Origin of the sequence: Agreia bicolorata (assembly GCF_000938265.1) — a bacterium.
Classification (GTDB): domain Bacteria; phylum Actinomycetota; class Actinomycetes; order Actinomycetales; family Microbacteriaceae; genus Agreia; species Agreia bicolorata.
This window is the reverse complement of record NZ_JYFC01000005.1, coordinates 113,708-170,621: the sequence shown is the minus strand read 5'-3', so window position 1 is coordinate 170,621 and position 56,914 is coordinate 113,708. Positions and strand designations below refer to the sequence as shown.

At 64.5% G+C, this 56,914-nt stretch carries 55 protein-coding genes and 1 pseudogene (2 of these 56 cut by a window edge); 41 read left to right on the top strand and 15 right to left on the bottom strand.

What is annotated here, in order from left to right; all coding sequences use genetic code 11:
• The 4 genes from TZ00_RS12580 to TZ00_RS19715 form a co-directional block, all read left to right on the top strand.
• A protein-coding gene (locus tag TZ00_RS12580; protein WP_044442185.1) for an ATP-dependent DNA helicase RecG crosses the window boundary here: on the top strand, positions 1 to 1,788 show its 3' portion. It extends 423 nt beyond the left edge of the window; only the last 1,788 of its 2,211 coding nucleotides appear in the window; the start codon falls outside the window, past its left edge; its stop codon occupies positions 1,786 to 1,788.
• 381 nt (positions 1,789 to 2,169) lie between these two features.
• Entirely contained in the window at positions 2,170 to 2,523 is a 354-nt protein-coding gene (locus tag TZ00_RS19345) for a ribonuclease E inhibitor RraB (RefSeq protein ID WP_084606084.1), read from the top strand.
• A gap of 1,219 nt (positions 2,524 to 3,742) precedes the next feature.
• Positions 3,743 to 4,642 (top strand): septum formation family protein, encoded by a 900-nt coding sequence (locus TZ00_RS18955; protein ID WP_052521546.1) that lies wholly within the window; start codon positions 3,743 to 3,745, stop codon positions 4,640 to 4,642.
• A gap of 65 nt (positions 4,643 to 4,707) precedes the next feature.
• Entirely contained in the window at positions 4,708 to 4,914 is a 207-nt protein-coding gene (locus TZ00_RS19715; protein WP_152631189.1) for a hypothetical protein, read from the top strand.
• Between the two features lie 191 nt (positions 4,915 to 5,105).
• Here the strand turns inward: TZ00_RS19715 and TZ00_RS19710 are convergent, their stop codons facing one another.
• Entirely contained in the window at positions 5,106 to 5,354 is a 249-nt protein-coding gene (locus tag TZ00_RS19710; protein WP_152631188.1) for a hypothetical protein, read from the bottom strand.
• A gap of 120 nt (positions 5,355 to 5,474) precedes the next feature.
• Here TZ00_RS19710 and TZ00_RS12570 point away from each other — a divergent pair, with 120 nt between their 5' ends.
• From TZ00_RS12570 to TZ00_RS12485, 18 genes and pseudogenes are all read left to right on the top strand, one after another.
• The gene (locus TZ00_RS12570; RefSeq protein WP_044442184.1) at positions 5,475 to 5,894 is read left to right on the top strand and encodes a hypothetical protein; all 420 of its coding nucleotides are present in this window, start codon (positions 5,475 to 5,477) and stop codon (positions 5,892 to 5,894) included.
• A gap of 53 nt (positions 5,895 to 5,947) precedes the next feature.
• Positions 5,948 to 6,523, top strand: a pseudogene (locus tag TZ00_RS12565) (helicase-related protein); the annotation flags it as partial.
• 204 nt (positions 6,524 to 6,727) lie between these two features.
• Complete coding sequence (locus tag TZ00_RS12555) at positions 6,728 to 7,612, top strand: hypothetical protein (protein WP_152631187.1); 885 nt, start codon at positions 6,728 to 6,730, stop codon at positions 7,610 to 7,612.
• Between the two features lie 354 nt (positions 7,613 to 7,966).
• Positions 7,967 to 8,566, top strand: a complete 600-nt coding sequence (locus tag TZ00_RS19340; RefSeq protein WP_084606082.1) for a 2'-5' RNA ligase family protein — start codon at positions 7,967 to 7,969, stop codon at positions 8,564 to 8,566.
• Positions 8,567 to 8,578: 12 nt separating this feature from the next.
• Complete coding sequence (locus TZ00_RS12550; RefSeq protein WP_044442180.1) at positions 8,579 to 10,234, top strand: ABC-F family ATP-binding cassette domain-containing protein; 1,656 nt, start codon at positions 8,579 to 8,581, stop codon at positions 10,232 to 10,234.
• A 9-nt stretch (positions 10,235 to 10,243) separates the two neighbouring features.
• Complete coding sequence (coaD, locus tag TZ00_RS12545) at positions 10,244 to 10,726, top strand: pantetheine-phosphate adenylyltransferase (protein WP_044442179.1); 483 nt, start codon at positions 10,244 to 10,246, stop codon at positions 10,724 to 10,726.
• Positions 10,727 to 10,793: 67 nt separating this feature from the next.
• On the top strand, positions 10,794 to 11,795 hold the full coding sequence (locus TZ00_RS12540) for a TIGR03557 family F420-dependent LLM class oxidoreductase (RefSeq protein ID WP_044442178.1): 1,002 nt from the start codon (positions 10,794 to 10,796) through the stop codon (positions 11,793 to 11,795).
• Positions 11,795 to 12,661 carry a coenzyme F420-0:L-glutamate ligase gene (locus tag TZ00_RS12535; protein WP_238579682.1) on the top strand — a complete coding sequence of 289 codons (867 nt, stop codon included), beginning with the start codon at positions 11,795 to 11,797 and terminating at the stop codon, positions 12,659 to 12,661. Before TZ00_RS12540 ends, TZ00_RS12535 begins: the two co-directional genes overlap by 1 nt.
• Entirely contained in the window at positions 12,658 to 13,296 is a 639-nt protein-coding gene (cofC, locus tag TZ00_RS12530; protein WP_044442177.1) for a 2-phospho-L-lactate guanylyltransferase, read from the top strand. The genes TZ00_RS12535 and cofC overlap by 4 nt, the downstream gene beginning before the upstream one ends.
• Positions 13,297 to 13,322: 26 nt before the next feature.
• Entirely contained in the window at positions 13,323 to 13,820 is a 498-nt protein-coding gene (locus tag TZ00_RS12525; protein WP_044442176.1) for a hypothetical protein, read from the top strand.
• A 78-nt stretch (positions 13,821 to 13,898) separates the two neighbouring features.
• Positions 13,899 to 14,516 (top strand): TetR/AcrR family transcriptional regulator, encoded by a 618-nt coding sequence (locus TZ00_RS12520; RefSeq protein ID WP_044442173.1) that lies wholly within the window; start codon positions 13,899 to 13,901, stop codon positions 14,514 to 14,516.
• 137 nt (positions 14,517 to 14,653) lie between these two features.
• Positions 14,654 to 16,183 (top strand): ABC transporter substrate-binding protein, encoded by a 1,530-nt coding sequence (locus TZ00_RS12515; protein ID WP_044442172.1) that lies wholly within the window; start codon positions 14,654 to 14,656, stop codon positions 16,181 to 16,183.
• 67 nt (positions 16,184 to 16,250) lie between these two features.
• Positions 16,251 to 17,192: an ABC transporter permease gene (locus TZ00_RS12510; RefSeq protein WP_044442171.1), complete on the top strand. Its 942-nt coding sequence runs from the start codon at positions 16,251 to 16,253 to the stop codon at positions 17,190 to 17,192.
• Positions 17,189 to 19,045 carry a dipeptide/oligopeptide/nickel ABC transporter permease/ATP-binding protein gene (locus TZ00_RS12505; protein WP_044442169.1) on the top strand — a complete coding sequence of 619 codons (1,857 nt, stop codon included), beginning with the start codon at positions 17,189 to 17,191 and terminating at the stop codon, positions 19,043 to 19,045. Before TZ00_RS12510 ends, TZ00_RS12505 begins: the two co-directional genes overlap by 4 nt.
• A complete protein-coding gene (locus TZ00_RS12500) occupies positions 19,042 to 19,926 on the top strand; it encodes an ATP-binding cassette domain-containing protein (RefSeq protein ID WP_044442167.1) in 885 nt (294 codons plus the stop codon). Before TZ00_RS12505 ends, TZ00_RS12500 begins: the two co-directional genes overlap by 4 nt.
• Positions 19,923 to 21,479 carry a carboxylesterase/lipase family protein gene (locus TZ00_RS12495; RefSeq protein ID WP_044442166.1) on the top strand — a complete coding sequence of 519 codons (1,557 nt, stop codon included), beginning with the start codon at positions 19,923 to 19,925 and terminating at the stop codon, positions 21,477 to 21,479. Before TZ00_RS12500 ends, TZ00_RS12495 begins: the two co-directional genes overlap by 4 nt.
• Positions 21,476 to 22,699: a CaiB/BaiF CoA transferase family protein gene (locus TZ00_RS12490; protein WP_044442164.1), complete on the top strand. Its 1,224-nt coding sequence runs from the start codon at positions 21,476 to 21,478 to the stop codon at positions 22,697 to 22,699. The genes TZ00_RS12495 and TZ00_RS12490 overlap by 4 nt, the downstream gene beginning before the upstream one ends.
• Positions 22,696 to 24,204, top strand: coding sequence for a carboxyl transferase domain-containing protein (locus TZ00_RS12485; protein WP_044442356.1), 1,509 nt, complete (start codon positions 22,696 to 22,698; stop codon positions 24,202 to 24,204). Before TZ00_RS12490 ends, TZ00_RS12485 begins: the two co-directional genes overlap by 4 nt.
• Here TZ00_RS12485 and cofD read toward each other — a convergent pair.
• From cofD to TZ00_RS12435, 10 genes are read right to left on the bottom strand one after another with little or no spacing between them, the layout of a single operon-like run.
• Positions 24,201 to 25,202, bottom strand: coding sequence for a 2-phospho-L-lactate transferase (gene cofD, locus TZ00_RS12480; RefSeq protein ID WP_044442162.1), 1,002 nt, complete (start codon positions 25,200 to 25,202; stop codon positions 24,201 to 24,203). The two genes, TZ00_RS12485 and cofD, sit on opposite strands and share 4 nt — an antisense overlap.
• On the bottom strand, positions 25,199 to 26,194 hold the full coding sequence (locus tag TZ00_RS12475) for an endonuclease/exonuclease/phosphatase family protein (RefSeq protein WP_044442160.1): 996 nt from the start codon (positions 26,192 to 26,194) through the stop codon (positions 25,199 to 25,201). Before TZ00_RS12475 ends, cofD begins: the two co-directional genes overlap by 4 nt.
• Positions 26,194 to 26,562, bottom strand: coding sequence for a response regulator (locus TZ00_RS12470; protein WP_044442159.1), 369 nt, complete (start codon positions 26,560 to 26,562; stop codon positions 26,194 to 26,196). Before TZ00_RS12470 ends, TZ00_RS12475 begins: the two co-directional genes overlap by 1 nt.
• Positions 26,559 to 26,888, bottom strand: a complete 330-nt coding sequence (locus TZ00_RS12465; RefSeq protein ID WP_161793767.1) for an STAS domain-containing protein — start codon at positions 26,886 to 26,888, stop codon at positions 26,559 to 26,561. The genes TZ00_RS12470 and TZ00_RS12465 overlap by 4 nt, the downstream gene beginning before the upstream one ends.
• 40 nt (positions 26,889 to 26,928) lie before the next feature.
• Complete coding sequence (locus TZ00_RS12460; RefSeq protein ID WP_052521543.1) at positions 26,929 to 27,360, bottom strand: ATP-binding protein; 432 nt, start codon at positions 27,358 to 27,360, stop codon at positions 26,929 to 26,931.
• Entirely contained in the window at positions 27,357 to 28,745 is a 1,389-nt protein-coding gene (locus TZ00_RS12455; RefSeq protein ID WP_044442158.1) for a PP2C family protein-serine/threonine phosphatase, read from the bottom strand. Before TZ00_RS12455 ends, TZ00_RS12460 begins: the two co-directional genes overlap by 4 nt.
• Positions 28,742 to 29,065 carry an STAS domain-containing protein gene (locus TZ00_RS18950; RefSeq protein WP_052521542.1) on the bottom strand — a complete coding sequence of 108 codons (324 nt, stop codon included), beginning with the start codon at positions 29,063 to 29,065 and terminating at the stop codon, positions 28,742 to 28,744. The genes TZ00_RS12455 and TZ00_RS18950 overlap by 4 nt, the downstream gene beginning before the upstream one ends.
• Positions 29,062 to 29,910 (bottom strand): dolichyl-phosphate beta-glucosyltransferase, encoded by an 849-nt coding sequence (locus TZ00_RS12445; protein ID WP_052521541.1) that lies wholly within the window; start codon positions 29,908 to 29,910, stop codon positions 29,062 to 29,064. Before TZ00_RS12445 ends, TZ00_RS18950 begins: the two co-directional genes overlap by 4 nt.
• Complete coding sequence (locus tag TZ00_RS19705) at positions 29,907 to 31,193, bottom strand: oligosaccharide flippase family protein (RefSeq protein WP_044442157.1); 1,287 nt, start codon at positions 31,191 to 31,193, stop codon at positions 29,907 to 29,909. The genes TZ00_RS12445 and TZ00_RS19705 overlap by 4 nt, the downstream gene beginning before the upstream one ends.
• Entirely contained in the window at positions 31,190 to 32,422 is a 1,233-nt protein-coding gene (locus tag TZ00_RS12435; RefSeq protein ID WP_044442156.1) for a glycosyltransferase, read from the bottom strand. The genes TZ00_RS19705 and TZ00_RS12435 overlap by 4 nt, the downstream gene beginning before the upstream one ends.
• 175 nt (positions 32,423 to 32,597) lie before the next feature.
• Here TZ00_RS12435 and TZ00_RS18945 point away from each other — a divergent pair, with 175 nt between their 5' ends.
• From TZ00_RS18945 to TZ00_RS12420, 3 genes are read left to right on the top strand one after another with little or no spacing between them, the layout of a single operon-like run.
• Positions 32,598 to 35,165, top strand: coding sequence for a hybrid sensor histidine kinase/response regulator (locus tag TZ00_RS18945; RefSeq protein WP_052521540.1), 2,568 nt, complete (start codon positions 32,598 to 32,600; stop codon positions 35,163 to 35,165).
• Entirely contained in the window at positions 35,143 to 38,385 is a 3,243-nt protein-coding gene (locus TZ00_RS12425) for a hypothetical protein (RefSeq protein ID WP_044442155.1), read from the top strand. Before TZ00_RS18945 ends, TZ00_RS12425 begins: the two co-directional genes overlap by 23 nt.
• A complete protein-coding gene (locus TZ00_RS12420; protein ID WP_044442154.1) occupies positions 38,385 to 39,566 on the top strand; it encodes a polysaccharide pyruvyl transferase family protein in 1,182 nt (393 codons plus the stop codon). Before TZ00_RS12425 ends, TZ00_RS12420 begins: the two co-directional genes overlap by 1 nt.
• A 67-nt stretch (positions 39,567 to 39,633) precedes the next feature.
• Here the strand turns inward: TZ00_RS12420 and TZ00_RS12415 are convergent, their stop codons facing one another.
• Positions 39,634 to 40,971 carry an aminotransferase class I/II-fold pyridoxal phosphate-dependent enzyme gene (locus TZ00_RS12415; RefSeq protein WP_044442153.1) on the bottom strand — a complete coding sequence of 446 codons (1,338 nt, stop codon included), beginning with the start codon at positions 40,969 to 40,971 and terminating at the stop codon, positions 39,634 to 39,636.
• A 145-nt stretch (positions 40,972 to 41,116) separates the two neighbouring features.
• On the opposite strand from TZ00_RS12415, the gene TZ00_RS12410 reads away from it, so the two are divergent.
• The 9 genes from TZ00_RS12410 to TZ00_RS12370 all read left to right on the top strand — a co-directional run bounded on the left by TZ00_RS12410 (position 41,117) and on the right by TZ00_RS12370 (position 50,751).
• A complete protein-coding gene (locus tag TZ00_RS12410) occupies positions 41,117 to 41,965 on the top strand; it encodes a nitrilase-related carbon-nitrogen hydrolase (protein ID WP_044442346.1) in 849 nt (282 codons plus the stop codon).
• A gap of 13 nt (positions 41,966 to 41,978) precedes the next feature.
• Positions 41,979 to 43,400: a dihydropyrimidinase gene (gene hydA, locus TZ00_RS12405; protein ID WP_044442152.1), complete on the top strand. Its 1,422-nt coding sequence runs from the start codon at positions 41,979 to 41,981 to the stop codon at positions 43,398 to 43,400.
• A gap of 9 nt (positions 43,401 to 43,409) precedes the next feature.
• Positions 43,410 to 44,426, top strand: a complete 1,017-nt coding sequence (locus tag TZ00_RS12400) for a TIGR03842 family LLM class F420-dependent oxidoreductase (RefSeq protein WP_044442150.1) — start codon at positions 43,410 to 43,412, stop codon at positions 44,424 to 44,426.
• Positions 44,423 to 45,307 (top strand): ABC transporter permease, encoded by an 885-nt coding sequence (locus tag TZ00_RS12395; RefSeq protein ID WP_044442148.1) that lies wholly within the window; start codon positions 44,423 to 44,425, stop codon positions 45,305 to 45,307. Before TZ00_RS12400 ends, TZ00_RS12395 begins: the two co-directional genes overlap by 4 nt.
• Positions 45,304 to 46,161: an ABC transporter ATP-binding protein gene (locus TZ00_RS12390; protein WP_044442146.1), complete on the top strand. Its 858-nt coding sequence runs from the start codon at positions 45,304 to 45,306 to the stop codon at positions 46,159 to 46,161. Before TZ00_RS12395 ends, TZ00_RS12390 begins: the two co-directional genes overlap by 4 nt.
• Complete coding sequence (locus tag TZ00_RS12385; RefSeq protein WP_044442145.1) at positions 46,158 to 46,937, top strand: ABC transporter permease; 780 nt, start codon at positions 46,158 to 46,160, stop codon at positions 46,935 to 46,937. The genes TZ00_RS12390 and TZ00_RS12385 overlap by 4 nt, the downstream gene beginning before the upstream one ends.
• 57 nt (positions 46,938 to 46,994) lie before the next feature.
• The gene (locus tag TZ00_RS12380; protein ID WP_044442144.1) at positions 46,995 to 48,146 is read left to right on the top strand and encodes an ABC transporter substrate-binding protein; all 1,152 of its coding nucleotides are present in this window, start codon (positions 46,995 to 46,997) and stop codon (positions 48,144 to 48,146) included.
• Between the two features lie 112 nt (positions 48,147 to 48,258).
• Complete coding sequence (locus TZ00_RS12375) at positions 48,259 to 49,584, top strand: aspartate aminotransferase family protein (protein ID WP_420796235.1); 1,326 nt, start codon at positions 48,259 to 48,261, stop codon at positions 49,582 to 49,584.
• A 231-nt stretch (positions 49,585 to 49,815) separates the two neighbouring features.
• Positions 49,816 to 50,751 carry a LysR family transcriptional regulator gene (locus tag TZ00_RS12370; RefSeq protein WP_044442142.1) on the top strand — a complete coding sequence of 312 codons (936 nt, stop codon included), beginning with the start codon at positions 49,816 to 49,818 and terminating at the stop codon, positions 50,749 to 50,751.
• A 9-nt stretch (positions 50,752 to 50,760) separates the two neighbouring features.
• On the opposite strand, the gene TZ00_RS12365 is transcribed toward TZ00_RS12370, so the two are convergent.
• From TZ00_RS12365 to TZ00_RS12355, 3 genes are read right to left on the bottom strand one after another with little or no spacing between them, the layout of a single operon-like run.
• Complete coding sequence (locus TZ00_RS12365) at positions 50,761 to 51,552, bottom strand: hypothetical protein (protein WP_052521539.1); 792 nt, start codon at positions 51,550 to 51,552, stop codon at positions 50,761 to 50,763.
• Positions 51,549 to 52,445: an ABC transporter ATP-binding protein gene (locus tag TZ00_RS12360; RefSeq protein WP_044442141.1), complete on the bottom strand. Its 897-nt coding sequence runs from the start codon at positions 52,443 to 52,445 to the stop codon at positions 51,549 to 51,551. The genes TZ00_RS12365 and TZ00_RS12360 overlap by 4 nt, the downstream gene beginning before the upstream one ends.
• Complete coding sequence (locus TZ00_RS12355) at positions 52,442 to 52,822, bottom strand: GntR family transcriptional regulator (protein WP_174436072.1); 381 nt, start codon at positions 52,820 to 52,822, stop codon at positions 52,442 to 52,444. The genes TZ00_RS12360 and TZ00_RS12355 overlap by 4 nt, the downstream gene beginning before the upstream one ends.
• Before the next feature lie 168 nt (positions 52,823 to 52,990).
• Here TZ00_RS12355 and TZ00_RS12350 point away from each other — a divergent pair, with 168 nt between their 5' ends.
• From TZ00_RS12350 to TZ00_RS12320, 7 genes are all read left to right on the top strand, one after another.
• Positions 52,991 to 53,488: a YceD family protein gene (locus TZ00_RS12350; protein ID WP_044442342.1), complete on the top strand. Its 498-nt coding sequence runs from the start codon at positions 52,991 to 52,993 to the stop codon at positions 53,486 to 53,488.
• 27 nt (positions 53,489 to 53,515) lie between these two features.
• The gene (gene rpmF / locus TZ00_RS12345) at positions 53,516 to 53,719 is read left to right on the top strand and encodes a 50S ribosomal protein L32 (protein ID WP_044442139.1); all 204 of its coding nucleotides are present in this window, start codon (positions 53,516 to 53,518) and stop codon (positions 53,717 to 53,719) included.
• A gap of 50 nt (positions 53,720 to 53,769) precedes the next feature.
• Positions 53,770 to 54,501, top strand: coding sequence for a ribonuclease III (gene rnc / locus TZ00_RS12340; protein WP_044442138.1), 732 nt, complete (start codon positions 53,770 to 53,772; stop codon positions 54,499 to 54,501).
• 1 nt (position 54,502) lies between these two features.
• Positions 54,503 to 55,408, top strand: a complete 906-nt coding sequence (gene mutM / locus TZ00_RS12335) for a bifunctional DNA-formamidopyrimidine glycosylase/DNA-(apurinic or apyrimidinic site) lyase (RefSeq protein ID WP_044442137.1) — start codon at positions 54,503 to 54,505, stop codon at positions 55,406 to 55,408.
• A 63-nt stretch (positions 55,409 to 55,471) separates the two neighbouring features.
• Positions 55,472 to 55,705 (top strand): type II toxin-antitoxin system ParD family antitoxin, encoded by a 234-nt coding sequence (locus tag TZ00_RS12330; protein ID WP_044442136.1) that lies wholly within the window; start codon positions 55,472 to 55,474, stop codon positions 55,703 to 55,705.
• On the top strand, positions 55,702 to 55,992 hold the full coding sequence (locus TZ00_RS12325) for a type II toxin-antitoxin system RelE/ParE family toxin (RefSeq protein WP_044442134.1): 291 nt from the start codon (positions 55,702 to 55,704) through the stop codon (positions 55,990 to 55,992). The genes TZ00_RS12330 and TZ00_RS12325 overlap by 4 nt, the downstream gene beginning before the upstream one ends.
• 121 nt (positions 55,993 to 56,113) lie before the next feature.
• Positions 56,114 to 56,914 carry the 5' portion of a DUF4407 domain-containing protein gene (locus tag TZ00_RS12320; RefSeq protein ID WP_044442132.1) on the top strand. The gene runs 810 nt beyond the window's last position, so only the first 801 of its 1,611 coding nucleotides appear in the window; the start codon lies at positions 56,114 to 56,116; its stop codon lies off the right edge, out of view.

Genomic DNA, 56,914 nt, shown 5'->3' with positions numbered 1-56,914 from the left:
GACTACGAGATGTTCGACGACATCCAGCTCAAAGACGGCGCGGCCGCCACATCGAAATGGCTCGAGCAACCGCTTCCCATCTACCCCGCGAGTTCGAGCATCTCCAGCTGGCAGATCGCGAAGACGGTCGAGCTCATCCTCGACGGCCTCGGCGACGTCCCCGACCCGGTGCCGGTCGAGGTGGCCAGTGAGCGAGGCCTGCTCTCTTACAGGCAGGCGCTCGAGCTCATCCATCGGCCCACCAAGACCTCCGACTGGCAGCGTGCGCGCGACGCCCTGCGCTTTCACGAGGCTTTCGTGCTGCAGGCAGCGCTGCTCGAGCAGCGCCGCCTCGCGCACCAGCACGAGGCCGTTCCCCGCGTGCCGAAGCCGGGCGGCTTCCTCGAGCGCTTCGACAAGCAGCTGGCCTTCACGCTCACCGGCGACCAGCAGCTGGTGGGCCGCGAGATCGCTGACGACATGGCACGCAATGAGCCCATGAACAGGCTCGTGCAGGGCGAGGTCGGCTCGGGCAAGACCATCGTGGCGCTCAGGGCCATGCTGGCCACGGCCGATTCGGGAGGCCAGTCCGCCCTGCTCGCGCCGACCGAGGTTCTGGCGTCGCAGCACCTGCGCTCGATCGTGCGTGCCCTCGGCCCCGATCTCGCCGCAGAACTCGTGCCCACCCTGCACACCGGTCAGATGCCCACAGCCGACCGGCGCAAGGCGTTGCTGCGCATGGTCTCGGGTCAGGCGCGCATCGTCGTGGGCACGCACGCTCTTCTCGGCGACAAGGTCACGTTCTACGATCTCGGCCTGGTCGTCGTCGACGAGCAGCACCGCTTCGGCGTCGACCAGCGCGACGACCTGCGCCGCAAGGGAGCCACCCCGCCCCACGTGCTGGTGCTCACGGCCACGCCGATTCCTCGCACCGTCGCGATGACGGTCTTCGGCGACCTCGACGTGTCGACCATTGCGGAGCTTCCGGACGGGCGCCAGGGCATCGAGACGTTCGTCGTTCCGCTGGCTGAGAAGCCCGGATGGAGTTCCCGCATCTGGACCCGCATGGCCGAAGAGCTCGCCCTCGGTCGTCAAGCGTTCGTGGTGTGCCCGGCCATCGACGCGGTCGCCCGCGAAGATCCGGCGGGCGGCGAGCCGGTCGACGAGCCAGCCGAGTCTGCAGGACCTGCCCGACCCGTGGCATCCGTCGAGGCCATCACGGCGCTCGTCAGAGCCAACCCGGCGCTCGCGGGGGCTCGGGTGGCCCCGCTGCACGGACGCATGCCGAGCGACGAGAAAGAGGCGGTGATGCGAGCTTTTGCCGACGGCGCGCTCGACATCATCGTCGCCACCACGGTCATCGAGGTCGGCGTCGACGTGCCGAATGCGTCGACCATGGTCGTGATGGATGCCGAAAGGTTCGGCGTCTCACAACTGCATCAGCTGCGGGGTCGCGTCGGGCGCGGGGGAGTGCCGGGGCTGTGCCTGCTCGTCACGAACGCCGAACTCGAAACTGTCGCCCGACAGCGGGTCGACGCCGTCGCATCCACGCTCGACGGCTTCGAGCTCGCGCAGGTCGACCTCGAGCTGCGCCGCGAGGGCAACGTGCTGGGCCGCAACCAGTCGGGCGGCAAGTCCAGCCTGCGCCTTTTGCGGGTGACGACCGACGGCGATCTCATCCTCGATGCCCGCATGGCCGCGTCGCTCATCATCGACGACGACCCGGGTTTCGTGCAGCACCCGGCGATTCGCGAGGCGCTCGATCGTCGTCTGCGCGAGGTCGAGGCGGAGTTCCTCGTCAAGAGCTGAGTGTGTGCCGGAGGCGATCTCCAGGGTGTCTCATAGCTGACGGCTAACACGGAAATAGAGGTAAGAGGTTGCGCGACGGAGTTAGGAGAATCGCCTCGTCGGGTTGGCGTGGAGGACCTGCCTGAACGGCTTCTCAATCAGCGGCCTCGCCGTGACGAGTCGGATTCGACGCCGCAATTCCCCAGGGATACGGGATGCTAAATCGTGTTGCAGATAGGGCACCATCGCGGGCATCTATAGCGGGCGGGGTAAACGGGCATCCCAACAACGACGCGGGCGCGGCATCGCGATTGGAACTGAAATGCCCGTTAGTGGACCGTCTTGCGGGCAGCGAGTGTGGCGCGCGATCGGGTGGCGCAGGTCCCTTACTAGGCTCGCGCCATGGGCTTATTTAGACGCGGTAAGAAGGCAGTCATCCCCGGCGATCCTCTAGACGATGAAACGCTTCGCGCAATCGGAGAGCGAAGTGATTTGACTTTGCCGCGTAATTGGATTCACTACATCTACTGCGCAGACGAAGCAGGAGCGCAGGTCATAGCGGGTGCGGCGTCAGAGGATGGGTGGGATCTGCAACGCGTGGATCATGCCGCTTCCGGAACAGGTTGGGTTGTCATCGCGGAACAAAAGGGTGTCGTTGTCACTCCGGAAAGAGTTCTATCGGCGCGCGCATTCTTCGAGCGGCTTGCACTGACCGTTCCTGGAGGCGACTACGACGGCTGGGAGGCGAGTATCTGAGCACCCGCTGAGGGATCCCTCAGCGGGCACTTAGCACATCACCTCTCGCGGCCACGGCTTCGAATGCTCGCCCAGATGACGCAGGCAATGCCGGAGGCAAAAACCACTGCTCCAACGATCCTCAGCGCTAGGGGTTCGGTAAACACCACCAAAGAGATCCCCAAAATCCAAAGAGAACCGCCCAGGAGAGCAAATTGGATTGTCTTTCGCCTTGTGTGTTCTGGCATGAAGCCACTATCACAGACGCTCCCGAATCGGGACTGGTCAGCGATCTTTGCCCGTAGGCCGGTGGTCATAAGGGCATCTACCGACCGCTCGTAGACGGAATGCCCGCTGGGGGATCGGCTTACGGGCGTTGGATGCCTGAAACGCGGCTCCAGTAGAGTCTGCCTGCACACAGCCGGGAGACCGGAGTTACATTCGTGGATCGTCTGAGTGGGGGGCAAACTTTGCGGAGGAAGTTTCGAATCATCTTTTCGGCGTCGCAAGGTGCGGCTCATCTATGGACTTACGGTGAAGACGGTCTCGTCGAGAGGGCGACAGAGATAGCTGACGACGAGATGCCCAGCCTGTGGATCAGTGCTGGTTGGTACTTCACGGACGGCAAAATTGAGTTGCCTCTCAGTAGTTCGCTTTGGGCAGACAAGGCTGTTACGTTCGCGCTCATTCGTCACTTTGAAGGAGCTCTCCGTCCGCTCGCCCAGGAACGACGACGGCCAAAGAGCAAGATGCCCCCGATACTCGCAAACGCTCAACCAATCCCTCAAACGGATGAGTGGTTCGCTCGACAGCATCAGCGCTTTTAGTTAGCTGTCCCCGCGTCGACGCCATCGAAAGCTCTAAGGGCATTCTCGTCGGCCGCCTACTGCTCAACCAAGACGTCTCCGAGGTGCGCGCTGAGGGACCGGCATACGGCCGCACTAGCGAAGCGAACGGCGGCAGCGAGCCAGCCGGCGTCAGTCGAGAAGGACTGTATTCGGATTGTCGGCCTCACCGGCGTGGGCTGTTCTTCCCGGTGCGGTACAGTGCCGCGCGATCCATAAACTCAGTAGGGAGACGGCATGAACCAGGTACTGCTGCGACCCGCGGTCGAGGAATGACCGGCCCTCGGGACTGGAGCCCGTCTGACAGCATGCCCTCGAGGGGGGTCCGACGGCCGGTCAATCGCCGCCCGAGGCTTAGACGCGGCAGTCTTGCTCGAGGGATCGTCCTCAGCTCGTTGATCGTCCTTATTGCCGCGCCGGTGTGGGCTGTGCTCAGCGGTGCCGGATGGACGTCGGCGAGCCTGCCCTGGTGTATCGCGATCTGTGTGGCTGTGCTCTTCCGGACAGGCGCGGGCGGTGTGATCTCCCGTCGAGGTGCGGTCGCGATCGCCGTCGTGACGTTCGTGATCGTCGCGGTGTGTTTCACAGCTGGCTTGGTCTTCCAGGCCGCCCTCGGTCATTCCCCCTCCGGTCTCGACGCGCTCGGCCGAGGGGAGTTCTGGCAGACGGTACCGCACGGTCTGGCCGGCGGGGCGACCTGGTCCGGGTGGCTGCCAGCTGGTCTCCTGGCTCTGGCGGTGACTCTGATCGGTGTGGTTCCTGTTCTGTGGACAACTTTCCGAGGACGCGTATTGCGCCTGGGGTGGCCGGCAGTACTCTCGACTGTCGGTCTTGTCGGACTGCTCCTAGCCATATCTGTCGCTACTAGCGGGCTGCCGTCGACCGGGGAGTCGATCATCGGAACGGGTCCAGACTCTGACTCGCGCGATGGCACGGTCCTGGTGGTGGGCGATTGCCTCGCCGTGGACCCCGTGACGATAGGTCAGGCGGACGGTCCGCTGCCGATGTTGGTCGGATGCGACCAGCCGCACGTGACGGAGGTGTTCCAGGAGATCAGCCTGGGGGCTGATCCGTTCGAACCCTATCCGGGCGATGAACAGGTCTACTACCGGGCGATGGAGCGGTGCTCAACGCCTTTCGAGACGTTCATCGGCATTCCGGCTTCTCAGAGTTCCGTCAGCCTGCAGGTGCACCGGCCGATGGAAGACTCGTGGCTAGCGGGCGAGCGCACCGCCCGCTGCCTTGCAGTGGTAACCGACCCCGTCTCCGGAACACTGCTGGGAGCAGCGAGGTAGCACTCCCGCAGTTGACGCTCACAAACGGTGTCGGGCTGTCAGGCCGCGCGAATATTGTGTGACTGATGAGAGCAAGAAGCTGGCTATACGTACTGGTGGCTGCAGCCGCCACAGCGACCGCCGCTCTAGTAATTGCGCACGTCTACAACTACTTTGGCTCCAAACTCGCCTTGCTGGTGACCAACGGCATATGGATCCTCGGCTCAGCTGGCATGCTCGTGTCGCTCGTCGCCATCGTGTTTCTTCGGTTCAGACGTCAGCACCGGCCTTAGATGTCGAGCCGTTGCCGACCCCGAGCCGTCGGTCAGGACACCGCTAGGGCACATACTCCTGTGACCAGTAATCGGCTCGTAACAGGAGAAGCTGGCCTTGGGACTCCGACGTCAGTGAGATTGTCCGCGGATCCGAAAACGAACCGGGCAGGCGCGATTGAGGGGTTGTTCCCAACTCGGTGGACAGGTCTTCAGGGGGTGGTCCCGTCAGGCGGGCGCACCGAGATCAGCGTCCAGCATCCGCCGGAAGCGCAGTTGGTGCTTACCTGAGTGACTTCACTACCTGCCGGAAGAGGGATCGACGAGAGAGGGGGCACATCTCCTTCGGTCGCGCCCAACAAGAGAAATCCGACACGCGCCGCGTAAAGCGTCGCCAGCACGGCGACGATGACCAGAGCACCGAGCAAGTAAAACCGCTTGCGGCTTCGCGGGACGCTCATGACTGCGACTCTACTCAGGAGCGGCCGGGGCTAGGTGCCAGTGAGGGATCCCACACGGGCTCTGGGGCTACTTCTCTGACGTCCGGGTGCATTGGAGGGGATGCGGCATAGGTTTGTCAGATGGACGACAAGGTGCGGGAACAGAAACAGACCGGTCGGATTTCGCCGCTGTCGACGAGCGACCTGCCGCCATCTATCACCTGCACGACCCAATACAGGCCCGACGTCACGTCGACAGAGGGATGGGTGAGAGACCGGGTCGAGGTGGAGCGGATTGACGGCCTGGGCTGGCCGAAGCATCCGACGCTGAGCTACGCGGCGATGAACCTGTCTGTCTCATTTATCGGCGATGCGCCGGACGGGCATGTAGTACATGTCAACGTCGCCGGGGCGGACGGAGCAATTCTCTTCAGTGCGCTGTATCAATATGGCGATGGGGGCGGGTTGCGACACAATTTCGTCGGCGGGCACGGTTTCACCGGGTTGCACTACCTTTATCACGGCGGGGCAATGCTTCAGTTTTGGTGCGAGACAGCCTGAATCTGTGATCTCTGTGGGGCCAACGAGTAAGGGCTCGGAGGCGGCCAATCAAAGCCAACCCGGCGCTCGCGGGGGCGCGGGTGGCCCCGCTGCACGGACGTATGCCGAGCGACGAGAAAGAGGCGGTGATGCGCGCGTTCGCCGATGGTGCGCTCGACATCATCGTCGCGACTACAGTCATCGAGGTCGGTGTCGACGTACCGAATGCCTCGACCATGGTCGTGATGGATGCCGAACGCTTCGGCGTCTCGCAACTGCATCAGCTGCGGGGTCGCGTCGGGCGCGGGGGAGTGCCCGGGCTGTGCCTCCTCGTCACGAATGCTGAGGTCGAGAGCGTCGCCCGACAACGGGTCGATGCGGTCGCGTCCACGCTCGACGGATTCGAGCTCGCCCAGGTCGACCTCGAACTGCGCCGCGAGGGCAACGTGCTGGGCCGCAACCAGTCGGGCGGCAAGTCCAGCCTGCGCCTGCTCCGGGTCACCACCGACGGCGACCTCATCGTCGACGCTCGCATGGCCGCGTCGCTCATCATCGACGATGACCCCGGGTTCGTGCAGCACCCGGCGATCCGCGAGGCGCTCGACAGGCGGCTGCGCGAGGTTGAGGTGGAGTTCCTCGTTAAGAGCTGAGTGCGTGCCACCTTCGCAGTTCTCTGTTTCCAAGCGGATTGATGAACGGCATTGTCTTCACCATCAGTGGATATGACGAGAACGTTAGTGGAATAGAACGTGACCGACCTGCTACCTTCGTGCGACTGAACGACGATAAGGTGCGTTGCCGCCCCTCACGAAGAACTAGGCGCCTACGTTGCCACGCATCAGTAATGTTCACCTATGGACCCAATTACGACGGCTGCTATCGGAGCAGCATCAAAGACCGTGGACCCTGCCGCTGCGGAAGGGGCAAAAGTTGGCGCTCAGCTCTTCTTGCGCCTCTTTGGCCCCACCGCCGACGTACTCGGAGCACATTGGGCCGATCGATTGCGTGAGAAAAATATGGCGCGACTGCTTGCGAAGACGGAACAGCGCGCCATTCACAGTGGTGAGGCGGGGTTTGCCTCGCCCCGTGTCGCATCGAAGGTCTTTCACGACGCGGAGTTCGCCGACGATGAGATGATCGCCGAGTACCTCAGTGGCGTTCTTGCCTCATCAAGATCTGAAGATGGAACCTACGACGGCGGTGTCGAATGGTCCTCCCTTATCGCGAGGCTCTCGTCCGATCAGCTTCGTCTGCACTATCTGATCTACGCGAGTGCCCGACAGGTTCTTGCTGACACTGCCGTGGGACAAAGGGCTAACTGGCTCCACATGAAGCGTGTCATTTTTCCCCAGGAAGAACTAATGGATCGAATTGGGAAGGACTTTTCAGACGTCAGGTTCTCCAACGCTGTGAACGGGCTCATGAGAGAAGGTCTGATTACGGACACTTACGCGTATGGCCCGAATGTGGGCGTCGCGGAGAGCGACTTCCCGAAGGGATCTGACCTCGACGTTCCATACGACCGAAGCCTGAAGATCGGCGTCAGTATCCAAGGAATGCGCTTGTTCATGTGGGGCCTAGGGATGGGTCACCTGCCAATGGATGTCTACATTCATCCATCATTCGCGATCACCACAGTCGACGAACAGCCCGACCTTGCGTTATTGAGCGGAGTCGTGATGTTCGAAGACGTGCTCCTCGATCCCGCGGGAAACAAATTCTCCAAAGAGTCTTTTTAGGGATCCAACGTTTTGCATTGAAGGCACCCGCGGGCCGTCCACGGTTAGACGTCGATGCGCATCAGCACACTGCGAGTAGTGCTGGGCTAGTACCTAGCTACTGCGCGGAACAGGCTAGCTTGTCGTTACGTAGTCATGGCAATGGCGGCCATTGCCCGACCTTCGGCGCGCGCATAGACAATCTGCGCCTGAGCCGCTGGATCTGATGAAGAAAGGGGAATCGAGCCGAACGCCCTTCCCTCTGGCGACGGCCAAGCTCTCGCGTGTTTAGTAGTCCGACCATTTGGCGTTTCCAGAGCGACACCGAGGCCATGATGTTTCTCTACGGGCCCGCCGGTTGGTGTTGTCGTATCGATGCCGAGGTTGATGGTAACGACGCTCCAGGTTCATGCGCTTCCTGAGGTGAGGATCCGTCTCACTTCGCGCCAACAGAGATGGTCGATGCTGTCTTGGTCGCACCTCGCTCGAACGGTTCGTGGTGTGCGCCAGTTCAATTTCTCGTTGACGCACACCGAATGGTTCGGCGAGGAGGTGCTTTGGCTCGCGCCAAAATCTCCGGCCCGGTTCGTCGAGCTCACCGCGGCTGTCACTCGCGTATTCCCGGGATATCCGCCATACGGCGGCCTGCACGATGGATCGGTGCCCCACTCCACGGTGGGCGACTCCGCCGGCTACGAGGAATTGCAACAGGCTCAGCGAATCATCGGTGCGGAACTGCCGCTGAGCGGAACAACATCGGCGGTCACCGTTCTTGTGGAAAGCTCGCGCGGCCGTTGGTGCGAAGAGACGCGTGTCCCGTTCTCGTCGGGCCAGGGCGAAACGCTCATATCGCAATCAGCTGACTGTTTCATAGCCCGCACGTCCCATAATTGGCGGGATGTACGACGGCTGCGGGTAAGGGCACATCCCGGCCATGCCATCGTCGGCCAACTCCCCCGCGGCCCGCGCTCCTGACACCATGGAGTCATGACCGCAACACTCGTGGCCAAGGGCCTCGCAGGGGGCCACGGCCACCGCACACTCTTCTCTTCTCTCGATCTCACGGTCGCGCCCGGCGACATCGTGGGTGTCGTGGGCGCCAATGGCGCCGGCAAATCCACTCTGCTGCGTATTCTCGCGGGGCTGGACGCGCCCCTCGAGGGCACGGTCACGCTCGCGCCCGGCGACGCCTTCGTCGGATGGCTGCCGCAGGAGCACGAGCGAGTCGCCGGCGAGACGGTCGCCGAGTACGTCGGGCGACGCACCGGCACGACGGTGGCGACGAGCGAGATGGATGCCGCGGCCGCGGCTCTCGGAGATACCGCGGGCGTCGCACCGGGCGAACCCGATCCGGCCGACGTGTACTCGGCTGCGCTGGAACGCTGGCTCGCCAGCGGAGCCGCCGACCTCGACGACCGTCTTCCCATCGTTCTGGCCGAACTCGGGCTGGCGCTGTCGTCTGACGCGCTGATGACCTCTTTGTCGGGCGGCCAGGCGGCGCGGGTCGGGCTCGCCGCACTGCTGCTCTCGCGCTTCGATATCGTGCTGCTCGACGAACCCACCAACGACCTCGACCTCGACGGGCTCGAGCGACTCGAGGGCTTCATCCGGGGGTTGCGCGGGGGAGTCGTTCTGGTGAGCCACGACAGGGCGTTTCTGGCATCGAGCGTCACCCGGGTGGTCGAACTCGACCTGGCGCAGGGCACGAATCGTGTCTATGGGGGCGGATACGATTCGTTCCTCGAAGAGCGCGAGACGGCCAAGCGGCACGCTCGTGAGGAGTACGACGAGTTCGCCGAGAAGAAGGCCGACCTCGTGGGCAGAGCCCGCACACAGCGCGAGTGGTCGAGTCAGGGCGTGCGCAACGCCATGAAGAAGTCGCCCGACAACGACAAGATCCGGCGCAAGGCCTCGGTCGAGTCGAGCGAGAAGCAGGCGCAGAAGGTGCGTCAGATGGAGAGCCGGATCGCTCGCCTCGACGAGGTCGAGGAGCCGCGCAAGGAGTGGCAGCTGCAGTTCACCATCGGCTCGGCTCCCCGGTCGAGCTCTGTCGTGTCGACGCTCTCGTCGGCCGTCGTGCGTCAGGGAGACTTCACTCTCGGGCCCGTCTCCCTGCAGGTCGACGCGGGCGATCGCATCGGCATCACCGGGCCCAACGGAGCCGGAAAGTCGACGCTGCTGCGACTGCTGCTCGGGCGTACGGCCCCCGATGAAGGATCGGCCAGCCTCGGCGCCAGCGTGGCCATCGGCGAGATCGACCAGGCGCGTGCGGTGCTCGCGGGCGTCGACACCCTGGCCGCGAGCTTTGAGGCTCAGGTGCCGGACTGGCCCGTCGCCGAGGTCCGCACCCTGCTGGCCAAGTTCGGGCTGAAGGCCGACCACGTGTCGCGCCCCGTCGACGAGCTCTCACCGGGGGAGCGAACACGGGCCGGCCTGGCTCTGCTGCAGGCGACCGGAGTCAACCTGCTGGTGCTCGACGAGCCCACAAACCACCTCGACCTCGTGGCGATCGAGCAGCTCGAGCAGGCCATCGAGTCGTATGACGGCACCCTGCTGCTCGTCACGCACGACCGACGCATGCTCGAGACCGTTCGGCTCAATCGTCAGTGGCAGGTCACCGACGGCACAGTGATCGAACGATAAGGTCGAACAATGAGCAACGTCGCCGTCGTCCCCGGGTCTTTCGACCCTGTCACCCTCGGGCATCTCGATGTCATCTCGCGAGCAGCGGGCCTCTTCGATGAGGTTCACGTTCTGGTGGTGCACAATCCTGCCAAGACCGCGCTTCTGCCCATCTCGCAGCGGGTGCGACTGATCGAGCAGGCCATCCTCGACGAGGGCCTGCCGTCGAACATCGTCGTCAACTCGTGGAGCGTCGGGCTGCTGGTCGACTACTGCACCGATGTCGGAGCGCGCGCCCTCGTCAAGGGAATCCGTTCGCAGGTCGACGTGGCCTATGAGACCCCGATGGCCATCGTGAACCGCAACCTGGCCGGCGTCGAGACTGTTTTCCTGCTTCCTGACCCTGCGCACGCGCACGTGTCGAGTTCGCTCGTGCGGCAGGTGTCGTCTTTGGGGGGCGACGTGGCACCCTATGTGCCGGCCGCCGTTGCCACCTTCCTCAACAGTCAATAGAGCTTGAACACGCAATAAGGCTCGTCTTCGAAACCTGATCTTCACACGTGAGTGGGAGGATGGAAGCATGTCTGATCTCTCCATCGGCTATGCCGCCATGCTCGAGCAGTTCCACCCCACCGAGGCAGTCGCTCTGTCGGCGCTCGCCGAACAGCACGGCTTCACGGGCGTGATGGCGGCGGACCACTTCCAACCGTGGGTTCCGCAGCAAGGTCAGAGCGCGTTCGTCTGGGAGGTTCTCGCAGCCTTAGGCGAGCGCACCACGGGTGACTTCGGCCCCGGAGTCACGGCCCCGACGTTCCGCTGGCATCCCGCGATGGTGGCCCAGGCATCCGCAACCCTCGGCGCCATGTACCCGGGCCGGCACTGGCTCGGACTGGGTTCGGGCGAGGCGCTCAACGAGCACATCGTGGGCGGTTACTGGCCCGAGGCCCCTGAGCGCATCAACCGCATGTTCGAGGCCATCGAGATCATCAACAAGCTCTTCACGGCGTCGATCGCCGGAAAAGACGTGAAGCACTCGGGGCAGTTCTACAAGCTCGAGTCGACGCGTCTCTGGACAATGCCGCCCGTCGCGCCTGAGATTCTCGTGGCCACGGCCGGCCCGGTCACCGCAAAGCGGGCAGGCCGGCACGTCGACGGGCTCATTACGGTCGGTGCCCCCCTCGCCAAGATCGAGGGCCTCTTCGCGAAGTTCGAAGAGGGCGCACGCGAGGCGGGCAAAGACCCGTCGACCATGCCGCGTGTGCTGCAGTTGCACATGTCGTGGGCAGAGACCGACGAGATCGCCCTGGTCAACGCCATGACCGAGTGGCCGAACGGTGGCATGAAGTTCCCGAAGGGCGACATCCGTTCACCCTTCGAGCTGGAGCAGATGGCCAAGCTCGTTCGCCCCGAAGACTTCGAGGGTCGTCTCGTGATCTCGAGCGACCCCGATGTGCACCGCGCCTATATTCAGAGCTTCATCGACCTGGGCTTCGACCGCGTCTACCTGCATAACGTCGGCCGCAACCAGAAGGAGTGGATCGAGGTCTTCGGTCGCGACGTGCTGCCGAAGCTGCACCGCTAGTGAGTACCGGCGTCGCAGCCGAGCTGAGCATCTACGGTGTTCCTGGCATCCCCGAGATCACGCCGGGCGACGACCTCGCGGGATTGATCGGCGCGGCACTGGATGCCCGAGGCCTAGTTCTCGAAGACGGCGACATTCTCGTCGTCACGTCGAAGATCGTCTCCAAGGCTGAGGGTCGCGTGATCGCCGCGACCGATCGCGAAGATGCGATCACTCGAGAGACCGTTCGTCTCGTGGCGTCGCGCCCGCACCCCGGCGGGGTCACACGCATCGTCGAGAATCGTCAGGGCCTTGTGCAGGCGGCGGCTGGCGTCGATGCCAGCAATACGCCGGACGGCACCGTCCTCCTGCTTCCCGAAGATCCGGATGCCTCGGCCCGGGCCCTATGCGCGGCCCTGCGTCGGGCATCCGGTGCTCGTGTCGGCATCGTCATCTCCGACACCCTTGGCAGGGCGTGGCGCGAAGGTCAGATCGACGCGGCGATCGGCGCGGCCGGAGTGATCGTCATCGATGATCTCCGAGGCAGCACCGACACCTTCGGCCAGACCCTCTCGGTGACCCAGGCTGCCACAGGCGACGAGCTGGCGTCGGCCACCGATTTGGTGAAGGGCAAAGCCACCGGCATGCCTGTCGCTCTCGTGCGCGGACTGCCTCGACTCGTTGTTGAGTCGCTCGACACTCCCGCTCGCGCGTTGGTGCGACGGCCCGAGGGCGACATGTTCCGGCTCGGCACAGACGAGGCGCATGCGCAGGGCTTCGCCGAGGGATACGGCCGAGGGCTACGGGATGCGCGACGCGGCCATCGCGCGGCGGCCCGTCCGTCGCGGGTTCGCCTGCGCGTTCGTTCGCTTCGGAGCGCACGATGAGTGCCACGGGTGAGTGGGTCGTCGTGATGCCCGTCAAGGGCACCGCAGGAGCGAAGAGCCGGCTGCTCGGCGGTCTCGCCGACTCCGAGATCCCCGAGGGGCGTCGCGCGGAGTTCGCCCTGGCTCTCGCCCTCGACGCGGTGGATGCTGTGCGCACGGCGCTGCCCGTAGTGCGGGTCATCGTGGTGACGAGCGCCGAGGTCTCCGAGCGCTTCGAAGCGCTGGGCGCGCTCGTTCGCCGCGACCCGGGAACCGGCCTCAACGCGGCGTTCACCCGAGGCATCCGGGCAGCCATGGAACTCAACCCGGGCCGCCCCGTCGCGGCTCTGATGAGCGATCTCGCCTCGATCAGGCCCCGAGACGTGACCGCCGCGCTCGAACTCGCATCGGCACATCCACTCGGCATGCTCACCGACAAAGACGGCACGGGAACGACACTGCTGACCGCCCTGTCGCCACGCGAACTCCTGCCCCGGTTCGGGCTGGGTTCTGCCCGGCGGCACCGCGAGGCGGGCCATATCGAGCTCGATATCGCGCGGGGCGACCGGATGCGCCTCGACATCGACACGGCCGACGATCTGGCGACCGCGCGCGCCCTCGGCCTCGGCCCGCGGGCGAGAGCGGTGCTCGGGTAATAGGCAGTTCGTGCGAGAGTTGATGAATGAGTCGATTCGACGATCAATTCCACGGCGTACCCGAGTCGGAGCCGGAGGAGCCGCGCACAGGCTCGATCAATCCGTTCGAGATCGCGCTCTGGGCTGTGGCCGTGGTGCTCGTCGTCGGCGGAGTCGTGTCGCTGCAATGGGCCACGGGTCGCTACGGCGGGGGTAGCGTTGCGACCAACAGCGAGAGTTTCATGGCGACACAGATGGTCTATGCGCTCGCGCCCGCGGTCGTAGCCGTCGGCCTGCTCGCCATCGTTGTCTCGCTGGCTCTTCGCGCCGCGCTGCTGGTCGTGGCCAGACGTGCGGCTTCGGCAGCCAGCGAGGCGCGTCGCGCCGACCACCCCGCGACGACTCCGACGGTCGAATCTCCGCCGGCAGCGTCTCTTGCGGAGGGCGCGCCGCAGCGCGAGGCGCTGCAATTCGGTCCCCCGAGATTCAGGCAGCGCCAGCGGAGGGTCGACCACTCGGCTTTCAAAAGGCCGGGAACGGAATAGCCGCCTGTCAAGTACCTGACCTTGTGGTCGGTCTGGATATAGGCTTGGCGCGTCGAAGGATCAGAGCGGAGTCGACTCATGGGCGCAAAATTGGGCCAGAACAACGTCAAGGGTGAGCAGACGAAAACCGCCATCCTGGCCGCGGCGGAGCAGCTCTTTGCCGAGTCCGGTTATCGAGGGGCCTCGCTGGCGAACATCGCCGAGCGTGCCGGGGTGACTCAGTCGGGCCTGCTGCATCACTTCAACTCGAAAGACGAACTCCTCGTCGCGGTGCTCGAACAACACAACCGAGATGATGACGCTCTACTGATCGGCCCGCTGAGCCTGGGCGGGGCCGACGTGATCACCGGGCTGCGCGAGCTGATCGTGCAGAACTCGGAGAACCGAGTATCCGTGCGGCTTTTCGCCGTTCTCGTCGCCGAAAGCACCTCCGTCGATCATCCGGGCCACGACTACATGAAGGCGCGCTACGATCGTCTCCGCAACAGGCTGGTGGGTGCATTGTCGATCGGCATCCAGCGCGCCGAGATCCGCGCCGACGCCGATCTCGAGGTGCTGGCATCCGCGCTGATCGCCCTGATGGACGGCATTCAGCTGCAGTGGATCTACAACGCGCAGGTCGATATGGGAGCTGCCTTCGATCTCGTTGCTCGTGCGCTCGTCGAGTCGATGGCGACGACACCGACCGCGGTCTGACTTCAGCCCAAAAGAGCCATCCTTCGGGGTGGCTCTTTTTTTCGATTGATTTACCGACCGAGTACACGGTATGTTAATCACCGGACGCGGCGATCAGTCTTCGCCTCACGCCATTCACTCAACGAAGAGAGACAGACATGAAGAGATCGATTCTCGGGCTCGGGGCGCTTGTCGTCGCGGCGAGTCTTATGCTCGCCGGATGCTCCGCGGGCTCCCCGGCCTCCACCGATTCCGCCACCTCGACCGGGGGAACGCTCACGCTCGGTTCTGCGTTCGATGCCACCTCGTGGGACACGGCAGATGCCGAGTTCGGAAACCGCCTGCAGTACATGCAGCCCGTCTACGACTCGCTCCTGCACATCGATTCGAAGCTGGAGATCACGCCGTGGCTCGCGTCGGCCTTCAGCTACAACGACGACAACACGCGCCTCACGCTGACTCTCCGAGACGACGTCACGTTCACCGATGGCACGGCCTTAGATGCCGATGCGGTGAAGGCGAACCTCGAACACTTCGCCAAGGGAACCGGGCAGAACTCGATCACTCTCGCCTTGCTCTCGTCGGTCGAGGTCACGAGTCCCACCGAGGTCGTGCTCGTACTCAGTGCTCCTGATCCCGCGCTGCTGCGCAACCTTGCTCTTGTATCGGGCATGATGGCCTCGCCTGCCCAGCTCGACACCGGTTCGTTGAAGACGACCCCCGTCGGCAGCGGTCCCTACGTTCTCGACGCCGCCGCGACGGTGACGGGCAGCCAGTACACCTATAAGCGCAACGCCGACTACTGGAACGCCGAGGCGTTCCCCTACGACAGCATTGTGATCAAGCCGCTGTCAGACCTCACGGCTCGGCTCAATGCGCTGAAGGCGGGCGAGATCGATGCCGCGAGCGCCGATGCCAAGAGCATGGCCGAGGCTCAGGCCAGCGGTCTCACTGTGGGCAAGATGCTGGGCGACTGGCAAGGCCTCTTCATCGTCGATCGGGCGGGCGCGAAAGTTCCCGCGCTTGCCGATGAGCGAGTACGTCAGGCTCTGAACTACGCGATCGACGGCGACGCGATCCTCAAGTCGATCCGCCTCGGCGAGGGCGAGTCGACCACGCAGATCTTCAACCCCAGCAGCCAGGCGTATGACGCATCGCTCGACGGCGCCTACCCATACGACCCCAAGAAGGCGAAAGAGCTGCTTGCCGAGGCAGGTTATGCAGATGGCTTTGACCTTGTGATCCCCGATGTAGCTGGCTTCTCCGATCTCACCACGATCACTGTGCAGTCACTGAAGGACATCGGCATCCGAGTCACGACGGAGCCTGTGTCGGCAGACCAGTCGATCTCGAAGCTGATCAGCGGCGAGTACCCGGTATTCATCTTTTCGTGGGGCTCTTCCAACGCCTGGCAGGACACCATCAAGCTGCTCACACCGACCGCTCCCTGGAACATGCTGAAAGACCAGGATCCAGAACTCGACACGCTGATCTCGGCTGCACAGACCGCGACCGGAGATGACGCGGATGCGGCGTTCCAGAAGCTGAGTGCTTATGTCGTCGATCAGGCCTGGTTCGCGCCCTGGTATGTGCAGAACAACATCTACCTGAGCTCCGCAAAGACCGCGGCCACCATGCAGCCGCAGAACGTCGTTCCCTACATCTGGAACTACGCGCCCGCGAGCTGAATATCCCGGGCGGCGTCGGATCGTTCGACGCCGCCCGTCCCACCACCTTCAAGGAAGAAGAGAGACCATGGCGCTTTTCCTGCTTCGCCGGCTCGGTGCGGCCGTTGTGCTCGTGTTCGTGATCGCGACCATGACATTTCTGCTCATGAGCATGACGGGCGGTGACCCGGCCCGAAATATTCTGGGCGACGGGGCGACGGTAGAGCAGGTCGCGGCCAAGTCAGCCGAGCTTGGACTCGATCAGCCTCTGGCCGTGCGCTATGTCGACTGGCTCGGCGCCGCTGTCACCGGTGATTTCGGTCGATCGTGGTTCACGAACGAACCGGTGATGACCTCTCTGGCCAACAAGTTCCCCGTGTCCCTCTCCGTTGTGGTCACGGCCATCCTGGTCACCGCGATCCTCAGCGCGATCCTCGGCGTCACGGCGGCCGTGAGGAGGGGCTGGGTCGACCGCTTCGTTCAGATGTTCGCCGTTCTCGGCTTCGCGTTGCCCAACTTCTGGGTGGCGCTGGTTCTGGTGACTGTCTTCGCGGTCAACCTGAAGCTGCTTCCAGCGACGGGTTTCGTGCCGTTCGCGACGGATCCCTGGCGTTGGGGGCTCGGGCTCATCTTGCCGGTCACGGCCCTCGTCGTCGGAACGATAGCCTCCACGGCGCAGCAGGTGAGAGGCGCCACCATCGACGTACTCAGACAGGACTACGTGCGCACCTTGCGCAGCCGGGGGATCAGCCATCGCTCTCTGCTCTTCAGGCATGTGCTGCGCAACGCCGCCCCTCCTGCGCTCACCGTTCTCTCCCTGCAGTTCGTCGGCCTCCTGGGCGGCGCCATCATTATCGAGAAGATCTTCGCTCTTCCAGGGATCGGCAGCCTCGCGGTCAACGCCACCCTTCAGGGAGACCTGCCTCAGATTCTCGGGCTCGTCGTCGTTATGGTCGTTCTCGTCGTCATCGTCAACCTGGTCATCGACCTGCTCACCGGGTGGCTCAATCCGAAGGCGCGTGTGTCATGAGTGAAGCACTTATCCCGGCGGGCGCGGTCGTTCTTCCCGCCACCGCAGGGCGACAGAAGCTGTATCGCCGAGTCCTCAAGAATCCCATGGCAGTGGGCTCCCTCGGCGTGCTGGCCCTTGTCATCCTCAGTGCTGTCTTCGCCGGCCTGATCACCGGCTGGGATCCGAACAGGGCCGAGCTCTCAGACGCACTGGCGGCACCGTTCGGCGAGCATCTGCTCGGTGCCGATGCGTCGGGCAGAGACATTTTCGCCCGACTCATCTTCGGGGCTCGAGTCAGTCTCGTCGGCGCACTTATCGCGCTCGCGACCGCCCTCGCGATCGGAATTCCCACCGGCCTGATCGCCGGATACTTCCAGGGCTGGTTCGACTCGCTCTCGAGCTGGTTCGCGAGCCTGCTGATGGCTATGCCTGGACTCATCGTGGTTCTCGCGCTGATCTCGGTGATCGGCCCGGGAATCGTCGGGGTCATGGTGACCTTCGGCGCCCTTCTCTCGCCTGGCGTCTTCCGATTGACTCGTTCCGGCGTCGTTTCGGTGCGCCGAGAGCTCTACATCGATGCCGCCAAGGTCTCTGGTCTCAGCAACTACCGCATCATCTCGCGCCATGTGCTCGGCGTGATCCGGGCACCGCTGGTGATTCAGGCATCCATGATCGCGGGAATCGCCATTGTGCTTCAGGCGGGCCTCGAGTTCTTGGGCGTCGGCGATTCGTCGACCGCCAGCTGGGGTCAGATGCTGAGCGAAGCCTTCTCGAACATCTACGTGGCGCCAACCATGATTCTTTGGCCGGGTCTGATCATCGGCATCACCGTAGGGTCGCTCGCCATCTTCGGCGCGGCGCTGCGCGACACCGTGCAGGGAGCGGAACCGGTGCGGAGACCTCGGCGCCGTAAGCCGACGAGTGAAGAGAGTGCGTCGATGCGCCGCCTCGACCTGAGCACGGCCGCCACGGCCGCGGTCGTCTCCCCGCGGGACGGGGGCCACGAGGATCTCGAGCCGAGCGACGCTCTGCTTGTGGTGCGCGATCTTCAGGTCGGATATCCGCAGCCGGATGGCAGTACGACGATCGTCGTCGACGGGGTGTCGCTGCACGTCGACCGCGGCGAGGTGCTCGGACTGGTCGGCGAGTCCGGTTCCGGCAAGTCGCAGACGGCCTTCTCGATCCTTGGGCTGCTGCCGGATACGGGAGCCGTTCTCGGCGGATCCATCTCTTTCGCGGGTCGCACCATCGCGTCGGCCGACGGCGCGACTCATGGAGCCGCCGCTCTCCGGGGTCGTCAGTTCGGGTACATCCCACAGGAACCCATGTCGAATCTCGACCCGAGTTTCACTCTCGGATTCCAACTCGTGGAGCCGATGAGGCACATCCTCGGCCTGAGCCGCCCCGCAGCAAAGACCAGGGCTCTCGAACTGCTCGACCGCGTGGGCATTGCCGATCCTCGACGCACATTCGACGCGTATCCGCACGAGGTCTCGGGAGGAATGGCGCAACGGGTGCTCATCGCCGGTGCCGTCGCCTGCGACCCCGAACTCTTGATCGCTGACGAGCCCACAACCGCCCTCGATGTGACCGTGCAGGCGGAAGTTCTCGACTTGCTGCGCGGGCTGCAGAGAGAGCGGAGCATGGGCATGATCATGGTGACCCACAACTTCGGTGTCGTCGCCGACATCTGCGACCGCGTGGCGGTGATGCAGGCCGGCCGGCTCGTCGAGCAGGCCGAGGCGCTCGAACTGTTCGACGACCCGCACAACCCGTACACGCGCATGCTGCTCTCTTCGACTCTCGAGGACACGGAGCCGCGAGCGGCACGCGGTACGCACGCCGCTTCATCGAGAGGAACGGCACGATGACCGACAACGCGAACGTCGCCGAAGCTCCGCTTCTGACCATCAGCGGGCTTGAGGTCGAGTTCCCCGTCAAGGGATGGCGCCGTCCGCCGTTCAAGGCACTCAAGGGCGTCTCGCTCGACATTCTGCCCGGCGAGACCATGGGGCTTGTGGGCGAGTCGGGCTCGGGCAAGACGACAATCGGCCGCGCTGTGCTCGGACTCGCACCGATCACGGCAGGCTCGATCACCTTCGACGGGCGTGACACGACCCGGCTGTCGCGCACGGAGCGTCGGGCGCTCAGCTCAGACATCCAGGTCGTATTCCAAGACCCCTATACGTCGCTCAACCCGGCGATGACCATCGGCGACATTCTCGCCGAACCCCTTCTCACGTCGGGGATCGCACGAGTCGCGGCCCGCGATCGGATCCGCGAACTCCTCGACCAGGTCAATCTCCCGGCGGATGCCGTGGATCGTCTGCCGCGCGAGTTCTCCGGCGGCCAGCGGCAGCGCGTCGCGATCGCCCGGGCCCTCGCCCTGCGCCCTCGCCTCATCGTCTGCGACGAGCCGGTCTCGGCCCTCGACCTCTCGACGCAGGCCCGCGTGCTCGACCTGTTCATCGACATCCAGGAGCATACGGGCGTGGCCTACCTCTTCGTCTCGCACGACCTGAGCGTCGTTCGGCACATCAGCCACCGCGTCGCCGTGATGTATCGCGGCGAGATCGTCGAGACGGGAGATGCTGCGGCCGTGACGGGTGCGCCCGAGCATCCGTATACCCAGCGTCTTCTGATGGCCGCCCCGGTTCCTCACCCGAGAAGGCAGGCGGTGCGCCGGTCTGAGCGCCACGCTCTTCTCGCCTCGCAGCGGGCGGCGGATGCGGCCCGAGAGACCGTGCGATGAGGCTGATTCTGCCGTCGGGCGTGGTGCACGGGTCGACGGCCCTCACCAAGCGCGCCGACGTTCAGTGCTACCTCGGCATCCCGTTCGCCGCATCGCCGGTCGGAACACTGCGCTTCCGGCCTCCGCAGCCCGTCGAACCCTGGCCGGGCGAGCTCGAAGCGAAGAGATTCGGACCTGCCGCGCCGCAGAATCCCGACCCGTTCATGACGGCAAACGACTACTTTCAGCCGCCGAGCTCGGAGGCGGACTGTCTCAACCTGAACGTCTGGACTCCGCGAGCGGACGCCCAGGCGCGCCCCGTTATGGTGTGGATCCATGGCGGCGGCTACGTCGGCGGCTCCAACTCGAGCGGGCTAAACAATGGAGCGGAACTCGCGGCGACCTTCGACGTTGTTGTGGTCTCGATCAACTACAGGCTGGGCGCGCTCGGCTATCTGCAGCTGGGGCACCTGCTCGGCGAGGAGTTCGCCGACGCCGGCAATCTCGGGGTGCTCGATCAGATCGCGGCACTCGAATGGGTGCGGGACAACATCGCTGCCTTCGGCGGAGATCCGCAGTGTGTGACCGTTTTCGGCGAGTCGGCTGGAGGCGCGGCCGTCGCCACACTGCTCGGTACACCTCGAACTGAGGGGCTCTTCCATCGCGCCATCGTGCAGAGCGGAACGGCGGAGCGAGCTCGTGGGCTGCCGGAATCGGAGGCGATAACGGCGGCCTTTCTTGAGGCGGCGGGCTTGACCGAAGAGACCGCCCATCGGCTCCTCGACCTTCCGCTCGACCAGGTGCTCGCCGCGCAACAGCGTTTCGCCGGCCGTTTCGCCAGGGGCGTCGTCGGCCTCGCGCTTCCGTTTCAGCCGACCATCGACGGCAGGGTGCTGTCAGAAATGCCTCTGGATGCCGTGCGTCGGGGTGTCAACGGCGGCGTGCCTCTTCTGGTCGGAACGAACCGCAACGAGACCTCGATTTTCACGGAGCCGATGTCGGGTGACGGAGATTCGAAAGAAGCCACTGAGGCGAAGCTTGCGGCGGTCTTCGCCGAGGAGCTTCCGGCGGATACCGGTGGCCAGGCGGCACACTACAAGGCCGTTCTCGCCGACGAGCTCGGCCACGAGCCCCGCGATCGGCAGGTGCTCGAGTCGCTCCTGACCGACAGGCTGTACCGCCAGCCCACGAATCGGCTGCTCGACGCGCGCGCATCCAGCGTTGCCGAGACCTACGCCTATCTGTTCACCTGGGAGACCCCGCTGTTCGATGGCCGGCTCGGCGCCTGCCATGTGCTCGATGTTCCCTTCGTCTTTCGGCAGCTCGATCGAATCGAGGCGGTGTCGCTGGTTGGTGAGCATCCGCCGCAGCAGCTCTCTGACTGGATGAGCGCCACCTGGGTGCGCTTCGCGGACACAGGTGTGCCGATGTCTGCGGCGTTGCCGGAATGGACACCGTACGAACCGAGCGCTCGTTCGACGATGGAACTGAACACCCGGCCGACGCTCCTGAATGACCCGCTCGCCGGCCTCCGCCGATTCTGGCTCGAGACGGCGAAGGTGAGTGCCTCATGACTCGCGAAAACATTGCGGTCGACGGGGCAGAGTCGGCCGGCCCTCTCGCAGGAACCCTGGTCGTCGACCTGAGCAGAGCACTGGCCGGTCCGCACGCCGGCATGATGCTCGGTGACCTCGGCGCTCGCGTGGTGAAGATCGAGGCCGTGGGCTCGGGAGACGAGACCCGGCGCTGGGGTCCGCCGTTCGTCGGGCCGGATGACGATCGCCAGTCGAGCTACTTTCTGTCGTGCAATCGCAACAAGGAGTCGCTCGCGCTCGACTTGAAGTCGGCGGCGGACATCCGGATTCTCACGGCGCTTCTCGAGCGCGCAGACGTGGTGATCGAGAACTTCCGCACGGGCGTGATGGACAGGCTTGGCTTGTCGATGACCCGGCTGCACGAGATCAATCCCCGGCTCGTCATTCTCTCGATCACGGGCTTCGGCCACGACGGGCCTGAGGCGGGTCGCGCCGGCTACGACCAGATCGTTCAAGGCGAGGCCGGTCTGATGTCGATCACCGGATCCGGAGTCGACGATCCTCAACGTGTGGGCGTTCCGATCGCGGATCTGCTGTCGGGAATGTACGGCGCCTACGGTGTTCTTGCCGCGCTGCTCGAGCGAACCGCGACCGGTGTCGGCGCCGTCGTGCGCACTTCTCTGCTCTCCGCGGTGGTCGGCGTGCACGCGTTTCAGGGCACCCGGGTGACGGTCGCCGACGAGGTTCCCGAGGCCCAGGGCAATCACCATCCGTCGATCGCGCCTTACGGGCTGTTCGGATGCGCAGACGGTTCGGTGCAGATCAGTGTCGGCAACGAGTCGCTCTGGCAGCGACTCTGTGAACGGTTCGGCATCGACGGCACCGATCCACTGCTGGTCGACAACAGCCAGCGGGTGCGCCACCGGCGGCACACCATCGAGGTGGTCGAGCGGGCGTTCGCTGATTTCACCGCGGCCGAACTGCTGGCTGCGCTCGCGGAGGCCGGCATCCCGGCGGGCACCGTGCGCAGCCTCGACGAGGTCTATCGCTGGGATCAGGTGATCTCGCAGGGCCTGCTGCTCGAGGTCGATCATCCGACGCTCGGCCCCATCGAGCTTCCCGGCCCACCCATTCGCTTCTTCGCAACGGACGGCGAAGCGGAGCGGGAGACGACCAAGCGCCGGCACCGCCCGCCGCCGCTGCTCGACGAGCACGGCTCGTCTATTCGAGAATGGCTTTCGGAGGGCGCAACGAGATGACCGCACCACGCACGAGCGCGACCGAGCTGATTTCCCTGCTGACGGATGCGGGCAGTTTTCGCTCGTGGGACGTGGCGCCGATCGACGTGGTTCCCGACGAGGCCTACCGCGCCGAATTGGCCAGAGCGCGGGAACGCTCCAGTGTCGATGAGTCGGTTCTGACCGGCGAGGGGCGGATCCGCGGGCGCAGGGTCGCGATCGTGGCCTGTGAGTTCGGCTTTCTCGGCGGCTCGATCGGCTTGGCCGCGGCCGAGCGGCTTGTTCTCGCGATCGAGCGTGCGACCCTCGAAGGCCTTCCCATCCTCGCCGGCCCCGCATCCGGTGGAACGCGAATGCAGGAGGGCACCCTCGCCTTCCTGTCGATGGTGAAGATCTCGGCGGCGGTCTCCAGGCACAAGGCCGCGGGGCTGCCCTATCTCGTCTACCTCCGGCATCCCACCACGGGCGGGGTGTTCGCGTCGTGGGGCTCGCTCGGCAACGTCACCATCGCCGAGCCGAACGCGTTGATCGGGTTCCTCGGCCCTCGCGTGTACGAGGCCATCTACGGTGAGGCGTTTCCCGAGGGTGTGCAGACCTCGGAGAACCTGTATCGCAACGGACTCATCGACGGAATCGCGAGTCCACGGCAGCTTCCCGAGCTCGTCGCGCGAGTGCTCACGGTGCTTGAACGCTCCACGTCGGACTCGGACTCGGACTCGGTCTCGGTGCCAGAGCCGGAACGCTGGGACGGTGTGGATGGCGACACCTGGGAGTCGGTTCTGCTCTCTCGGCGCGCCGACCGCCCCGGCATCCGGGCGCTGCTGCACCACGGCGCTCGGCATGTGGTGCCGCTGAACGGTACGGGTCAGGGCGAGCGCGACCCCGGCCTTGTGCTCGCGCTGGCGAAGTTCGGCTCGATGTCGTGCGTGGTCATGGGGCAGGACAGGCAGGCTCAGCGCGCTCGAACTCCTCTCGGCCCGGCGGCCCTGCGCGAAGCACGGCGGGGCATGCGGCTGGCGACGGATCTGAGACTTCCCCTGGTCACGGTCATCGACACCCCCGGAGCGGCCCTCTCGACCGAGGCCGAGGAGGGCGGCCTGGCCGGAGAGATCGCGCGCTGTCTGGCCGAGCTCGTGATGCATCCCGGGCAGACCATCTCGGTGATTCTCGGCGAGGGAACCGGCGGCGGAGCACTTGCTCTTCTGCCGGCCGACCGGACTCTCGCTGGTCGGCACGCGTGGCTGTCACCGCTTCCGCCGGAGGGGGCGAGCGCCATCGTGCATCGAGACATCACGCACGCGCCGCAGATGGCGGCGGCACAGGGCATCGGTGCAGCCGCACTGCTCACCGACGGCATCGTCGACTGGGTCGTTCCGGAACTACCGGATGCCGCGGACGAGCCCGCCGCGTTCTGCGAGCGGGTCTCGTCGACCCTCGAGTACTTCTTAGCGGAGCTGCGCGGGCAGAGTCCTGGCCCCCGCCTGGAGGCCAGGCTCATCCGATACCGACGACTCGGACTCGCCTAGACCCCGAGTTCTCGCGCCGTCTTCAGTGCCGTGGCGGCGAGTACCCCGCTGACCTCGTCGTCGTTCATCCAGAGCGGCACCGGGCGCGAGCGGATTCCTGCGCCGTGCAGCGCCGGAACAGCGCCCGCATCGGTCGAGTCGACGAGCCACGCGTCGAGGATGCCGCCGTTCGTGCGGGCGCCGTAGTGCAGCCCGACAGCCTCGGCGGTCACCCCGACGCCGATCGTCGTCAGGCAGGCAGCTGCCATACCACGCACGGCCGAGCCGTCGATGATGGGGGAGACCCCGACGACAGGTGCACGGGTCTCGGCAACCGCCTCGCGAACTCCGGGAATACCCAGAGTCGTGCCGATCGAGACGACCGGGTTCGACGGTGCGATCAGCACCACATCGGCATCGAGGATGGCGGTGCGCGCCTCGGGCGTGATGCTCGCGCTCTCGACGCCGCGCTGCACAAAGCCCCGTGTGGGGATCGCGGCGCGATGCTTCACCCACCACTCCTCGAAGTGGATCTGGGTGTCGACACCTTCATCGGTGACGGATACGAAGGTCGGTACGTCGGCATCCGTCACGGGCAGGAGACGCACCCCGATCGACGGCCACCGAGATTGGATGCGCTCGGTCGCCTCGGTCAGGCGAAGCCCCTCGCGCAAGAAGTGCGAACGTGCGATGTGCGTGCCGAGGTCGAGGTCGCCCAGGGTGAACCACGGCCAGCCCACTCCGAAGGCGGTGAGCTCGGCGCTCACTCGCTCTGATTCGCCCGCCCGGCCCCAGCCGCGCACCTCGTCGTTCGCGCCGGCGAGCGAGTACATGATCGAGTCGAGGTCGGGGCACACCTTGAGGCCTGTGAGCCACACGTCGTCACCGGTGTTGACGATCGCACTCACCTCGTCGGTGTGGCCACCGTCGCCGTCGGGATGGATGATGGACAGGTGGTGGCGGAGTCCCCGCAGGAACTTGGCCCCGCCGACACCTCCCGCGAGTACGGCGATCTTCACCAGGCGAGTTTATCGCGCGCGTTAGCTGGAAGCCCCAGTTCAACGTTGAGTCGTCGGTGGTCACTGCCGATGCTGACTTCCTCGACGACGGATCCGACCTGAATCTCGTCATTCACGAGAATGTGGTCCAGTCGCATAAGCGGTGGCAATGGACCACCCCACTCGGGCCAGGTGTTGCCGAATCCCGACCCGGCTTCCTGAAAGGCATCTCGCACATCTCCGTCGACGAGCGCATCGAGCGGCGCGTGATCGAGCGTCGCGTTGAAGTCACCGGCAAGCACGATCGGGTACGGGCTTGTCGAAACCATCTTCGCAAGGTCGGGGAACTGCCCAGCCCAGCTCCGGGCATCCTGAGTCGTGAGGGGTGCGACGGTGTGCACGTTGATGACGCGGAGTGTTCCGGACGGTGTCTGGAGATCGGTGAGCAGCATCGGCGATCCGCCCACATCGATCGAGTGGCCGTCATCGATCGGGTACTTGGAGAACGTCGCAGCACCGTGGAACAGGGGCTCCGGTGCGGTCATGCGGTAGGGATACATCGTCCAGAGGTCGGATCGGCCGAGTTCCGTCAGAACCTCCGGCGTCACTTCTTGCAACACCACGACGTCGGGTTCCTCCGCGGCGATGTCGTCGCCGAGCTCCCGAATGTGCTGATTGTCGTAAAGCACGTTCGCCGACACCAATCGGATTGCCTGCTCGTCGGCCGGCAGGGGCTGAGCTCCGTGCCATCCGATCGCGCCCACCATCAGAACGATCTGACACGCGACGAGCGCCGCGGCCGTGATGGACAGTGCGATTCGGCGCTTCCAGATCGCAACTGCGGCGAGCGGGTAGGCGACCATCAGCATCCACACGGCGACCCCCTGCACGCCGATGAGTATCGATATCGAGTCGGAGCGCCAGACGCGGATCACAACCGCGGCTGACAACCCGCAGGCCACGACCCATCCGATGACTCCGAAGAGGCGCGTCGCACGAGAAGCGGATGCCATCACTCGCGTTTGGGTGGGAAGAGCACGTCCAACGCGGCTCCGAGATCCTCCGAGCTGACCGGCTTCGTGAGCTGCGCCGTGATGCGCGACGCGATCTCGGCCGACAGCGACGAATGTTCGAGGATGCCCGTCACTAGAAGGAACGCGGGAGAACTCTCAGCGCGCTCGACCGCGTCGAGAACATCGACTCCCGTTCCCGATGGCAGATGAAAGTCGGAGATGACCAGGTCGTACGGTGTCTCGCCAACCATGCCGACGGCATCGGGCGCATCCGCTGCCTGACTCACGGTCCAGCCGCGACTTCGCAGCATATGGCAGAGCACGAGCCGGGTCACCGGGTCGTCGTCGACCACGAGCGCGAGGCTCACCTCGCCGGCCCTTCTTCTGGCGCGTCGAGCATTGTGAAGATCTCGTCGAATTGAGTCAGCCGGAACACGCGCATCGCGTCAACGGATGCCGGACGGATGAGCGTGACGGAGCCGCCGGCGAGGACGCGGTCTCGCCGAGCTCGGGCAAGCACCGCGAGGCCTGCGCTGTCGACGAAGGTGACGGCGCGGAGATCGATCATGAGATGCCCGACACCGACGAGGTAGGGGTCGGCGAATCGTTCCCGTACTCCGATCGCCTCCACTGCATCGAAGCGCCCCGCCAACGTGACGACCGCGTGGTCAGGGCCATTCGGTTCGACCGACATGCTCAGTTGTGTGTCTGAGGCCGTCGCGGGTTCGTTGTGGTCATTGTGCATTCTGGGTGCCTCCGAAGTCGATCCGCAGCGTGAGTTCGTTCTGTTCGCCGATGCGCCTGTAGCTGAGTTCGCTCACGAGGGAGCGGATGATCTTGATTCCGTATCCGCGCTCCTGGAGCGTGTTCGGTGCCGGGCTTGTCACTGCCGCGAGGTCGAACTCCGTTCCGGAGTCTCTGACCCAGACCGTGAGTTCGGTGCTGTCGAGTACGAGATTCACGTCGACCACCGCACCGGCCGGCAGCTGCCCGTGTTCGATCACATTCATGCAGGCCTCGTGCACCGCGAGTTCGGCGCGTGGGAAGAGCGCTGCCGCGGTCGTGTCGTCGAGGTGATCGATCGCCGAACGCAGCCAACCCCCGATCTCGCGCATGGCGAGAGCGGTCGGCTGAAGTTGGAGGCTCGACTCCGCGACCACGGTCACGACCTGGCCCCTGATCGCGTGATGACGACGAGGGTCGAGTCGTCCGACGCGGGGCTGCCCGCTGCGAAAGAGCCCACGGTCTCGAAGATGCCATCTCCGATGACGGAGCTGGACAGTCCCTGCAATCCGCGGCAGAGTTCGGTGAATCTGTCGTAGCCGAACAGCTCTTCGTCGGGAGAACTCTGCTCCGCCAGACCATCGGAACCGATGATGAGACTCGTGATTCCGTCGATGACGAAGGTCGCGACGATGGGGACCCGACCTCGAATGACACCCAGCGGCGGCACGGATGCCGCCAGGGAGAGGGCGCTCTCCCCATCCATGAAGAGCACGGGAGAGTGTCCGGCGTTGACCAGCGAGACCGCCCGCGTGGACTCGTCGAGGTGGCCCACAGTCATGGTGATGAAGACGCCTGCCTCGTCGAGGTGATCGAACAGCTCGTCTTCGATTCGGGTGAAGACCTCGATGATCGACTCGTCGCGGTGCGCGAGAAAAGCGACCCGACAGGCAGCGACGGCCCGAGTCATGAGCATGGCAGCCGGCAGCCCTTTTCCCGCGACATCTCCGACCGCGAACCAGATCGCCCCGTCTGTCTGACCGAACACGTAGAAGTCGCCTCCCGTGAGCGAGGCTGGCACGGTCCTCGCGAAGATGTCGATCGTCGCCGACCGCGGCGGCTCGTCGGTGATGACCGACTGAGCCAACGCGGAGGCGAGTTGATGCTCCCGTTCGACCGCCGCCTGCTGAAGCTCACGCTGATGCAGCTCGTTGAATGCCATCATCACCCCGAGCGCCGAGTTGATCGCCTCGACGAGCGGAACGTCGGATGTCGCGAACGGGTGGTCGGGAGGGCGGAAGAAGACCAGATGGCGTTCGGCCTCACCGTCAGGATCGAGCCTGCTGATGATCGCGGTGTCGGATGCGGTCGTGCGGAGCAGCTGATCCGGTGCCTCGGAAATGCTGTGGAGAGCGATGTCGGTGTGCTCGTGCAGGTCTCTCGCCTCGCCTCTGACCAGCGTCACAACCCTCTCCTCGAAGAGCAGCACCTGCGACGCCCCGCTGAGGGCGAGGGCTTTGTCGAGAAGCAGTCCGACGGTGTCATCACTGGCCACTCCCTGAACGTTGATCTGAGCCAGCGCCCTCACGGCGATCAGACGATCCTGGCTCGCGATCAGGGCCTCGGTAAGCGCGAGCTGCGTCGACTCGAGATCGGCTATCGATTGCTTCGCCACCGCGGCGGCGCGCCGCACGGCATCGAGCGATGGAGGCGATTCTCGTGCATCCCGCATCGCCAAGTCTGCCAGAAGGTCGATGGCATCGACGGGAGATGGCACACCGGAGCCAGCCGGTTGGATTCCATTCATCGACGGCGGAATAGCGGTCACGGCGAGTCTTCCGCCGCATCGATGATGGTGAACATCTCCGCGAGGTCTGTGATCTCCAGAATCACTCGAACGGGGTCCGAGAGATCCACGAGGATCACTTCGCCGCCGAACGACTTCGCCGTCTTCTGCAGCCGGACGAGTTCGGCCAGAGCTGTCGAGTCGACGAAGGCGACCTGGGAGAGATCGATCTGCAGCACATTCGTCTCGGCGGTGACGAGGCTCAGGACGGATGCCCGAAAAGACGGTGTCTCGTGGGCGTCGAAGCGGCCGACGAGGCGCACGATGCGGTGCGACGGCTCGATCTCGGTTCTGATGATCATGACGGTGTTCCCCTGTCGATCTTGTCGAATGGTACGGGTGTTGAACCGAGCGGATGCGTCGGGCTCATTTCTTGATATCGGCCCCGCAGGTCGTAGAGGCGGATGCGCATCAGATCGCGTACGAACTGCAGACTCACCTTCGCCGCATCGACCGTCGAGCCCGGGGCGTCGATCCACTCAACCGGAACTTCCGCCGTGCGGAATCCAAATTTGTGGGCGAGGTAGAGCACTTCGAGATCGAACGAGAAACCGTCAACCAGCTGCGTCGAGAACAACTTCTTCGCTGCGCCCGCTGTGAAGAGCTTGAAACCACATTGTGTATCGGCCACCTCTACACCGAAGCCTCGCGACACAAGCAGGTGCAGTCCTGCGCTGAGAATACGGCGTCCCATGCTCTTGCCGCTCACATCCGCCCCCTCGACGGCGCGGGATCCGACGACTACGTCGAAGTCGTGGTCGAGAAGGGCGGCGAGCCGATCGTACTGTTCGATCGGCGTGGACTGATCCGCGTCGGCGAACAACACGACTTGTCCTCGTGCTGCGAGCATTCCACGCCGCACCGCATCTCCTTTGCCGGCGTTCTTCTCTGCGACGAGCAGCCGCAGATTCGCGAACCGCAGATCGCGCACCAAAGAGACTGTCGAGTCCGTGGATCCGTCGTCGGCGATGATCAGTTCCCACGGTTGCTCGCGGGCGCTCATATGCGTGGCGATCGCCCCGATGGTGGGCAGGATCCGCCACTCCTCGTTGTATGCGGGAATGACCACAGATACCGCCGGGGGACTGCTCAGCGGTTCGGTCACCCACGCTCGGTATGCGCGATAGGCGGATGAGACCTCGGTCATGGCAGTACCTCTCTGGACGTGCGGGCGGGTTGTCCGATCAGGCCGGCGATCGCCCGGCCGCCGAGGGCGAGGATCAGCGTCGACATGGCGATGAACTGCATGGCGATCAGGGTCGCAATGTCGCCATGCCAGACCAGCAGGAGTGCGACCTGCAGCACCGAGGCGCCGAGCAGGATCCACGATTCGGTCACTCGGGATTGCGACAGGCGATAGCTCGCGACGAGATTGCCGACGGCGAAAAGCGTCGTCATTCCGGCGTACGCAGCGAGCGGCGTCGACAGGCCTCCATATGCCGGGCCGAGCACGATTCCCAGAACGGGTCCGCCGAGCCAGAGTGCGCCGGCGGCGCATGCCGCGCCGATGCCGACGACGACCAGGATGCCTGTCCGCAGCACTGCGGACGACTCGCGCCCGGCCGCATGGCGACGCGCCACCACCGGAAAGATGACCGTGGCCACAGACCAGGTGAGGAAGAAGACGGCGCGTCCCACGAGTGCCACCGCCGCGTAGATGCCGGCGTCGGTGGGTGCGAAGAATGCCTTCGCGACGAATGTATCGCTGTTGTTCGCGATGATCTGTCCCAGGAGCAGAACCGATACGAGTGCCGCATATGAGCGCACCTCGACTGCACTGATCCCGTCACCGGTGCGGTCGCTGCGAGAGTGGCTCAAGAAGCTCACTGCCACACAGGTCACGATGAACGACACGGTCAGTGCGATCGTCGCGCCCTCAACTCCAAAGCCGAACGACACGAGCAGAATCCCCAAGCCGACTCGCGTGACCATCTCCAGTACAAAAGAGAGTGCCAGGGCCGGAAACAACAGGCGAGCCTGCATCACCCCACGGCCGACCGCCTGCACGAGCCAGAACGGAATGCCCGCTCCGAGGATCACGAAGGGCCACGGTGACGCCGTCTGGAAGATCGTTGACCAGAATGGCGAGGCTGCCGCGAGCACTGCACCGGTCGCCGTACCGGCGATCAGCGCGATCCGGCGAAGGCGACGCGCCAACGCGTCTGAGTCTCCGGCGAATCCCAGCTCGTCTGCGCGGGCGATGAACCGCGCGGCCACAAGTTGCAGACAGAGCGCGATTGACGTGAGCGTGAAGAGGAACGTCACCATCAGGTTGGCGTCAGAGAACTCTGCGGGAGTGAGCACGCGACCGAGAAAGAGGTTGAGCGCGTAGTTGCCTGCATTGGCCACGAGCATAGAAACGGCCAGAAGCGAACCGCCGCGCACGAGCCTGCGGCTCGCTCCGGTCGTGGTCACTTCTGGCGTGCTCATCGGATGCTCCGTCGCCGTTTCTCGAGGATCCGCTCGATATGCGCGATGTGCCACTGCACGACCTCGGACATGGGAATGCCGGTTGCGGCAGCGAAATTGCGGCGCCCGAGCGCCTCCTGAGTCGCCGGGTCGTCGAGCACCTGCGCCAGCGCATCCGCCAGGCTCATCGGGTCGCCCGGCTCGAAGTACACGCCGCGGAAGCCCTCCTCCTCGACGATGTCGACGAGATCACCGATACGGGGAAGCACGGCGGCCCTGCCGTACTCGCCTGCCTGGTGGAGCACCCCCGAGCTTCCGGTTGTCGAGGTGTAGGGAAATGCCACAACGGAGGCCGAGAGAAAAAGGTTCGCGATATCGGCTTCCGCGATGTATCCGGGGAATTCCAGATTCGGCACGTCGGCGTAGCGATCTGCTGCCGCGGCCATATACCCGCTCGAGTTCGGACTGTCCGTGCCCGCGAGCACCAGCCGGATGTTCTTCTCTCCGCGCCGAAGGAGCTCGCTGTAGGCGTCGACGAGCATGTCGACCGTCTTGTACGTGCCCCACTTGCCGAAGGCCATGATCGTCCGGGGCCCGGAGGGTGAGCCGAAGGAGGGGGTGGCGATCTCTTCGAAGCTGCCATGCGGTGCGAGTATCGCGTTGCGCGCCCCGTAGCTCGACTGGAGGAATTCGACGTACCGCGGGATCGTGAGCGCCACCAGATCGGCGCGCAGCAGCACGCGTGTCAGAATCCGCCCGGCTAACGTCATCGCTCGGGCGGCGACAGCGGATCCCGCGAAGCCCGCGTCTTTCATGTCGACATTGTCGGCGAGGTTGTGCAGGATCAGAAGCGTCGGCACCCGTCGGAACCGCAGAAGCGCTGGGATGAACAGGCCGAGAGCTCCGGGGATCCTCTTATCGCCGAACGAGGCGAATTGCAGGTTGAGGATGACGGCGTCGGGCGCCGTCAGAGCGATCGCCCGGGGAACGGTCAGCACGTTCTTCAGCGAGTTGAAACGCCAGCAGGGGCGGAATGTCACCTTCTGTATGGCGTCCGGATCGCCAGCCGTGGTCTCGTCCGAGTAGACAAGCACCTCGTTCACCTCGTCGAGTCGGGCAAGGTGCTTCACCAGGTGGAAGCCGAACTCATTGAGGCTGTTGCGGCCCGGAGGAAATGCAGACACCACGCCGATCCGGAGGCCGCGGGATTCATGGGCGCCCGCAGAAACGCTCGAATCGTCGTACACCATGCTCGTCTCCCCACGCGAGGTGTGTAGCCGAGCATAGCCCCGCGGGCGCGCTAGTCGTGGAAAGTTTTCAAACGTGATGTCGACATCGTTGACCACGAGTTCGGCGGGGTGCACTCTTGAGACCACGCCGAGCACGGATCGCGGTCGCAGCAGGGGGAGGTCTGGAGGCGTGAGAATGCCGAGAGAACTGATCGGACCGCTCGAGACGTCGCGACCGGTCGCAGCGGGGCTGATCGCTCTCTTCGCGCTGACCGCGGTCTACGGGGCGTCGCTCTGGCTTCTGGCTCCGTCGCCCGGGGCCCGAGCGTGGTTCACGGCGGGCTACCTGGCGATCGAGGCTGCTTCTGCTCTGTTCATCGGCTTGCGCGTCGCGATGGTGGTGCGCGAGCGTCTCGCGTGGTCGTTCCTGTGCCTCGCGCTCCTCTCGCTCACGGCGGGTGATGCGATCGAATCTCTCTCCGTGGCGCCAGGTGATCCGCAGCCGAATTCCGAGGCCTCGCAGATTCTCTACGTCGTCTTCGCGCTCTGCGTCTTCGTCGGTCTCGGCCTCATCATCCGGGCGCGCGTGGCCCGAGTCTCGCTCTCGGTGTGGCTCGACGGGCTCATCGCCGCTCTGGGGCTGCTCGCCGTCGTCTCCTATTTCACCTTCACAGCGGGAGAGACGTTCACGTCCACCGAGGCCGTCGAATTGTTGTATCCGTCTGCACCGTTGTTGTTCCTCGCCATGCTTGTGGCCGCGCTGACGGCCCTCGACAGAAGGCCGAGCCTGGCCTGGTCGCTGCTGGCCACGGGATCCGTGCTGATGGTCGCATCCAACATCATGCTGACCCCGTCGATGGCAGTGGGCGACTACGGTGTGGGGTCGCCCGTCGACGTGATGTGGCCTGCGGCGACCGCGTTGTTCGCGCTCGCGGCATGGTGCTCGGTGCCGAAGCCGCAATCACAGAAGTCCCGGCTTCGTGGAATCGTCTTCGCTCCGGCGATCTTCTCGGCCGCCTCTCTCGCAATCCTCGTGCTCAACGAGATGGGGCCGAGCGTCGACGTGCCGGAGTACTTCGCCTTCGGGGCTCTGGCGGCGGGACTGCTGCGATTGTTGATCGCCGTTGCAGACGCGGAGCGCCTGAGGCAGAACGAGAAGTCGCTGAACGGCGATCTGGAACGTGCCCGAGACAGGGCCCTCGAGGCCGCGGCGGCGAAGAGCACGTTCCTCGCCACGATGAGTCACGAGATCAGGACGCCGCTCAACGCCGTGCTCGGTATGAACGAGCTGCTGCTCGACACCGACCTCGACCCGACTCAGCGCGATTACGTCGAGAAGGCATCGCTCAGCGGATCGCTGCTTCTGGAGCTCATCACCGATGTCCTCGACTTTTCGAAGATCGAGGCAGGCGCCATCGAGCTCGAGCATCGCGGCTTCGACCTCGAGCGACTGGTCACCGGCAGCGCGACGGTGCTCTCGTTCGCTGCGGAGAGCAAACAGCTGCCCATCATCGCCGAGTATGCCGCCGATGTGCCCCGATTCGTCGTGGGCGACGCGACGCGCCTACGACAGGTGCTGGTCAATCTGCTCGGCAATGCCGTGAAGTTCACCAGTAGCGGCGAAGTGCGCCTGATCGTGTCACGCGGTGTCCAGAACGATGCGATCCGATTCGAGGTCACCGACACGGGTCCCGGCATCGAACCGGACCAGGTGACGCGCCTGTTCGAACCCTTCACTCAGAGTGACGAGTCCACCACACGGGTGCACGGCGGAACCGGGCTGGGATTGTCGATCTGCCAGTCGCTCGTCGGCATGATGGGAGGCCTCATCGAGGTCGAGAGCGAGCCGGGGAGAGGATCCCGCTTCTGGTTCGAGATCGTTATGGAGGCCAGTGCGGCACAGAACGAGGCGGCGCAGAACGAGGTGGCACAGAACGAGGCGGCACAGAACCAGGCGGCGCAGGCCGACACCGCCGACGCTTCGCTCGTCGCCACGACCACGGAGCCCGCGCGCCCGTTGTCTAGACCGCTTCGGGTCCTGATCGCCGAAGACAATCCAACACTGCAGCTGCTCTCCACACGGCTTGTGGCCAAACTCGGACATGTCGCGTCGACGGTGTCGAACGGCGAGGCCGCCGTCGAGGCGGTCGAGCGCGAACGCTACGACGTAGTGCTGATGGACGTACACATGCCGATCCTCGACGGTCTTGATGCGACGCGCCGCATCCGATCAGCGGACGCGAGCATCGCCCAGCCGTACATCATCGCGCTCACGGCAGGAGCGACGACTCGCGACCGTGAGGACTGTTTCGCGGCCGGCGTGGACGCCTACATCTCGAAGCCGTTCACGTCGGAGGACCTGAGACACGCATTCCTTTCCGTGGAGCTCGCTGCGGTCGTCGCCGACCCGCAGGTCGCACCGGAGGGCGCTCGTCCTTTCGGCCTGCTCGACGAGTTGGGAGCCGATGCGAAGGCCGACGTGCTGCGCACTTTCGTTGTGCGCAGCGCGGAGGATATCCTCGTGCTCGAACGCGCGCTCGCGGACAATGACGCCGGAGACCTTCGATTCATTGCCCATCGGCTTCGCGGCGGAAGCCTCGCGCTGGGAGCGACCGACCTCGCGCAGGCCTGCCTCGCGATCGAGCTTGCGCCACCTGGCGATGAGCTCGGCAACGCACCGCGACTCGACGCCGTGCGTCTGGCATTGGACGCCGTCGTTCGCGATATCGAAGCAGAAGCCCGTGCGCATCCGCCGTCGGAGTGAGCGGCCGCCCGGAGCGGCCGGTCTGTCCGCCAGGACGATCGCGTTGCTCGCCGGTGCCGTGTACTTCGCCGCCTCCCTGATCATCTTCCGAGACGTGCTCACGGCCATCCCCTCGGTGCTGCGGGGCGACGCCGTCATCGCCGGCGACGAGCTCGTGCCGTTCTTCAACTGGCACAGCCAGCTGCTCGATCAAGCTGCCGGGCAGTTCAACGAACTGGTCAACGGATACGAGTTCCGGGTGCGCTACGCGTTTCTCACGACCTGGTTGCGTTACTACACGATTCTGCCGTTCGCGATTCTGATCGTTATTCCCGCGCTCTTCTGGGCGGCCTATCTCACCGTCGCCCGTTTCATGGATCGGGTGTTCACCTCGGTGTCATCGCAGGCGATTTACCTGGCGACGTTCTTTCCCGTCAGCCTCATCTACCTGATCATGGTGTATTCCAAGATCACGCACTTCTACACCCTGATCCTCGGCCTGGTGCTGATGACCATCTCGTCATTGTGGATGCTGTACGCGCTACTCTTCGCGGGCCGCAGGTGGAAGCGCTACATGCTGATCGCCTGTATTGCGACGTTACTGAACCCCGCGATCCACTACCTGATTCTGTTCAGTCTGTTCTTCGCCCTCACGATCGTCACTCTGCTCGTCGGCGAGATCGGCAACTGGATCCGCAAGGGCGGTCCCGCACGCCTTGGGATGCTTCCGCGGCGGGTTCATCGGCTGGTGGTCGAACGCGGGCGCGCTCGACGGCTCCTAGCCTGGTTCCGGCTGTGGTCGGCTACTACCACGGGGCGAACCGTGCTCGCGTTCGGCATGTACGCGCTCATCACCCTCGTGCCGTATGCACTGTTCGTGAAGTACGTCGCCCTCGCGGGGGTGTCCAATCTCAGTGACACCGTGCCGGGCGACTTCTATTTCATTCAGGATGCGTCGGTCTCGTGGCTGCACGAACTCTCTTGGGATCTGGCCGGTATCACCGACAAGATCCTGTTCGGAGACTACCTCGCGAAGGTGCCCCGGTATCCCGATGCGATCTACACGTTGCTCCTCTTCGTTCCGCTCGTCATTCCGGCCGTTCGGCGACGCCTCTTCCGCACCAGGCCCCACCGGCAGCTGCTCGGCGTGATCTACGTGGCGATCGGCTTCGCGCTCTGGGCCACGATCGGATACGGCGAGCCGCTGTGGTTCCCGACCTTCCACCGCACGCTGGCCGCGCTGGCGATCACCGCCAACGACAGCCACTCGGCGATCGGCAATCTCGTGGTCACGGCTGCGGGCACGGTCGTGCAGATCCTGAGGTTCCCGCATCGGTTCCAGCTCATTCTCTTTATGCTCGCGCCTCTGGTGATGTCCTTGACCCTCGCCTACCTCATCGATTTCGTCAGTGGGCGGTGGCTTCGGCACTCCCCGCGTAAGAAGCCTCGGGTGCGTGCGTCTAGACCCATTCGTGCGAGTCGACCGCTGCGAAACGCCACGAGGACCCAGGCGCGTACGGAGCTTCTGGTCAAGCTGCTCGCCACCGCCTGCATCGGCGCCGTGTTCTTCACGCCGTTCTGGTCGAACGATCCCTACAGATCCGTCTTCGGCTCCGGCAACATGGCGGGCTTCCTCTCGCCGTTCCCGCTCGATGACCTCAAGCAGGTGAAGCAGGCCCTGAATGAGCTCCCCGAGGGCAAGACCGTCGTCCTTCCTCCGACGGAGACCGCCAAACTGGTCGCCGACAGCAACGGGGTCGACCACAAGTTCATCGACAAGTTCTTCATCTACTACCTCGACAAGCCGAGCTACTACTACGGGCTCACGGGAGACGTGAAGAACAAGTTCGAGTTCTTCCTCATCCTGCGCGGGTTGTACTACCAGCAAGACTGGTGGATCAACGTCGCTCGAGACATCAACGTGAAGTACATCATCGTGAACAGGAAGATCCACTCCAACAACGGAGTCGGAGCGGAGTATCTGCCGAATGTCGAGAGTTATGTCGAGCCGGGTCTCGCCCGTCTGAAAGACGATGTCACCCTGCGTTTTCAGAACAGCAGCTATGCGCTCTACGAGATCACCGACCAGCCGAAGGCCGACCGCCCGACGCTGCTCGTCGACTCGAGCTGGCAGAGCTACCTCGACCTCGTGTTCAGCCGGCGGAATCTGAGTCGCTGCTACACGTTCGAGTTCACCCCGTACTTCGATCCGAAGACCGTTCGCCAGGACTCGCCGATCACCCTCCTCACCGACGACGAACCCACGTCGGCGCTCGACATGTATCTGCTCGACCATCCGGACGCGATCTCCGGTCCTGACACGCGCATGTTCGCCTTCAATCCGGACGTCGTCGCGTCGAACTACTACCTGTCGCCGATGTTCCGATCGTTCCTGCTCTTCTCGAATACGAAATGGAATCGCACGGGCATGATCACACCGGGCGTGTTCGGCACGCTGCGCGGCTCGTTCATCGGCTTGCCGCGAGCCACGGAGATCAGCGTTCCTGTCAAGGTCGCGAATGCCGGCCGCTATCACGTGCTCATGCGCACGGCGAACACGGCGAACACGCTGCACGTGACGGCCCCGTCTCTCGGCTACGACCAGACAATGGAGCTGCGGTCCTCCGCAGAGAACGTCAAGATGTTCGCCGCTGGCGACGTGTACAAGACCGACAGGGTGGCGGTCGACACCAGCGGCATGTCCGTCGACCAGCTGGAGAGCGAGATTCCCGATCAGCTCGTGCCGGTGAACTTCGGCTACAGCTATCAAGACCTCGGTGTGGTCGATGCGGACGCCGGTTCCCACACGTTCTCCATCGACAAGACCGACACGAATCCCATGCTGTTCGAGGGAATCATGCTCGTTCCGGATGACGTCTACCAGACGCTCGAACTGCCCTCTAATGTCACGCCCATCACCAATCCGGACGACCTTGGCTGCTCAGAGCACACGGAGAGCGCCGGCGGCAAGGACGGCTACGTCGATCCGGCCGCAAACCCCGAACACGCGAACCTGACCCAGGATGAGCTCCTCAACCTTGCCGCCGCAGACGTGCAGGACCTCGAGCCCCCGGCGGGAGGCGTCGTCGGCTCCAGTTGGATCGGCATCGGCCTGACCGTGCTGCTCCTTGCGTTCAGCGGGCTTCTTGTTCGCTGGCGCGCGCGACTGCGGCCGGACGAGCCAGACGAGCCAGACCCCGAAGACAGCACTCACCCATCCACCGATAAGGAGTCTCCATAATGACCACGACACCGCGGCGAATCGTGTTCCTCGGAACCCATGGCCAATACAACATCGGTGACGAGCTGCTTCTCGAGACCTTCCTCACCCAGCTGGGTGCACAGCATCACTACGTCGTGAACAGCTACGACCCGGAATACACCCGCACCCAGTTGAAGGGCCGTTTCACCGTCGATGTCATAGACACGGCGCGAGACAGGCTGAAACTCCTCCGCGAGCTGCTGCACTGCGACCTTCTCGTCTTCGGTGGAGGCTCCATCGTCAAAGAGCTCTATGCCTCGACCGGGCGGAACCGCTATTCCACGCTGCTGATGATCCTCGCAATCGTGACGTTCGCGCATCGAATAGCGCGCAAACCAATCGCGATGCTCAACATCGGCGTTGGCCCCTTGCGTACACCGCGCGGTCTCCGTCTGGCCCGCATGATCCTGTCGCAGGTCGACGAGTTGACCGTGCGCGACGAGAGATCGGCATCGACGTGTCTATCGGTCGGAGTCGAGCCTATTCTCGCCACCGATGCCGTCTTCTCTCTCGACCGTGTCGCATTGCTCGGGGCTGGAGATCGCACACCTGGCGAACCGGCGCCGCCCGTCCACTCCGCAGCCGCCGCGACACGACCGGTGCGGATCGCGCTGAATCTCAACTTCGATATCGAGAACCCCTCCAATTGGGAACGCTTTCTCACGGATCTGGCTCGTGTGCTCGAGCAGGTCCACGCGGATCATCCGATCGAATTGCACTCCCTTCCGATGCAGATCGGATTCAAGGAGCACGACGATGCAGAGGTGCTGAACGCGTTCGCAGCGCGTATTCCATCGATCCCGTTCGTTCGCAGTCCGTTGGCATCGCACGTCGACGCCGCGGAGACAATCGCCCGGTGCGACATCATCGTCAGCGAGCGGCTCCACGCGATCGTTATGGCCTCCATCCTCGGGGTTCCCGCTTTTGTCCTTGCATACGACGTCAAGGTGAAAGAACTCGCGACGATGCTCAAGCTGGAGCCGTGGACAGTCGATATCAATGAGCCGTTCGCGGTCGACAAGGTCGCCGCGAGTCTGAACGATCTCATCGAGCGCCGTGCGATCGTTTCTGCGCAGCTGGGCTCACGAAGCATCGAGCTCCATGCCGAGGCGCAGATGAACTTCGCGGCGGTCCGAGACTGGATAGCCATGTCGGCCTGACGCGCAGCCCACGTCGGCAGCGTACGCAGAGGCGAGGCGGCGGCGCGTCGTCGAGAACGAACGGCCCCTAGGATGCGATGGCCGCCGAGGCCAGCAGCCTGCCGACCTGGTCGAAGTCGTCGCGGACACGGCCCGCCGTAATGCGAATGAACTGCTCGCTTTCGAGAGGAACCGCGTAGAACGAGCTTCCGGCGGCGACCTTGATTCCGGACGCTGCGAGTGAGAGAATCGCCGCCTTTTCGTCGCGCACGCGGAGCCACGTATTGATGCCATCCGAAGGGGAGTGGTCTGCGCCGTTGCGAACGAGCGCCTCGGAAAGGGCGCGTTGCCGGGCGTGATAGACGCGCCTTGCCTCCGAGATCTGCGTAACACTCGGCGATGCGGTGAGCAACTGATAGAGGATCGTCTGGAGCATGCGCGAGGTCCAGCCTGGTCCCACCATGCGCCTCGCGACCACCCGGTCGATGATGGCGGTGGGGCCGCCAAGCGCTCCGATGCGCAGATCGGGACCGTGCGACTTCGCGAAGCTCCGAACATGCAGAGTGCGATGCGGAAACCACTCACCGAGACTGAACGCCGGGCCCGTCGTGATCTCGCCCGAATGGTCGTCCTCGATGATCACGGGGTCAGTGAGGTGCGACTTGGCGCGGATGACGCGCGCCAGTTCGCGCGCTCGGCCGGCGGTGAGCGATACCCCTGTGGGGTTCTGTGCCCGGGGCTGAATGATGATGGCCGCGGGATTGAGATCGAGCGCGGACGAGAGCAGCTCGGGCCTCATGCCCTCGGAGTCGATCGCCACGGGAATCGCCTCGACCCCGAGCTGTTCGAGCAGGTCGAGGAAAGCGGGGAATCCAGGGTTCTCGACCACGACCCTGTCTCCGTAACGCACGATCGCCTCGAGCGACCGGCTGATCGCATCCAGGGCCCCGTCGAGAATCGTGAGGCTCGCCGGCACGAAGGGCCAGGATGCGCGCAGCTGCTTCTCGAGGTCGGGCAGCACACGCATGTCGAGGTAACTCGCCGTGTCTGCTCGGGTCGGAACGTGGCCCAGCGCGAGCGCCAGATCGGGCAGCAGCAAGGGATCAGGCGTTCCCGTCGAAAGATCGAGCCTGGCCACGACATGCGAGCCCGCGAGCTCGCCGTAGTGCGGGGGCATCCAGGCTGTCGACGCTTCGAGCACATAACTGCCGGCCCTGCCGCGTGAGGTGATGAGCCCCACTTTCGAGAGAGCCTGCCACGCATTGCTCACCGTTGCCGGGCTCACTCCGAGGGCCGCCGCCACGTCGCGAACCGTCGGCAGGCGTTCTCCCGATCGCAGCGCGCCTCCACGAATCAAGCGGGAGATGGCCGAGGCGATTCCCTCTGGAGTCTTGGTCTCAACGGCGCCAGTGATGGTGTCGAGCACTTCGGCCGTCCTTTCGTGGTGCGGTCAACCCTTGACTTATTTACGCCGACGTCACAATCTGAAATCTAAGAGAAATGTTCAACCCTGACAATAACAAAACGGGGTTCGAGCGGAAATGCTCAGCGCTCAGCGAGAGGACGATGCAATGACGGTAGTACGTGCAGCACTCACCCAGGCGACCTGGACAGGCGACAAAGAGTCGATGATCGCCAAGCATGAGCAGTTCGCGCGCGACGCGGCTGCTCAGGGAGCGCAGATCATCTGCTTCCAGGAGCTGTTCTACGGCCCCTACTTCGGCATCATTCAAGATGCGAAGTACTACGACTATGCCGAGGCAGCCGATGGCCCCACAGTGCAGAGGTTCCAGGCGTTGGCCAAGGAACTATCGATGGTGATCGTGCTGCCGATCTACGAAGAGGAGCAGCCCGGCGTTCTCTACAACACCGCGGTCGTCGTCGATGCCGACGGCAGTGTGCTCGGCAAGTACCGAAAGCATCACATCCCGAATCTGCAGCAGTTCTGGGAGAAGTTCTACTTCCGCCCCGGCAATCTCGGCTACCCCGTCTTCGACACCGCTGTCGGCAAGGTCGGCGTTTACATCTGCTACGACCGCCACTTCCCTGAGGGGTGGCGCGAACTCGGTCTGAACGGCGCCCAGATCGTCTTCAACCCGTCGGCCACGAAGCCCGGACTGTCGAACCGCCTGTGGGAACTCGAGCAGCCCGCCGCGGCCGCGGCTAACCAGTACTTCATCGGCGCGAATAACCGCATCGGCACCGAGACCGAGGAGTTCGGTGACGACGCCGTGACCTTCTACGGCAGCTCGTACTTCGTCGACCCGCGCGGCAACTACGTCGGAGACGTCGCGTCGACCGACACCGAGGAGATCGTCGTGCGCGACCTCGACCTCGAGGTGCTGCGTGAGGTGCGCAATTCGTGGCAGTTCTATCGCGATCGTCGCCCCGACTCCTACACGGCGACGGTCGCACCGTAACGAGGAGGACGACATGGCAACGACGCTGATCACCGGCGGAACGGTCGTCTCCTCGACCGGTCGCGCCCGGGCAGATGTGCTCATCGACGGCGAGACGATCGCCGCGGTTCTCGAGCCCGGCTCGGTGCTTCTCGGCACCGACCTCACCTCCGCCGTCGACACGGTCATCGATGCAACGGGCAAGTACGTCATCCCGGGTGGCATCGACGCCCACACCCATATGCAGATGCCGTTCGGCGGAACCGAGGCATCCGACACGTTCGAGACCGGAACCCGGGCCGCGGCCTGGGGCGGCACAACCACGATCGTCGACTTCGCGATCCAGTCGTATGGCGAAAAGGTTCAGGATGGCCTGGCGGCGTGGCATGAGAAGGCCGCCGGCAACTGCGCCATCGACTACGGATTCCACCAGATCATCGGAGATGTCAACGAGGAGTCGTTGCGAGCCATGGACGGTCTCCTCGACGAGGGCGTCTCGAGCTTCAAGCTCTTTATGGCCTACCCCGGGGTGTTCCTGAGCAGCGACGGGCAGATCCTGCAGGCGATGCAGAAGTCGGCGGCTACCGGCCTCATGACGATGATGCACGCCGAGAACGGGTCGGCCATCGACGTGTTCGCGCAGCAGCTCGTGAAAGACGGCTACACCGAGCCCTACTATCACGGCGTCTCCCGCCCGTGGCAGATGGAGGAGGAGGCCACGCACCGCGCGATCATGCTCGCGAATCTCACAGGTGCGCCGCTCTACGTGGTGCATGTCTCGGCAAAGCAGGCGGTCGGGCAGATCGCGACTGCACGCGACAACGGACAGAACGTCTACGGAGAGACCTGCCCGCAGTACCTGTACCTGTCTCTCGAAGACAACCTGGGAGCCGAGGGATTCGAGGGTGCCAAGTGGGTGTGCTCCACGCCGCTGCGATCGAAGCACGAGCACCACCAGGACCAGCTGTGGCAGGCGCTCCGCACCAACGACATCCAGATGGTTTCGACCGACCACTGCCCCTTCTGCATGAAGGGTCAGAAAGAGCTCGGCGTGGGCAATTTCACCAAGATCCCCAATGGCATCGGCTCCGTCGAGCACCGCATGGATCTGCTCTATCAGGGCGTCGTCAACGGCCACATCTCGCTGGAGCGCTGGGTCGAGATCACCTCGACCACGCCCGCGCGTATGTTCGGCATGTACGGAAAGAAAGGCGTGATCCAGCCGGGCGCCGATGCCGACATTCTCGTCTACGACCCCAATGGCCACACGTCGATCGGCTACGAGAAGACGCATCACATGAACCTCGACTACTCGGCCTACGAGGGCTACGAGATCGACGGTCATGTCGACACGGTGCTCTCTCGCGGAAAGGTCGTCGTCGACGACAACCAGTACCTCGGCGCCAAGGGCGACGGCAGGTTCATCAAACGCGGCCTCTCGCAGTACCTCATCTAAGGACCACGCATGGAATTCGGCGCAGTACTCCAGACCAACCCGCCCGCCTCCCGCACGGTGCATCTCGCCAAGCTGGCAGAGCAGCACGGATTCGAATACGTGTGGACGTTCGACTCCCACCTGCTCTGGCAGGAGCCCTATGTGATCTACAGCCAGATTTTGAACGAGACCCATCGGGTCAAGGTCGGCCCCATGGTCACGAATCCGGCCACGCGAGACTGGACCGTCACGGCATCGCTCTACGCCACGCTCAACGAGATGTACGGCAACCGCACCATCATGGGCATCGGTCGGGGTGACTCGGCGGTGCGCGTTACCAACGGTGCGCCCACCACCCTCAAGGCGCTGCGCGAGTCGATCCACGTGATCCGCGAGCTGGCCAACTCCCGACCCGTCGAGTACAACGGCGCGGAGCTGCGGTTCCCGTGGAGCGTCGGCAGTGAGCTGGATGTCTGGGTCGCCGCATACGGTCCGCTCGCGTTGAAACTCACGGGCGAGGTCGGCGACGGCTTCATCCTGCAGCTGGCCGACCTCGACATCGCGGAGTGGATGATCAAGACCGTTCGTGCGGCAGCGGAGAACGTCGGCCGCGATCCCGACGAGATCGCCTTCTGCGTCGCAGCCCCGATGTATATCGGCGACGACTGGCAGCACATGCGCGACCAGTGCCGCTGGTTCGGCGGCATGGTGGGCAACCACGTGGCCGACATCGTGTCGAAGTACGGCTCCGACTCGTCCGTTCCGACCGCGCTGACCGACTACATCAAAGACCGTGAGGGCTACGACTACAACGAGCACGGTCGGGCCGGCAACAGCCACACCGCCTTCGTGCCCGACGAGATCGTCGACCGATTCTGCCTGCTCGGAACCGCAGACGACCACATCGAGAAGCTCAAGAAGCTGAAAGACATCGGCGTGACCCAGTTCGCGGGCTACCTGCAGCACGACAACAAGGAGGAGACCCTCCGCGTGTACGGCGAGACGGTCATCCCGGCGCTCAAAGAGCACATCACGGCCAAGGCATGACCCGAACCGGTTCTCCACTCGGCCGCCGCGTACTCCTCGGAGTGCTCGGGGTTGTAGTGCTGGCCGCAATCTGGGAGTTGTACAAGGCGCTCGGGCCGGCGACCGGTGTGGTGATCGGCGACCTCACTGTGCTCCCGCGCACCAGCGACCTGGCGATGCCCCACGTCTGGGACATGGTTGCCCGGCTGTTCCGCCCCGTTCGCTCGGCCGGTGACGACGAGATGATGTGGCAGGCCGTGCTGCAGGCATCGTTCTTCAGCCTCGGCGTGGCCGCTGTGGGATGGTTCGTCGGCGTTGTCGTGGGCATGGTGCTCGCCATTTTCATGCAGCGCTTCCGAACGGCGGAGTCGGCGCTCCTTCCGTGGATCGTGCTCAGCCAGACCGTTCCACTCATCGCCATCGCTCCGCTGGTCAAGCGGTGGGGCTCGCAGATCGAGATCGGATCGTTCAGCTGGGAGAACTGGATGTCGGTCGCCCTGATCGCCTCGTACCTCGCGTTCTTCCCCGTGTCGATCGGAGCCCTGCGCGGGCTCGGATCTCCCGATGTGAACCACGTCGAACTCATGCGCACCTACTCCGTGGGCTGGTGGGCGACGCTCGTCAGGCTCCGTCTGCCGGCGAGCGTGCCCTATCTGCTTCCCGCCCTGCGGCTCGCCGCGGCCAACGCCGTCATCGGCACCGTCGTGGCCGAGGTGTCGATCGGTCTGCGCGGCGGCATCGGACGAATGATCGTGGAGTATGCCGCCGCGGCCGGGGGAGACCCCGCCAAACCGTGGGCGCCCATCTTCGGGGCGGTCCTGGTCGGCCTCCTGGCCGCCGGCGTCGTCGCCCTGATCGGCCTAGCCCTCGCCCGCTACCGTCGAGGAGAAACCCCCGCATGAGCACCGAATCGTCTGCACAGAACCAGCCCATCGCATCCACCGGCCCTGCGGCCGTCTCTGTGACCGGGGTGGGCAAGGTATTCGCCTCACGCAAGGGCGCGGATGTGACGGCGCTCGAAGCCGTCGACCTCACGATCGCGCCGGGCGAGTTCGTGTCGCTCATCGGTCCGTCCGGGTGCGGCAAGTCGACGCTGCTGCGGCTGATCGCCGACCTCGACACGCCCACGAGCGGATCGATCGAGGTGTTCGGCAAAACGGCCCGTCAGGCTCGCATCGACCAGGCTTACGGCATCGCGTTCCAACAGGCAGGACTGCTGCCCTGGCGAACGGTGCGCGCGAACATCGAGCTTCCGCTCGAGCTGCACAAGGTCGGCAAGGCAGAGCGCGGTGCGCGGTCTTCGGAGCTGCTGTCGCTCGTCGGGCTCGCTGACTTCGCCGACAAGTACCCGGACCAGCTGTCGGGCGGAATGCAGCAGCGCGTCGCCATCGCCCGTTCCCTTGCCGAGAGCCCCGGCCTGCTGCTGATGGACGAGCCCTTCGGAGCGCTCGACGAGATGACGCGCGAGCGCATGCAGACCGAGCTCGTGCGCATTTGCGCTGAGACAGGGGCAGCCGTGGTCTTTGTCACGCACTCGATCCCCGAAGCGGTATTCCTATCGAACAGGGTCGTGGTGATGTCGCCCCGCCCCGGACGCATCCGCGACGTCATCGCCGTCGACCTCGGTCGTGCGGAAGGGCGTGGCGAGGGGCTGCGCGAGGCCGACAGCTTCTTCGAAGCTGTGGTGGCCGTGCGCGAGAGCCTGCACGGCGAGGCCGCGGGGGCGCCCGCCGCGAGAGGGGTCGATCAACGATGAAACAGTCCGCGTCGTTGCCGCGCACGATCCTCGCGCCGATCCTTCTCGGCGTGCTCGCGGTCGCGCTCTGGCAGCTGGCCGTGGTCGCGCTCGAGATCAAGCCGTTTGTTCTGCCATCGCCGGTCTCCATAGCGACGGAGTTCTCAGGAAGCGTTTCGAGCGTATGGGCGGCGAGTCTTGTGACGGGGGCGAACGCGCTCATCGGTCTCCTGATCGGGGCGGTCGTGGGCATCATTGCGGCGATCATCGCCACCGTGCTGCCCATCACCGACGAGCTGAGCGCACCACTCGTCGCGGCCGCATCGGTGATTCCCATCGTCGCGCTGGCCCCCGTGTTCTACACGATGTTCGGCGCCGACAAAGAGACGGCGAGGCAACTCGTCGCTGCTCTCGCCGTGTTCATTCCGGTCTATCTCAACACCCTGCGTGGTCTGCGCCAGGCCAGGCCCGTGCACCGCGACCTGATGCGGGCGTATGGCGCGTCGGCCTGGCAGGCCACGCGTGCCGTCACCCTGCCCGGCGCAGTTCCCTTCCTGTTCATCGGGCTGCGTATCGCGTCGAGCCTGGCCGTTATCTCCGCCCTCATCGGAGAGTACTTCGGCGGTCCGATCGGCGGACTCGGCAAGTCGATCACCTCCGCCGCTGCCTCGAGCAACTATTCGCTCGCCTACGCGTATGTGCTCGGCGCCATCATTCTCGGACTCGTCTTCTACATCGTGACGCTGGGCCTCGAGAAGCTCGTCTCCCCGCACCGAGCCTCTGCCTCGGCCCCCTAGAAGTCCGCCTCTCCCCGGCGGCCCTGCACCATTCACCGCACCAACACAGGAGGAACAATGAAACACAGCAAACGCCTCATTGTCACCGGCGCCATCGCGGCGGTCTCAGCGCTCGCGCTCGCGGGCTGCAGCAGTTCGGGCGGCTCCGACGACTCCACCGATTCCGCGAGCGGAGAACTCACCCCGGTGACCCTGCAACTGCAGTGGTTCGCCCAGGCGCAGTTCGCGGGCTACTACGCGGCGCTCGACCAGGGTTACTACAAAGACGAGGGCCTCGACGTGACGATCCTCGAAGGTGGCGCCGACATCGTTCCGCAGGACGTGCTGTCGGCCGGCGACGCCGACTACGCGATCTCCTGGGTGCCCAAGGTGCTCGGCTCGATCGAGCAGGGCGCGGAGATCACGGACGTGGCGCAAATCTTCGAGCGCAGCGCCACAACGCAGATCTCAATGAAAGACAAGAACATCACCACAGCGGCCGATCTGAAGGGCAAGAAGGTCGGCAGCTGGGGCTACGGCAACGAGTGGGAGCTCTTCGCCGGCATGCAGAAGGCCGGCGTGGCGACCGACGACATCTCCCTGGTGCAGCAGGCGTTCGACATGAACGGCTTCCTCGCCGGAGACATCGATGCGGCGCAGGCCATGACCTACAACGAATACGCGCAGGTGCTCGAGGCCACCAACCCGGCGACGGGCAAGCTGTTCACCCCGGACGATCTCAACGTGATCGACTGGAACAAGGAGGGCACGGCCATGCTTCAGGACGCGATCTGGGCCGACTCGGCCAAGCTCGCAGATGACGACGCCTACGCCGACCAGACCGTCAAGTTCATCAAGGCGTCTATCAAGGGCTGGATCTACGCCAAGGACAACCCGGAGAAAGCCGCGGCCATCGTGACCGCTGCGGGCTCAACTCTGGGCGAGAGCCACCAGCTGTGGATGACCAACGAGGTCAACAAGCTGATCTGGCCGTCGACCTCCGGCGGCATCGGCATGATCGACGAAGACGCCTGGAAGCAGACCGTCGACATCGCGATGGGAACCAAGAACGAGACCGGCGCAACGGTGATCTCGGCCGAGCCCCCGGCATCCGCTCACACGAATGAGTACGTCGAGAAGGCTCTGGCAGAGCTGAAAGACGAGGGAGTCGACACCGAAGGTGCCGACTTCACGCCCATCGACGTCACTCTGAAGGCCGGCGGCGAGTAACACCAGCGTCACCATCACCATCGTTCTCTGAGCCTGTCAAAGGGAGCCTGTCGAAGAGCTTCCCTTCGACAGGCTCAGGGAACGTCGAACAGAAAGAAAAGGCACCACCGTGATTCCCACCTCTGACGACGGCAAGCGCGCATACGACCTCGACCGGGCGCATGTCTTCCACTCCTGGTCGGCGCAAGCCGCCCTTGACCCGATGGTCATCGCCGGCGGCTCCGGCACGCGGGTCTGGGATCACGACGGCAACGAGTTTCTCGACTTCTCGAGCCAGCTCGTCAATGTGAACATCGGCCATCAGCATCCGGCCGTGCGCGACGCGATCAAGGCGCAGGCCGACGTGCTCACCACCGTTGCGCCCGCCCATGCCAACCTCGCGCGCGGCGAGGCTGCCCAGCGCATCCTCGAGCGTGCGGGGTCGGGCTTCGGCAAGGTCTTCTTCACAAACGGCGGGGCGGATGCGAACGAGAACGCAATCCGCATGGCCCGGCTCTACACGGGGCGCGACAAGGTGCTGTCGATGTATCGCTCGTACCACGGCAACACCGGCGCCGCGGTGGTGGCGACGGGGGACTGGCGCCGCGTTCCGAACGAGTACGCGCGCGGGCACGTGCACTTCTTCGGTCCGTTCTCGTATCGTTCGGAGTTCTGGAGCGAGAGCCCGGAACAGGAGAGCGAGCGGGCCCTGCATCACCTGCGCCGCGTCATCCAGAGCGAGGGCGCATCGTCGATCGCCGCGATCCTCATCGAGACGATCCCCGGAACGGCCGGCGTGCTCGTTCCGCCGGCCGGATATCTCGCGGGTGTGCGCGCGCTCGCCGACGAGTTCGGCATCGTTCTCATCTTCGATGAGGTCATGGCCGGATTCGGACGCACGGGCGACTGGTTCGCGTTCCAGTCGCTCGCCGATGAGACCGGCGACATCGTCGTGCCCGACCTCATCACCTTCGCGAAGGGCGTCAACTCGGGCTATGTTCCCGTGGGTGGCGTGATCATTTCGCCGGCGATCGCCGCGGCGTTCGATGAGTCGGTCTTTCCAGGCGGGCTCACCTACTCCGGACATCCACTCGCGATGGCCTCCATCGTGGGTGCGCTCGACGCCATGGAGAGCGAGGGCATCGTCGCCAACGCGAAGCGGGTGGGCACCGATGTCATCGGGCCGGGCCTCGTCGCGCTGCAGGCCAAGCATCCATCGATCATCGGAGAGGTGCGCGGCCTCGGCGTCTTCTGGGCGCTCGACCTCGTCGCCGACCCCGAGACGCGCGAGCCCGTCGCGCCGGCCGTGATCGGGGCGTTGAAGACGAAGCTGCTATCGCTCGGGCTGTTGCCCTTCTTCGCCGACAACAGGCTGCACGTCGTGCCGCCCTGCGTGGTGACCGACGACGAGGTGGCCCGGGCGCTCGATCTCTACGACCAGGCCTTCTCGAGTCTCTGATCAGCGCGTGGGCTGTGGGCGGTAGCCGTCGCGCACCACGACCACGATGCTGCCGACGACGCCTGCGAGTGCGAGGAGGGAGAGTGAGACGAGAGCGATGATCATGGTGCTGTCCTTTCCGCCTAATGAAGTGTTCTTATGTGAACACTCTGCGCTTGAAGAACGCGTACTACAAGTGAATTGTTCTTCGTTGACTGTGTAGCCTGGCTTCGGTGATCTAGACTCGAATTCATGGACGTCGGACGACTCAATCTGTTGCGCGAACTCGCCGAGCGAGGAAGCATCACAGAGGTGGCCAAAGCCACCCATCGCACCGCATCGGGTATCTCGCAGCAGCTTCGCAAGCTCGAGTCCGAGGCGGGGCTTCCGCTCACCGAGAAGGTGGGTCGGGGCATCGCTCTGACCGACGCGGGCAGGGCGCTTGCGCGTAGCGCGACCGACGTTGCCATCGCGCTGGAGAAGGCCGAGGCCGTGTGGGACGAGTTCCGCAACGACCCTACGGGCACGGTCTCGCTCGCGACCTTCCCGACGGCGGGGCAGATGCTGCTGCCTGGCATGCTCAAGCGCGTCGCCGAGACGGGTGGCCTCACTGTGCACTGCTCTGATCGCGACCCGGAGTCCGAGGGATTCCCCGCGTTGACAAGCGACTTCGACATCGTGCTCGCGCATTCACCGAAGCCGGCCGCCTTCTGGAGCGACAAGAATCTGCTCGCCGTGCCGTTGATGACCGAGCCCCTCGACATCGCGCTTCCGCCCGGGCATCGCCTGGCCGATAAGGAGTTTCTGGTGCCGAGCGACCTCATCGGTGAGCAGTGGATCGGGGTGCCCTGGGGCTACCCGTTCGAGCGCACGCTCAACGACATCTTCGAAGCCGCGGGGGTTCCGGTGAACTTCTTCCAGCGCTTCGGCGATACTCGCGTGACAGAGGCGCTGGTAGCTGCGGGGCTCGGCGTCGCTGTGCTGCCCTGCTACACGGCTGCGGGAGCGTACCGCGACCGCATCGTGCTCAAGAATCTGCAGGGTGTTGTCGCCGAGCGACACATTGCAATTCTGATGCGGCCCGATCGCGCCGAGCGCCTAGCCGTGCGCACGGTGGTGGATGCGCTACGCGCCGAAGCGGCCGCCGTGGTTGCGGCGAACAAGCACCGCAACCCGCCGGCCACCTAGCGGTCGTCGTCAGTTCTTCGGGGTGGCCCTGCGCAGGATGAAGTAGCCGGTGATGGCGGCGACGACGGTCGGCGCGAGACTCCACGCGATCACGCCTGAGGGGCCGTTCGTGTCGAACCAGGCGCCCACCGCCGGCCAGCTGCTCGTGAACGACACCAGTGCGATGCCGGCGATCAGCACGATGCCGAGGGTTCCGAACAGCGCCAGCATGCCGTTGTTGCGCCAGCGCTGGTAGATGGTCGCGATCGCGGCGCCGACGAAGTAGAAGAACAGGTACGTCGCGAAGTAGAGCCCGAAGCGCTCGATCCACGACGCATCGGCGCCCCCGAAGTAGAAGCTGGCGAACATGGTGCCGCCGAGCCCCCACCCGTCGGTAGCCACTTCGATGGCGGCCAGGATGGTGAGGCCTGCGCTGTAGACCGCCGAAAGGGCGATGAAGGTGAGCGCACTGCCCAGCCAGAAGTCGCGTCTTGTCACGCTGAACCCGAGAGCGAAGGGGAACGTGTAGGCCACGGCCTGGATGCCCAACACGAGCATGTACACGAAGATGTAGAAGAGGGCTCCGGAGTAGGTGATGCCGTCTCGCGCGTCGGCCCTGTCGGCCTCGCTCGAGACCGACGCGAAGATGATCCACCAGACGGCGACGTTCACCACGAAGATGCCGCCCATGATCATCCACGGCACTGCGAAGACGCTATAGCGGTTCACGAGGTGCAGTCGAACGACGGCGAGAATGTTCGACGCTCCGCCGGGTCGGTCGATCCGCGCTTCGTCGAGAGTTGGTTGGGTGAGGGTACTCATGCGCTCTGCTCCAATACTGTCTCGGTCTGGTTGCTGCCGGTGAGACGCACGACCAGCTGCTGCAGTGACACGGGCGACAGCTCGAGGCCCATTTCGGTAGCGCGTGCGCGATCCTGGGGTGTGAGTCGGCCGACCGTAACGGAGGCGAGGCCACCGATCCCGTCGCGGTGCAGTACATCTCGGTCGGCGACGAAGGCGTCGACGCCCTGCCGAGTGCCGACCACGGTGGTGGCTGATCCGCGGAGGGTCTCCGCGTCTTGATCGACGAGCAGCTTGCCCTCATCGATCACGAGAACGTGCTCGAGCAGGTTGCTCACCTCGTCGATGAGGTGCGTCGAGAGAATGACGGTGCGTGGATTCTCGCCGAAGTCCTCGAGGAGCCGGTCGTAGAAGATCTGCCGTGCCACGGCATCCAGACCCAGGTACGGCTCGTCGAAGAACGTCAGTGGGGCTCGGGATGCGAGGCCCACGATGACGCCGATGGCCGACAGCTGGCCGCGAGACAGCTTTTTGATGCGTCTATTCAGTGGGAGCCGGAAGTCGGCGATCAGGCGGTCGGCGAACTCGGCGTCCCAGTTGGGAAAGAACCAGGGCGCGCTGGTGAAGACGTGCCGAGGCTTGAAGTCGTCGGGGTAGCGCTGGCTCTCTTTGATGAAGCACACATTCTTCAGTACACCCGAGTTCTCGACGGGGTGTTCGCCGAAGATGCGGATGTCACCGCGAGTCGCGAAGTCCTGTCCGGTCAGCAGCTGCATCAGGGTGGTCTTGCCAGCGCCATTACGGCCGAGCAGTCCGTGGATGGTGTTCTTCTGAACGCTGAAGCTCACATCGTCGACGGCGGTCGTGTCGCCGAAGCGGCGGGTGAGGTGGGATGCCTCTACTACTGCACTCATGCTGTGCCTTCCTTTCTGATCATGTCGATCAACTGCGCTTCGCCGATGCCGAGTTTCTCGGCCTCGATGATCAGCGGCGCGACGAATTCGTTCTGGAACTGGTCTCGGCGCTTGGCCACCAGTCGCTTTCGGGCGCCGGATGCGACAAACATGCCGATGCCGCGCTTCTTGTAGAGGATGCCGTCGTCGACGAGCACGTTGACTCCCTTGCCTGCTGTTGCCGGGTTGATGCGATGGAATGCGGCGAACTCATTCGTCGACGGAACCTGCGTCTCTTCGGGCAGGGCGCCGGCGATGATGTCGTTCTCGATCAGCTCGGCGATCTGCACGAAGATCGGTCGAGAGTCATCCACGACAGTTCCCCTTCGTTGGTTCATTACTCATGTAACTAACCAACCAGGTGTGCCGTCTGCTGTCAAGACCTTTTCGTGCGCACCCTCAGGGGAGTGTCTGTCTGGGCGGGGGTAGACTCGAACGTTGTGAACAAATTCAAGAAGACGCCCTACACGGTGGGGGTGCACGACCTCATCCACCGGCCCGGCGAGATGCGCGAGCACGAGCTCGAGATCGTTGTTCCCGAGAAGCTCGGCGAGGGTCTCGTGGCCGTTCAGGCCGACTCCATCCTCGACGTCGACCTGCGTCTCGAGGGCTTGCACGACGGCATCCTGGCCTCGGTTCAGGTCTCCGGAACGGCCGATGGAGTCTGCGGGCGCTGCCTCACCGACATCCATCTGCCGGTAGAAGTCGAATTCCAAGACGTTTTCGCGTATTCTCTTGACGAAGCTTTTGATTACTCGGTTCTCGACGATCACGTCGACCTCGAGCCGATGGTCAGGGATGCGGTGGTACTTTCACTGCCGTTCCAACCGGTCTGTCGGCCGGATTGCCCAGGACTCGACCCGGAAACGGGCGAAAAGCTGGCCGATCAGCCGCACGACGAACCCCAGCAGAGCACCGATCCGCGCTGGGCTGCGCTCGCCGACTTTGAAGCTTCCACACAGACTGACCAAGCAGACACCGACGCCTCCGCGCGACCCGAGTGACCTGAACGATAGAGAAAAGAGAAGATCATGGCTGTTCCGAAGAGAAAGATGTCGCGGGCTTCCACCCGCATGCGTCGCGCTCAGTGGAAGGCTACGGCCCCCACCCTCGTCAAGACGATCGAGAACGGCAAGACTGTCTACAGCCTGCCGCACCGCGCCAAGATCGTCGAAGACTCCGCAGGCACCCCCCTGTTCATGGAGTACAAGGGCCGCAAGGTCGCAGACATCTAAGACTCCTGCTGTCGGCAACGACAACAGATGCGTCACCAAGGAGCGCCTCGATGGTTTCTGAACATGAAACCGACGGGTCGCTCCTTTTGGCGACTCTGCAGATCGATCTTCCCGACGACCTGCTCGAGCTCGCCCTGACTCATCGCTCGTATTCGTACGAGCACGGCGGCATCCCCACGAACGAGCGCCTCGAGTTTCTCGGCGACTCGATTCTGGGCCAGGCGGTCACGGTCATGCTCTACCGTCGCTTTCCTGATCTCGAAGAGGGAGAGCTGGCCAAGCGCCGCGCCAGCCTCGTGTCGACGGTCGCTCTGGCGGAGATTGCGCGAGGCATCCAATTGGGCCGTTTCGTTCGGCTGGGCCGCGGCGAGGAGCTCACGGGTGGCCGCGACAAGCCGTCGATCCTCGCCGACACCATGGAGGCCGTCATCGGCGCCAGCTACCTTGGTGCGGGGCCTGATGCGGCGACCGCGCTCGTTCTGCGTCTCGTCGCGCCGCTCGCCACCGCTCCGGGTCACTTCCGCATCTCGATGGACCCCAAGACATCCCTGCAAGAGGCCGCGGGCCAGCGAGGCCTGGCCGCCCCTGTCTACGAACTCACCGAGTCCGGACCCGATCACCAGAAGGTGTTCGTGGCGAACGTGCGCGTGTCGACCGCTGCCGGTGTCGTCGTCGCCGAGGCATCCGGCACCGGTCCATCGAAGAAGCAGGCCGAGGCATCCGCGGCTCGTGATGCCGTCGCCACGCTGTCTGCGTTGCCGGCAGAAGCGGCATCGGCCTAGAGTGCCCGAACTCCCCGAAGTCGAGGTCGTGCGGGCGGGCCTCGAGAGGGCCGTCTCCGGCGCGGTCATCACCGCTGTCGAGGTCTTCGAGCAGCGGTCGCTCAAACGGCACAGCCCCCTGGCCGGCGCCTTCGTCGACCTGCTCGAGGGTTGCCGGATGCTGTCGGCGGTTCGCCGAGGCAAGTTTCTCTGGTTCCCGCTCGACGATGCGACAGACGCCGGCGGACACGCCCTCGTCACGCACCTCGGCATGAGCGGTCAGGTGCTGCTGCGCACCCCGGGCGTCGAAGAAGACGGCCTGCTGCGCATTCGCCTGCATATCGAGCACCCCGAGCACGGTGAGTTCTGGGTGAACTTCGTCGATCAGCGCATCTTCGGCTCGATGGCCGTCGACTCCCTGCGGCCGACGACCGACGGACGAGCCGCGGGGCGGGGCAGCGAGCTCGCCTCCATTCCCGGTCAGGTGTCGCATATCGCACGCGACCCGCTCGATCCGGCGTTCGGGGACTCGGCTTTCTTCGCCGCGCTCGCGCGCAAGAACACCGGCATCAAGAGGGCGATGCTCGACCAGAACCTCATCAGTGGTATCGGCAACATCTACGCCGACGAGTCGCTGTGGGCCGCGCGCATTCACTACGCTCAGCCTGCATCGTCGCTGTCTCGCGCCAAGGCCGCTCTACTTCTCGGCGAAGTGCGGCTGGTGCTCGAGAAGGCGCTGGCCGAGGGTGGCACGAGCTTCGATGCTCAGTACGTGAACGTCAACGGGGCGTCCGGCTACTTCTCGCATTCACTCAATGTCTACGGTCAGCAGGGCAAGCCCTGCCCGCGATGCGGGCGCCCGATCGTGCGGGAGAGTTTCATGAATCGCGGCTCGCACTTCTGCGCCCACTGCCAGAAGCTGCGCTGATTCGCGCTCCACAAAGTTCGGCTCACCTCTCGGGTCAGTACCAATATTTGGTACATTGGCCGTATGGCGACGAATACATCGATCAGTCTCGACGATCACTTCTCAGTCTTTCTCGCTCGTGAGGTTGCGACCGGTCGCTATCGCTCGGCAAGCGAGGTTGTCCGCGCCGGATTGAGGCTGCTCGAAGACCAAGAGACGCAGATGTCCGCGTTGCGTGCCGCGCTCGATGCCGGTGAACAGAGCGGCAAGGCCGAGCCGTTTGACTTCGATGAGTTCATTGCGGCGAAGAAGCGGTGAATCAGTACCGGCTCACCCCGGCAGCGCAGAACGACCTCTCGTCTATCTGGGACTTCACGCAAGAGCGCTGGGACGTGGATCAGGCGGAGAGTTACGTCACGGAGATCAGATTCGCTATCGAACGTGTCGCTGCCAATGTGAAGCGAGGGCGTGCGTGTGACGACATTCGTGAAGGGTACCGACGCTACGCGATCGGCAGTCACCTGATCTTCTTCGTCGAACGCGGCTACGGCGTCGATGTCATTCGTATTTTGCACCAGCGAATGGATCCGACTCGTCACCTGTAGCGGTCCGGATGGACGGATCCGAGAGCGGGCCGGACAGGGCTGATTGAGAGGATGCTCACCGGATGCTCAGGGTCGGTGCGTGCATACTTGCCGCTGATCATTCGAACAGGAAGGACTCGGCGTGAACGAAAACGACGAATCCACCGGGCCCCAGCTGGAGCCGTGGTTCAGCGAGACCCCGAAGCCGCGCAAGCGTACCGAGGCAGAGACGGTGCCGATCGAGGCACTGTCCGGCGTCGACTTCTCGAGTGACACTCTGCCAATGACCGCCGCACCCACCGAGCAACTCTCGGTCGAGCAGCAGGAGCAGCCGTGGTTCGAGCGCGACATCGACGCTCAGCCGGAGGCATCCGGTGCCGCGGCCGCAGACGAAACGCCGGCGCCCACAGACGAATCCGCCGAGAGGCCGAACGCGCGCCGTCGCCGCCTGCGCCGCACCAGCCTCGCCGTGCTCGGAGGAGCCCGTCCCGACGCCATCGAGGGCGCCCCCGGCGACCGCCAGGCCTACTCGTCGATGGCTCTCATTCTGATGTTCACGGCCACGGTCGCCGCGCTCTCGATGGCTTTCGCCCTCGGCATGGTTTTTCACGCCGACTGGTTCTGGTTCATTCCCGTCGGCATCTTCTGGGGTGCCGGAATCTTCGCCATCGACCGCGCCCTCACCATCCAGCTGTCGAATACCAAGGGCGCATGGAAGACCACCTTCGCCGTCGTTCCCCGGGTACTGCTCGCGGCCATTCTCGGCACGGTCATCTCGACCCCGGTCACTCTGCAGATCTTCGCGCCGGAGATCAGCGCGCAGATTCTGGTGATGGAGGCCGAGGCGCGCACGGCCTTCGCGAACCAGCTCGCCAGCGACCCGATTCTCTCGACTGAAGACCAGGTGCGCGCGACGATCGCGAGCAACCAGGCGATCATCGAC

Coding starts and splice junctions, on each gene's coding strand:
- TZ00_RS19345 (WP_084606084.1), top strand. CDS start 2,170: ATGGGCTTATTTAGACGCGGTAAGAAGGCAGTCATCCCCGGCGATCCT.
- TZ00_RS19715 (WP_152631189.1), top strand. CDS start 4,708: ATGAGAGCAAGAAGCTGGCTATACGTACTGGTGGCTGCAGCCGCCACA.
- TZ00_RS19710 (WP_152631188.1), bottom strand. CDS start 5,354: ATGAGCGTCCCGCGAAGCCGCAAGCGGTTTTACTTGCTCGGTGCTCTG.
- TZ00_RS12570 (WP_044442184.1), top strand. CDS start 5,475: ATGGACGACAAGGTGCGGGAACAGAAACAGACCGGTCGGATTTCGCCG.
- TZ00_RS12555 (WP_152631187.1), top strand. CDS start 6,728: ATGGACCCAATTACGACGGCTGCTATCGGAGCAGCATCAAAGACCGTG.
- TZ00_RS19340 (WP_084606082.1), top strand. CDS start 7,967: ATGCCGAGGTTGATGGTAACGACGCTCCAGGTTCATGCGCTTCCTGAG.
- TZ00_RS12550 (WP_044442180.1), top strand. CDS start 8,579: ATGACCGCAACACTCGTGGCCAAGGGCCTCGCAGGGGGCCACGGCCAC.
- coaD (WP_044442179.1), top strand. CDS start 10,244: ATGAGCAACGTCGCCGTCGTCCCCGGGTCTTTCGACCCTGTCACCCTC.
- TZ00_RS12540 (WP_044442178.1), top strand. CDS start 10,794: ATGTCTGATCTCTCCATCGGCTATGCCGCCATGCTCGAGCAGTTCCAC.
- cofC (WP_044442177.1), top strand. CDS start 12,658: ATGAGTGCCACGGGTGAGTGGGTCGTCGTGATGCCCGTCAAGGGCACC.
- TZ00_RS12525 (WP_044442176.1), top strand. CDS start 13,323: ATGAGTCGATTCGACGATCAATTCCACGGCGTACCCGAGTCGGAGCCG.
- TZ00_RS12520 (WP_044442173.1), top strand. CDS start 13,899: ATGGGCGCAAAATTGGGCCAGAACAACGTCAAGGGTGAGCAGACGAAA.
- TZ00_RS12515 (WP_044442172.1), top strand. CDS start 14,654: ATGAAGAGATCGATTCTCGGGCTCGGGGCGCTTGTCGTCGCGGCGAGT.
- TZ00_RS12510 (WP_044442171.1), top strand. CDS start 16,251: ATGGCGCTTTTCCTGCTTCGCCGGCTCGGTGCGGCCGTTGTGCTCGTG.
- TZ00_RS12505 (WP_044442169.1), top strand. CDS start 17,189: ATGAGTGAAGCACTTATCCCGGCGGGCGCGGTCGTTCTTCCCGCCACC.
- TZ00_RS12500 (WP_044442167.1), top strand. CDS start 19,042: ATGACCGACAACGCGAACGTCGCCGAAGCTCCGCTTCTGACCATCAGC.
- TZ00_RS12495 (WP_044442166.1), top strand. CDS start 19,923: ATGAGGCTGATTCTGCCGTCGGGCGTGGTGCACGGGTCGACGGCCCTC.
- TZ00_RS12490 (WP_044442164.1), top strand. CDS start 21,476: ATGACTCGCGAAAACATTGCGGTCGACGGGGCAGAGTCGGCCGGCCCT.
- TZ00_RS12485 (WP_044442356.1), top strand. CDS start 22,696: ATGACCGCACCACGCACGAGCGCGACCGAGCTGATTTCCCTGCTGACG.
- TZ00_RS12475 (WP_044442160.1), bottom strand. CDS start 26,194: ATGGCATCCGCTTCTCGTGCGACGCGCCTCTTCGGAGTCATCGGATGG.
- TZ00_RS12465 (WP_161793767.1), bottom strand. CDS start 26,888: ATGTCGGTCGAACCGAATGGCCCTGACCACGCGGTCGTCACGTTGGCG.
- TZ00_RS18950 (WP_052521542.1), bottom strand. CDS start 29,065: ATGATCATCAGAACCGAGATCGAGCCGTCGCACCGCATCGTGCGCCTC.
- TZ00_RS12445 (WP_052521541.1), bottom strand. CDS start 29,910: ATGACCGAGGTCTCATCCGCCTATCGCGCATACCGAGCGTGGGTGACC.
- TZ00_RS19705 (WP_044442157.1), bottom strand. CDS start 31,193: ATGAGCACGCCAGAAGTGACCACGACCGGAGCGAGCCGCAGGCTCGTG.
- TZ00_RS12435 (WP_044442156.1), bottom strand. CDS start 32,422: ATGGTGTACGACGATTCGAGCGTTTCTGCGGGCGCCCATGAATCCCGC.
- TZ00_RS18945 (WP_052521540.1), top strand. CDS start 32,598: ATGCCGAGAGAACTGATCGGACCGCTCGAGACGTCGCGACCGGTCGCA.
- TZ00_RS12420 (WP_044442154.1), top strand. CDS start 38,385: ATGACCACGACACCGCGGCGAATCGTGTTCCTCGGAACCCATGGCCAA.
- TZ00_RS12410 (WP_044442346.1), top strand. CDS start 41,117: ATGACGGTAGTACGTGCAGCACTCACCCAGGCGACCTGGACAGGCGAC.
- hydA (WP_044442152.1), top strand. CDS start 41,979: ATGGCAACGACGCTGATCACCGGCGGAACGGTCGTCTCCTCGACCGGT.
- TZ00_RS12400 (WP_044442150.1), top strand. CDS start 43,410: ATGGAATTCGGCGCAGTACTCCAGACCAACCCGCCCGCCTCCCGCACG.
- TZ00_RS12395 (WP_044442148.1), top strand. CDS start 44,423: ATGACCCGAACCGGTTCTCCACTCGGCCGCCGCGTACTCCTCGGAGTG.
- TZ00_RS12390 (WP_044442146.1), top strand. CDS start 45,304: ATGAGCACCGAATCGTCTGCACAGAACCAGCCCATCGCATCCACCGGC.
- TZ00_RS12385 (WP_044442145.1), top strand. CDS start 46,158: ATGAAACAGTCCGCGTCGTTGCCGCGCACGATCCTCGCGCCGATCCTT.
- TZ00_RS12380 (WP_044442144.1), top strand. CDS start 46,995: ATGAAACACAGCAAACGCCTCATTGTCACCGGCGCCATCGCGGCGGTC.
- TZ00_RS12370 (WP_044442142.1), top strand. CDS start 49,816: ATGGACGTCGGACGACTCAATCTGTTGCGCGAACTCGCCGAGCGAGGA.
- TZ00_RS12365 (WP_052521539.1), bottom strand. CDS start 51,552: ATGAGTACCCTCACCCAACCAACTCTCGACGAAGCGCGGATCGACCGA.
- TZ00_RS12360 (WP_044442141.1), bottom strand. CDS start 52,445: ATGAGTGCAGTAGTAGAGGCATCCCACCTCACCCGCCGCTTCGGCGAC.
- TZ00_RS12355 (WP_174436072.1), bottom strand. CDS start 52,822: ATGAACCAACGAAGGGGAACTGTCGTGGATGACTCTCGACCGATCTTC.
- TZ00_RS12350 (WP_044442342.1), top strand. CDS start 52,991: ATGCGCGAGCACGAGCTCGAGATCGTTGTTCCCGAGAAGCTCGGCGAG.
- rpmF (WP_044442139.1), top strand. CDS start 53,516: ATGGCTGTTCCGAAGAGAAAGATGTCGCGGGCTTCCACCCGCATGCGT.
- rnc (WP_044442138.1), top strand. CDS start 53,770: ATGGTTTCTGAACATGAAACCGACGGGTCGCTCCTTTTGGCGACTCTG.
- TZ00_RS12330 (WP_044442136.1), top strand. CDS start 55,472: ATGGCGACGAATACATCGATCAGTCTCGACGATCACTTCTCAGTCTTT.